A 42425-nucleotide genomic window follows, 5' to 3' on the forward strand; every position below is an offset into this window, starting at 1 on the left:
GACTGGTACATGGAGGGCAAGATCCAGATCGATGCGATGATCACCCACACCATGCCGCTCGACGACATCAACAAGGGTTTCGACCTGATGCACAAGGGCGAGAGCATTCGCGGCGTCGTGGTCTATTGATGACCACACCCGCCTATAGCATCGACGTGCGGAGATTGGACGCCTTCTCCGCCGTCGAGCTCTACGCCCTGCTGAAGCTGCGGGTCGACGTCTTCGTGGTCGAGCAGGCTTGCGCCTATCCGGAACTCGACGGCAAGGACGGCGAGGCGCTGCACCTGCGCCTGCTGATCGACGGCGAGGCCGCAGCCTATGCGCGGCTGTGGCGACCGGCGGGCAAGCCGCCGCGCATCGGCCGGGTGCTGGTGTCGCCCGGCCACCGCGGAAAACGCCTCGGCGATGCGCTGATGCGCGAGGCAATCCAGACCTGTGAGACGCATTTTCCCGGCGAGCCGATCGCGCTTTCGGCGCAAAGCCATCTGGAGCGTTTCTATGCCTCCCTCGGCTTCGAGCCGACCTCACCGGAGTATGTCGAGGACGGCATTCCGCATATTGACATGCAGCGTCCTGTCGTGAGCGAAACGGAACGATGATCTACGTCGACGCGGATGCCTGCCCGGTCAAGCCGGAGATCCTGAAAGTCGCCGAGCGGCACACCATCGAGGTGACCTTCGTCGCCAATTCGGGCCTTCGCCCCTCGCGCGACCCGATGGTGCGCAACGTCATCGTTCCCGGCTCCTTCGATGCCGCCGATGACTGGATCGCCGAGCGCGCCGGCGAAGGCGACATCGTAATCACCGCCGACGTGCCGCTGGCCGGGCGTTGCGTCGCGCGCGGCGCGCTGGTCACCGGCCCTTCCGGCCGCGTCTTCGACCCGGGCAATATCGGCATGGCCACCGCGATGCGCGATCTCGGCGCGCATTTGCGGGAGACCGGCGAAAGCAAGGGCTACAATCCTTCCTTTTCCGCCCGCGACCGCTCGAATTTTCTCGAAACGCTCGAACGGCTCTGCCGCCGGGCAAAGACCATACCCAGGAACACCGGAGAGTGATCCCATGAAAATCCTGTCGCAAAACGCCGCTTTCGGCGGCATGCAGGGCGTCTATGCCCATGATTCCGAAGCCTGCCAGTGCGAGATGACCTTCGCCGTCTTCGTGCCGCCGCAGGCAATCGAAAAGCCCTGCCCTGTCCTGTGGTATCTGTCAGGCCTGACCTGCACCCACGCGAACGTCATGGAAAAAGGCGAATATCGCCGCCTCGCCGCCGAGCTCGGCCTGATCATCGTCTGCCCCGACACCAGCCCGCGCGGCAACGACGTGCCGGACGAACTGACCAACTGGCAGATGGGCAAGGGCGCCGGCTTCTATCTCGACGCCACGCAAATGCCCTGGGCGACGAATTTCCGCATGTATACCTACATCACCGAGGAACTGCCGAAGCTGGTCGCCGAGCATTTCCGCGTCGACATGGACCGGCAGGGCATTTTCGGCCATTCCATGGGCGGTCACGGCGCCATGACCATCGCGCTGAAGCACCCGGAACGTTTCCGCAGCTGCTCCGCCTTCGCCCCCATCGTCGAGCCTTCCACCGCCCATTGGTCGGTCGATGCCTTCGAAAAATACCTCGGTGCCGACAAGGCCGCCTGGCGCCCCTACGACGCCTGCGCGCTGGTCGCCGACGGTGCCCGCTTCCCGGAATTCCTGATCGACCAGGGCAAGGCCGACAGCTTCCTCGAAAACGGCCTGCGCCCCTGGCTGTTCGAAGAGGCGATCAAGGGCACCGGTATCGGCCTGACGCTGCGCATGCACGAGCGCTATGACCACTCCTACTACTTCATCTCCACCTTCATGGACGATCACTTGCGCTGGCATGCGCAACGGCTCGCCTGAAGGCAACACCCATATAAACTTGGCCCAAATCCCCCTTGCCCGGTCTGCGAATGCCGGGCATAAGGACACCAACGCAGACGACTGCGCTGTCCGCCCGACCTTCGGCGGACAACCACGTCGCGGGGACGGCCTCGCTCACTTCTCCGCCATGCTTAAAGCATGGCGGCCGAGCATGGAGAGAGATATGGCTTGGTTCCTGCTTTTGATCGCCGGACTGCTCGAAGTCGGTTGGTCGGTCGGCCTGAAATTCACCGATGGCTTCAGCCGTCCCATCCCCACCGCATTGACCGTGATCAGCATGGTCGCCAGCGTCGTCCTGCTGGGGCTTGCAGTAAAGACCCTGCCGCTCGGCACGGCCTATGCGATCTGGACCGGCATCGGCACGTTGGGCGCGGTGACGCTCGGGATTTTCCTGTTCGGCGAGCCGGCAACGGCCGCGCGCCTTGCCTGCATCGGCCTGATCATCGCCGGCATTGCCGGGCTGAAGCTCGCGGCCTGACCGCCCCTACTGCTGTACGCTGGTGGCGGGGCACGCATCGGCCGCGCCCGTGTCGCAGGCCGTCGTTGCCGGTGCATTTCCAGCCGGCGGCTTTATCGAAATGCGCCCCTGCGCGCCGGCCTCGAGATCGGAGCCGGCGGCATGGCTTTCCTTCTTCGATGCGGCGGGTTTCGCCTTGGCGACAGCCGGAGCGGGCGTGGTTACCGGCAGCGTAATTTCCTCCGCCTTCAGCTCGGCCGGCTTAGCCGCCTTGTCCTCGGCATCGAGCGTCGCCTGGACCGAGGGCGCGATGAAATCGTCCTGAACCTGCGGGGCGGCGGAAACGCGCGCAGGCGCCTCGTCCTCAATATCGGGCGCCGGAGCGGCCGGACGCGGCGGGAAGCGTTGCGGGCTCACATAAGCCGTCGGCGGCGTCATCAGCGAGAAGACATATCGGATGCGGGCAGCGATGGTCTCCGCCAGGAATTCCTCGGTGCCGGCCGAAGGCAGGCTGTAATTGATCGCCTTGAAGCCGCCGGTCGCAAACACCGCGCCGCTATCGACCGAGACGACGTCGACAGTGAAATCCGCCTCGTTGCGGTCATGTCCCTCGCCGAGGCCGAGCGCCACGCGATCGATGCGCACGGTCAGAACGACGCGCGGCGCCGGCTCGTAGCGGCGGGTGACGGCGATCGCATCCGAGACGCGCCGATCGACACCGCCGATCACGCTCATGGCGTTGCGGGCGGTGGCGAATACGGTCACGTCCCGCACATCATAGAGCGGCGCCCGCTCCTCCTGCAGGTTGCGCTTCATCGCGGCACAGGATGCGACGACAGCGAGCAGCAGCAGAAAGACCGTGCGAAAGAAGAGACGTGCCATGATGCGAATCCAGCGCAGACGAGATTTTCCCGCAGGATTCGCCTTTATGGTTAAGGAAATAATAAATCGCCGACGATTTTGTTAAAGATGAGGCTCAGGCCCGCATCGCGGCAAAGGCGGATGCGGCGGCGGCGGCTTCCGCGCGGCGCAGCGCCCGGCGCTTTTCCGCTTCCTCGTCGCTGCCCCAATGCTCGATGGTCCAGTCCTCTTCCAGATGCGCCAAGGCCCAGATTTCGTCGAGCGAAAACGCTCCCCGCGCAAAAGCCAGCGCCAGCAGCGCCGAGCCGGTCAGCGTCGTCAGCGTGTGCAGGCAGGCAAGTTCGATCGGCGTGTCATGCGAACGCAGCACGACACCGAGCGCATCGATTGCCGCCTTCGGCTGTTCCTGATGGATGATGCCTTCGATCAGGAAGAAGCGCGCGCCGGCAGTTTGCGCGGCCCAATCCAGCACCGGATCCCACTGTTCGGCCTGGCGCTGCACCAGTTCGCGCGGCTCGCCGGCGCGGTAGAAGAGCATGTCGTTGGACGCGAAACGCAGGATATCCTCGAACACCGCCTGGGGATCGTCGGCGATGCCGTCGATTGCGGTGTTGACGAGGCGCGTCACCGGCATCGTGCCCGGATCGATGTCTTCGCCTTGTGCATCCCATTCGCCCCTGACGATCTCGGCAAGCGCTGCGGTCGGTAGCCGCAGCGGCCGCTTGGCCGGTGTGCGCACGCCGCGGCCATCGAGCAGCACCGCATGTTCGCCATCGATCTCCTCGACGGAAACCGTCTTGTAGAAACGCTTCGGCAGCGGCTTCTGCATCTGGATTTGCGCCCGGCGGGCGGGATCGGGATGGCTCAACCCCTCGGTGAGGTCGTTCAACAAATCACGCATGTCGTCCTGCCTTATCCAATATAGCGCAGCAGCTCCTGCGGATGATCGAGGATCGCATCCGCGCCCGCCGCGCGCAACGCCTCGACCGAGGCATACCCCCAGGACACACCGATGGCGCGGGCTCCGGCGGCCTTCGCCATCTGCATATCGTAAACCGCGTCGCCAATGACAAGGGTGTCCTTCGCATCCATGCCGGTTTCGCGGCAGCATTCGCTCACCATCGCCGGATGCGGCTTGGAGGGGCAATCGTCGGCGGTGCGCGACACGATGAAATGCGGCCGGAAGCCATGCGCATCAAACACCGTATCCAGCCCGCGCCGGGATTTTCCGGTGACGGCGCCAAGCAGCAGCGCATCGCGCTGACAGAGCGTATCGATCAACGGCCGGATGCCGTCGAACAGCAACTCGGTGTGCTGCGCCTCGGCGCGCACCCCGGCGAAGATCGACTTGTAGTGCGCCGCCATGGCGATGGCTTCCTCGTCGACATGCTCACGGGCGAGAACCCGGGCGATCGCCAGATCGAGCGACAAGCCGATGACGCCCTTGGTAACGCCGAGCGCCGGCCGCTCGAAGCCGAATTGCGTCAACGTTCGCGCCATTACCTCATGGATCAGCCCGGCGCTGTCGACCAGCGTGCCGTCGCAGTCGAACAGCACAAGTTGCATCAATCGTCCTCGCCCACGCGGTCGGTGTCGAAGCCGAGCAGGTTCCAGCTCTGCACCATATGCGGCGGCAGCGGAGCGGTGACACGCAGGCGCCCGCCATTCGGATGCGGTATGTCGATATGGCGGGCATGCAGATGCAACCGCTTCTGGATGCCGCCCGGGAAATCCCAGTTGGGATCATCGATAAAATATTTGGGATCGCCGATGATCGGATGGCCCATATGCAGCGCATGGACGCGAAGCTGGTGGGTACGGCCGGTATAGGGCTCCATCTCCAGCCAGGCGAGACGTTGCGCCGCCGTTTCCAGCACGCGGTAATAGGAGACGGCGTGATCGGCGCCCTCTTCGCCATGCTTGGCGATGCGCATGCGGTCGCCGTCCGGCGTCTGTTCCTTCACCAGCCAGGTGGAGATGCGGTCCTCATGCTTGCGCGGCACGCCCTTGACCAGCGACCAGTAGGTCTTCTTGGTATCGCGCTCGCGGAAGGCTGCGGTCAGCTTCTGCGCCGCGCCGCGTGTGCGCGCCACGACGAGCACGCCCGAGGTGTCGCGGTCGATGCGATGCACCAGGCGCGGCTTCTCGCCCTTCTGGCTGGTCCAGGCTTCCAGCATTTTATCGATGTGCCGGTTGACGCCGGAACCGCCCTGCACGGCAAGACCGGCCGGTTTGTTGAGCACGATGACCTTGTCGTCCTCATGCAGCAACATGCGCGACAGAAGCTCGGCATCGCCGGAATGTTTCAGCTCGCGCCCGGCGATCGGCCCGCTCTTCGCCGCCTTGAGATCGATGTCGATCGGCGGCACGCGCACCACCTGCCCCGGCTCGACACGCGTATCGGTCTTGACCCGGCCGCCATCGAGACGAACCTGGCCGGAGCGCAGCAGCTTCTGCAATTGCCCGAAGCCGAGGCCGGGATAATGAATCTTGAACCAGCGGTCCAGCCGCATTCCGGCCTCGTCCGCGTCGACGGTGATATGCTCGATGCCAGCCATGCCGACCTTTCCGATTTCTGCGCGTAACCTGCGCTTGTTGCTGCCCCTGTAGAGCATTTTGGCGCAAAGGTGAAATCGGAATCGGAAAATGTTGCTTTAGAGCAGGCTGCGGATCGCAGCCATGCCGGCAAAGGTGGCGGCAAGCGACAGGACGACGCTGGCCAACACATAGACCGCCGCCGTCGTCACCTGCCCGCGCTCATAAAGCGCGATGGTATCCAGCGAGAAGGCCGAGAAGGTGGTGAAGCCGCCGAGGAAACCGGTGACCAGCAGCAGGCGCAGTTCCATCGAGGCGTTGAAGCGCCGGGCGATCAGCTCGGCCAGCAGGCCGATGGCGAAGGAACCGACGAGATTGACGATCAGCGTTCCCCAGGGAAAGGCAAGGCCAAGCACGCGGACAGACCAGACACCGACCAGATAGCGGGCTACCGAACCGACGGCGCCGCCGGCTGCGACAAGTACGACATGCATGCCTTTTCCTCTTTCCGGCTGGTCTCACGCAAGATGGGGCGAATCGCCCAGACCGCATTATCTTAACGGCCAGCAAACCGCAGTTTAAGTAAAGCTTTAGCTTTCCGCTTAAATCAGCGGGAACGCCTGTCTGCTAAGCTTGCGCTTCGATGAGCTGGAATGGATTTCACGCGATGACGCAGGTGGTGACAGTTTCCGCGAATACGGCAGCCTATGCGATGGAGGCCCTGAAGCCGGCGCCGCGCGTGCCGCGCAAGCAGTTTGTTCAGGAAGCCGTCAAGAACTACGAAACCGCCCGCAACGGCGGCGAAGAAGGAGGCACCGATGTCATACGCGCCGCCTCCGCCGAACTGGCGATGATGAATTTCAACGACCATCATCCCCACGCCACCATCCAGGAGGCGCTGGAAGCCTATCGCGACGTATCCGAGGAAGCCGTCCCACCTGACGTTGAGTGAGATCCAGGATTCGAATCGTGAAGTTTATCTTTTAATGCATTGTTATTGAATAGATAAATAGTTCTGCATCCGCTACGTTATCATGCGCGGCGGCTTTTTTCATGCGCATCCGCCAGCGTTACGGAGTTCGCCGGGAGCGACGATTTTTTGCGTCGCAACGACATTTGCCCTTGCCAAGCGGGGGACTTGCTCGATAATCCAGAGACAACATCACCTGTTGGGAGAAGCCGTTTCGATACGGTGCCGAAGGAGCAACCGCCCCGGAAACTCTCAGGCAAAAGGACCAACAGGGCCGACAGGAACTCTGGAGAGAAACCGGCTCGCAAGAGACCGGTGCGCCGAAGGGATAACAATCTCAGGCAAAGGGACAGAGGGGGCTCGATCATCGCGGCCGCATGGCCGCATCGGTAGAGCCCGCGTGACTCGCGCATAACCCTGGAGGCGTTCGTGTGAACGACCATGCCGAACTGAAAACCACCCCTCTCCACGCCCTGCATCTGGAGCTTGGCGCCCGCATGGTGCCCTTCGCGGGCTATGACATGCCGGTGCAATATCCGGCCGGCGTGCTCAAGGAGCATCTGCAGGCCCGCGCCGCCACCGGCCTGTTCGACGTCTCCCATATGGGCCAGGTGATCGTGCGCGCGCGTTCCGGCGACAATGCCGATGCGGCCCGCGCACTGGAAAGCCTGGTGCCGGTCGATGTGCTGGGCCTCGGCGAGGGCCGGCAGCGTTACGCCCTCTTCACGGACGAGAATGGCGGCATACTAGACGACCTGATGATCGCCAATCGCGACGACCATTTCTTCGTGGTCGTCAACGCCGCCTGCAAACAGGCCGATGTCGCCCATATGGTGAAACGGATCGGCGACACCTGCGAAATCACCTTGCTGGACGACCGGGCGCTTCTGGCGCTGCAGGGACCGCGCTCTGTCGACGTGCTGGCCGAATTGTGGGCCGATGTCGCCCATATGCGCTTCATGGACGTCGCGGAATGTCATCTGCACGACCAGCCCTGCATCATTACCCGGTCCGGCTATTCCGGCGAGGATGGTTTCGAAATCTCCCTGCCCGCAATCTATGCCGAGGATGTCGCAAGGCGGCTTCTCGAACATCCAGACGTCCAGCCGGTCGGCCTTGGCGCCCGCGATTCGCTGCGCCTCGAAGCCGGGCTCTGCCTCTATGGCAACGACATCGACCGCACCACATCGCCGGTCGAGGCCGGGCTCGAATGGGCGATCCAGAAGGTACGCCGCAAGGGCGGCGCCCGCGCCGGCGGCTTCCCCGGCGCGGCGCGTATCCTGGACGAGCTGGAGCACGGCGCCGCGCGCCGCCGCGTCGGCCTCAAGCCGGAGGGCAAGGCGCCGGTGCGCGCCCCCGCCGCGCTGTTTGCCGACCCGGAAGGCCGCGAGGAAATCGGCCGCGTCACCTCCGGCGGCTTCGGCCCGAGCGTCGAAGGCCCTGTCGCCATGGGTTACCTGCCCGTCGACAAAGCCGCCCCAGGCACGCTCGTCCATGCCGAGGTGCGCGGCAAATACCTGCCCGTCACCGTCGCCGCATTGCCCTTCATCACTCCCGGCTACAAACGCTGAACGCCTCCAGAGGAAAACACCATGCTGAAATTCACCGTCGAACACGAATGGCTGCAGCTTGAAGGCGACGTCGCCACCGTCGGCATCACCCGCCATGCCGCAGAACAGCTCGGCGATCTCGTCTTCGTGGAACTGCCGGATGTCGGCGCGACCTTCTCCAAGGGAGACGATGCCGCCACAGTCGAATCCGTCAAGGCCGCCTCGGAAGTCTATTGTCCGCTCGATGGCGAAATCGTCGAAGTCAACCCCGCCATCACCGCCGATCCGTCGCTGGTCAATTCCGATCCGCAGGGCGCCGGCTGGTTCTTCAAGCTGAAGCTCGCCAATCGCGCCGACGCCGATACGCTTCTCGACGAAGCGGCCTATCTGGAGCAGATCGCCTGATGTCCTCCCCCAAGGAATTTTCCTTCACCGATTACCAGCCCTACGATTTCGCCAATCGCCGCCATATCGGCCCGTCGCCGGCGGAAATGGCCGATATGCTGAAGGTGCTGGGCTATGACAGCCTCGATGCCCTGATCGACGACACCGTGCCTGGCGGTATCCGCCAGCAGGCGCCGCTCGTCTGGGGCGCGGCCATGACCGAGCGCGAGGCGCTCGACCGCCTGCGCGAGATCGCCGGTCGCAACAAGCATCTGGTCTCGCTGATCGGCCAGGGCTATTATGGCACGATCACGCCGCCGGTCATCCAGCGCAACATCCTGGAAAACCCCGCCTGGTACACGGCCTATACGCCCTACCAGCCGGAAATCAGCCAGGGCCGCCTCGAAGCGCTGCTCAACTATCAGACCCTCGTCACCGATCTCACCGGCCTCGACGTCGCCAATGCCTCGCTGCTCGACGAGGCGACCGCCGCCGCCGAAGCCATGGCCATGGCCGAACGCGTTGCCAAGTCGAAGGCCAAAACTTTCTTCGTCGACGAGAATTGCCACCCGCAGACCATCGCCGTGCTGAAGACCCGCGCCGAGCCGCTCGGCTGGCAGATCGTCCTCGGCGACCCGCAGGCCGCGCTCGATCCGCAGGCCGTATTCGGCGCCATCTTCCAATATCCCGGCACCTATGGCCACCTGCATGATTTCAGCGATATCATCGGCAAGCTGCATGCCGCCGGCGCGATTGCCGTCATGGCCGCCGATCCGCTGGCGCTGGCGCTTTTGAAATCACCCGGCGAAATGGGCGCCGATATCGCCATCGGCTCGATGCAGCGCTTCGGCGTGCCGGTGGGCTATGGCGGGCCGCATGCCGCCTATATGGCGGTGAAGGATGCGCACAAGCGCTCCATGCCCGGTCGTCTCGTCGGCGTGTCCGTCGATAGCCGCGGCAACCGCGCCTATCGCCTGTCGCTGCAAACCCGCGAGCAGCATATCCGCCGCGAAAAGGCGACGTCGAACATCTGCACCGCCCAGGTTCTGCTGGCAGTCATGGCCTCGATGTATGCTGTCTTCCACGGCCCCGAAGGCATCAAGGCCATCGCCCAGAGCGTCCACAAGAAGGCGGTGATGATGGCCGAGGGGCTAGAGCGCCTCGGCTACAAGGTCTCGCCTAGCGCCTTCTTCGACACGATCACCGTCGAGGTCGGCCATCTTCAGGGTCTGATCCTGCGCGCGGCGGAAGCGGAAGAGGTCAACCTGCGCAAGATCGGTGACGACCGCATCGGCATGAGCCTCGACGAGCGCAGCCGTCCGGCGACGCTGGAGGCCGTCTGGCGCGCCTTCGGCGGCGATTTCAAGATCGCCGATTTCACGCCCGGCTATCGCCTGCCCGAAAACCTGCTGCGCCGCAGCGGCTATCTCGCGCATCCGATCTTCCACATGAACCGCGCCGAAAGCGAGATGACCCGCTACATCCGCCGCCTGTCGGACCGGGATCTCGCGCTCGACCGGGCGATGATCCCGCTCGGCTCCTGCACCATGAAGCTGAATGCGACAGCCGAGATGCTGCCGATCACCTGGCCGGAATTTTCCGAAATCCATCCCTTCGTGCCGCAGCATCAGGCGCTCGGCTACAAGGAGATGCTGGACGATCTGGCGAAAAAGCTCTGCGCCGTCACCGGCTACGATGCCTTCTCCATGCAGCCGAATTCCGGCGCGCAAGGCGAATATGCGGGCCTGCTGACGATCCGCAACTATCACATCGCCAATGGCGACACCCATCGCGACGTCTGCCTGATCCCGACCTCGGCGCACGGCACCAATCCGGCCTCGGCGCAGATGGCCGGCATGAAGGTCGTCGTCGTCAAATCGACCGACAACGGCGATGTCGATATGGAAGATTTCCGTGCAAAAGCAGAACAATACGCGCAAAACCTCTCCTGCTGCATGATCACCTATCCCTCGACGCACGGCGTGTTCGAGGAAACGGTGCGGGATATCTGCGACATCGTCCATGCCCATGGCGGCCAGGTCTATCTCGACGGCGCCAACATGAACGCCATGGTCGGGCTTTCCCGCCCCGGCGATATCGGCTCGGACGTCAGCCACCTCAACCTGCACAAGACCTTCTGCATTCCCCATGGCGGCGGCGGGCCGGGTATGGGCCCGATCGGCGTCAAGGCGCACCTGGCGCCGTACCTGCCGGGCCACCCGGAAACGGACGGTCGTGATGGCGCGGTTTCGGCCGCCCCCTTCGGCTCGGCCTCGATCCTGCCGATCTCCTGGAGCTACTGCCTGATGATGGGCGGCGAAGGGCTGACGCAGGCGACCAAGGTGGCGATCCTCAACGCCAACTACATCGCCGCCCGGCTGAAGGGCGCCTATGATGTGCTCTATACGGCGAAGAACGGGCGCGTCGCCCATGAGTGCATCGTCGATACCCGCCCGCTGGTCGCCAGCAGCGGCGTCACCGTCGACGACGTCGCCAAGCGGCTGATCGATTGCGGCTTCCACGCCCCGACCATGAGTTGGCCAGTCGCCGGCACGCTGATGATCGAGCCGACCGAGTCGGAGACCAAGGCCGAGATCGACCGCTTCTGCGACGCCATGCTGGCGATCCGCGAGGAAGCCCGCGCAATCGAGGACGGCCGCATGGACCGGGAGAACAACCCGCTCAAGAACGCCCCGCATACGGTGGAAGATCTGGTCGGCGAATGGAATCGCCCCTATTCGCGCGAGCAGGCCTGCTATCCGCCGGGCGCGTTCCGAGTCGACAAATACTGGTCGCCGGTCAACCGCGTCGACAATGTCTATGGCGACCGCAACCTCGTCTGCACCTGCCCCCCGGTCGAGGATTACCAGCAGGCGGCGGAATAAGCTTCCGCCATTGCGAAAGAAGAAGGCCGCCGGAGCAATCCGGCGGCCTTCTTCGTTCGATCGGCAAAGCGGCCCGCCGGGCGGGCCGCCGCGAAAGCGATCAACGCTTGGAAATCGGCTGATAATCGCGCTTCGGCGCGCCGGTATAGAGCTGGCGCGGACGGCCAATGCGCTGCTGCGGATCCTCGATCATTTCGTTCCACTGTGCGATCCAGCCGACGGTGCGGGCGAGCGCGAACAGAACGGTGAACATGGTCGTGGGGAAGCCCAGCGCCTTCAGCGTGATGCCGGAATAGAAGTCGATGTTCGGATACAGCTTCTTCTCGATGAAGTAGCTGTCCGTCAGCGCGATCTTTTCCAGTTCCATCGCGACTTCAAGCAGCGGGTCGTCCTTGATGCCGAGCTCCGTCAGCACTTCATGGCAGGTCTTCTGCATGATTTTCGCGCGCGGATCATAATTCTTGTAGACGCGGTGGCCAAAGCCCATCAGGCGGAACGGATCGTTCTTGTCCTTGGCGCGGGCCACATATTCCGGGATATGATCGACGCTGCCGATTTCGGCGAGCATGTTGAGCGCCGCTTCGTTGGCGCCGCCATGCGCCGGGCCCCAGAGGCAGGCGATGCCGGCCGCAATGCAGGCGAAGGGGTTGGCGCCCGACGAGCCGGCGAGGCGGACGGTCGAAGTCGATGCGTTCTGCTCATGGTCGGCGTGCAGGATGAAGATGCGGTCCATGGCGCGCGACAGCACAGGATTGACCACGTAATCCTCACAAGGCACGGCAAAACACATGCGCAGGAAGTTCGAGGCGTAATCCAGATCGTTCTTCGGATATACGAAGGGCTGGCCGATATGGTACTTGAACGCCATGGCGGCGATGGTCGGCATCTTGGCGATCATGCGCAGCGACGCGACCATGCGCTGATGCGGATCGGTGATGTCGGTCGAGTCGTGATAGAAGGCGGAGAGCGCGCCGACCGTGCCGCACATGACGGCCATGGGATGCGCATCGCGGCGGAAGCCGGTGAAGAAGCGGCTCATCTGCTCATGCACCATGGTGTGGTGCGTGACGCGGTAATCGAAATCCTTCTTCTGGGCGGCGGTCGGCAGTTCACCGTAAAGCAATAGGTAGCAGACTTCCAGGAAATCGCCATGTTCGGCAAGCTGCTCGATGGGATAACCACGATGGAGAAGAACACCTTCGTCGCCGTCGATATAGGTGATTTTCGACTCGCAGGCGGCCGTGGAGGTGAACCCCGGATCGTAGGTAAACGCGCCCGTGTTCTTGTAGAGCGACCCGATGTCGATGACGCTTGGGCCGATCGTTCCGTCCCTGACGGGGAGTTCTACGGATTTCGTTCCAAGTGTCAGTGCAGCGTCTTTATCCGTCATGCTGGTCCTCCGAACTGGCGGGATGGCGCCCCGAAAGCGCCACAGATTTTAACGTGGATGTAGCTATATGATAGAGAGGTTAATGCCAAGCTATACCCTCTTCCGTATTGTGCAATGCATAATTTTGCGGCAGCGCACTTAATCCGCGGCCTCTTCTTTCGCCACCCGGCCAAGGCCTGACGAACCGGCAAATCGGAGCGCGTAGCGGTTGCAAAATACGAGCAACCACTTCAAACTCCGCGCGAACAAGCCAGTGATTATCCGGCTATGGCTATAGAGACTGATTATAAGTCTGACTTAGAGACGGCGAGAGGCCTTTCCGCCAGCTTTTCGTCGCCCGCCAGACGCCAGTCCAACCTGCCGGAATCGCTTTCGCCATCGGCGACGCGACTCGCGATCCTTGTCTCATCCTGCGACAAAATGCTGCAAGAGGAAGGCGATCACGGTCGAATCTTTCTGTTCGTTCCTGTGCTCCTGGGAATCGGAGCCGCCTGCTGGTTCGCCGTCGGCGTCGAGCCGCCGCTCTGGGTGCTGCTCGCCGGACTTCTCGCCTGCGCCTTGCTGGCGACGAAACTGCGCCATGCCGCCGGCATAAACCGCCGCATGGCTTGGGCGGCCGCCCTGATCCTCGGCGGCGGAGTTCTGGCGGCGGCCGAAAGCTGGCGCCTGCAGACCGTTATTCTCGATTCTCCTGTTACAGCGACCGTGACCGCCCGCATCGACCGACGGGAGGCTGCGGGCGCAGGCCGCTGGCGCTATCTCGTCCACATCCTCGACACTGAAAAACCCCGCTTGAAACGGCCACCCGAGCAGGTATCGCTGCTGATGCGCGGCCAGCCGGCGCCATTCGAAACCGGAACCGTGGTCAAGGGCCGGGCGCGGCTGTCGCCACCCTCCGGTCCAGCCCTGCCTGGCCTCAATGATTTCGCTTTCTCCGCCTATTTCGACGGCATCGGCGCCTATGGCTTCTGGCTCGGCAAACCGGAGGTCGCCGAACCGTCTGGCGCCGCCCGCCGCCCCGGCTTCATTCAATCCATCACCCTGTTCTTCTTCGACCTGCGCAGCGGCATCGGCGACCGCATTCGCGCAATCGTGCCCGGCGATGCCGGTGCCTTTGCAGCCGCCATCGTCACCGACGAAAGGCGGGCGATGTCGGAGGGAACGACCGAAGCGCTGCGCCTCTCCGGGCTTGCCCACATCATCGCCATTTCCGGGCTGAACATGGCGCTTGCCGCCGGCATCTTCTTCGTTGGTGTCCGCTCGATCTTCTCCCTGTTCCCCGGCTTCAGCCAGCGCTATCCAATAAAGAAATTCGCCGCCGCCGGCGCGCTCATCATGGTCTGCGCCTATTACCTCGTCTCGGGTTTTGCGGTCTCCGCCGAGCGCGCCTTCCTGATGATGGCCATCCTGCTGATCGCCGTCCTGGTAGACCGCCCGTCGATCAGCCTGCGTAATGTCGCGCTTTCGGCCATCGTCATCATGGCCATGGCGCCCTCGGAAATCATGGGGCCCAGTTTCCAGATGTCCTTTGCCGCAACCCTGGCGCTGGTCTCCGGCTACAATCTCTGGAGCGGCCACTCCGCCGGTCGCGAGCCTGCGAGACTCCCCGTGTCCGGCATCGCCACGGAAACTTGGAATTTCGTCGCCAGTGTCTTCCTCACCTCGCTGATCGGCAGTCTCTCGACATCGGTTTTCTCCATCGAACACTTTCACAAGCTGGCCACCTACGGACTTGCCGCCAATCTCGCCGCCATGCCGGTCATCTCATTCGTCGTCATGCCGGCTGGCTTGATCGGCATGTTGCTGATGCCCTTCGGTCTCGACGAATGGCCGATCGCTGTCATGGGCTGGGGTCTCGGCATCGTCATCACCATCGCCAAGACGGTGGCAAGCTGGGGCGGAGAACTGATCATCGGCCGCCAGCCGCCGCTGTTCCTGCCGCTCGCCGTCGCTGGGATGGTGCTGTTCCTACTGCTGCGTACACGGCTGCGCCACATCGGCACCGCCCTCTTCCTGCTGGCGCTGGCCACCAGCCTGCTGGCAACCCCGCAAAAGCCCGATCTCCTTATTTCAGAGGATGGCAGGCTGGTCGCGTTGCTGGACGGCGACACTCTGAACAGCAACCGCCGCAAGCCCAGCGCTTTCATCTTCGACCAATGGCGCCGCGCTCTCACCATCCATACCCATGGTCCTCCGGAGCAACTCGACAGCGCCTTCCCGGCCAAAGGACCTTGGTCGGAGCGACGCAAGCAGCCACTGGATGAAGACGAATTGGTCGATGCCGACATGCTGCGCCAGCAAATCATGGAAACGAGCGCGGATCGTCGTTTCGCCTGTGTCCGCCAGAAATGGTGCCTGGCGAAAACGGCCATCGGCCCGGTCATGGTGCTGGAAGACGGTCGCTACATTGGTTTTGCCTGCGACAATGCCCGCCTGATTGTCACACCGACCCGCGCCAAATTCGCCCGCTGCCGCTCCGGCGCAACCGTCCTGGACAGCGAAACCCTGCGACAGACCGGCGCGGTGGAAATCACCTTCGCCGTCGATGCCCGCCAGGCTTTACGCATCCGCCCCGCTTTCGATCCCGAAAACCGGCGGGCCTGGACGCAGCACCGCGCCTATTCCTGGCGCGATGATGATTATACGCACCGTCTGCCGGCGGAGATTCGCTCGTTGCTCAGTGATAGCGGCGGATGAGGCCGACCAGCTTGCCCTGCACCTTGACGCGGTCGGAGGAGAAAATCCGGGTCTCGTAAGACGGGTTTGCCGCTTCCAGCGCGATAGAGGCGCCCTTGCGGCGGAAACGTTTCAGCGTCGCTTCTTCGTCGTCCACCAGCGCCACGACGATATCGCCAGGGGTTGCACTGTTGGTGTTGCGAATGATGACCGTATCGCCGTCGAGAATACCGGCCTCGATCATCGAGTCGCCCTTGACCTCCAGAGCGTAATGCTCGCCCTGCCCGACCATCTGCATCGGCACGACGATCTCATGGGTGTTGTTCTGGATTGCCGAAATCGGCACGCCGGCAGCGATACGACCCATGACCGGCACGGAGACGGAATTGGCCGCCTCAGGCAGGGCCGGCGTCGCCGGCTTCGCGACCGCAGGTGCGGAAGACGCCGGCTTGCCAAGGCTGCCCTCGATGACGCTCGGCGAAAAACCGCGCCGTGGCTGGGCGGCCGTCGCCGAATAGGCCTCCGGCAACTTGATGACCTCCAGCGCCCGCGCCCGGTTCGGCAGTCGGCGGATGAAACCGCGCTCCTCCAGCGCTGTGATCAAGCGATGGATGCCCGACTTGGAGGCCAGTTCCAGGGCGTCCTTCATCTCGTCGAAAGACGGCGGCACGCCGGATTCCTTCATCCGCTCATGGATGAAGAGCAGAAGTTCCTGTTGCTTGCGCGTCAGCATAGCACCCACCAGATTCGTGAAACAAATACAGAACGAACACTATCTGTTCCCACTGTGTTCCGCAAGGGCCGCAGGCACAATCCAGTGTTGAATATGGCAGGGAAATGACGGGTACGCCCTGAAAGGCGACCTCAAATGCAAAGCGCCGGCAATCTTTCGGTGCCGGCGCGGAGAATGCGGTTGCGGACGACTCAGCCGACGAAAGCGCGCTCGATGACGAATTCACCGGGCTTGTTGTTGGCGCCCTCGACGAGACCTGCCTTTTCGAGCAGTTCCTTGGTGTCCTTCAGCATCGCGGCCGAGCCGCAGATCATGCCGCGATCGACCGCAGGGTCGAAGGCCGGGACGCCGAGATCGGCAAACAGCTTGCCGTTGGCAATCAGGTCGGTGATGCGGCCCTGGAAGGGATAGTCGTCGCGCGTTACCGTCGAATAAAGACGCAGCTTGTCACCGACGATTTCGCCAAGCATCTCGTCGTTTCGGATTTCCTCGACGAGGTCGAGGCCGTATTTCAACTCGGCGACTTCCCGGCAGGTATGGGTGAGGATGACCTCTTCGAACTTCTCATAGGTCTCCGGGTCGCGGATCAGGCTGGCGAAAGGCGCGATGCCTGTGCCGGTCGAGAACATGTACAGGCGCTTACCAGGCGTCAGCGCGTCGAGCACCAGCGTTCCCGTCGGCTTCTTGCGCATCAGCACGATGTCGCCCGGCTGGATTTTTTGCAGATGCGAGGTCAGCGGACCGTCCGGCACCTTGATCGAGAAGAATTCCAGTTCCTCATCCCAAGACGGGCTGGCAATGGAATAGGCGCGATAAATCGGCTTGCCTTCGACCATCAGGCCGATCATGGCGAACTCACCCGAACGAAACCGGAAGCCCGCCGGACGCGTCATGCGGAATCGGAACAGACGATCGGTGTAATGCTGAACGCTCAGAACCGTCTCAGCATAAACGCCGGCGGGGATCGATTCAGCGAATTCCTCATTGCGTGCGGGAGCGTTCATCCTGTCTTCCTGCTTCTCGTCTTCTGCTTCTCAAAAAACCACTGTGCCGATAATACAAGATCCGGCACAAGAGAAGGAATGCATTTTCGTGAATGCTGACTGGTGGGAAATACCTATCTCACCCGTTAAGGTTTTACCATGCGGCATCACGCCGCCGGCGATGGCTTGCGCCGCCAGCTATAGGTCTCGCCGGCTTCTGCCGCCTGCGCGGTCGGCTGATAGTAGTGCGGTATACCTGGCAGACGCCTCTCTTCCAAACGCTTCAGCGCGGTCGGATTGCTAACCGCGAAGCTGTCGATGCCGACGCGCAGCATCAGTGGAATCTGGTCGATCAATATGTCGCCGACGGCACGCAGCTCGTTGGTGTAGCCGAGACGGGCGCGCAGCAGCGAGGCCTGGCTGAAAGCCCTGCCGTCGTTGAAAGCCGGGAAGGAGACGGCAACGATCTCCAGCCGAGAAAGATAAGGCTCCAGCCGGGCGACATCGTCAAACGGCGTGATGACGACGCCGAGGCCGACATCATTGCTTTCGTTCGCGCGGGCGACCAGCCCATCCAGCGACAGCAGCGGCCGCTGCTCGCCAGCAGCCTTCACCTCGTCGGTCTCGATCACCCAGGGATCGTTGGCGATAAAGCCGGTTTCTCTCCAGATCTTGATCATGGTCGCCTCCTCAAGCCGCTTCGGCGGCATTGCCGCCATAGAGCGCATCCTTGAACGGCTGCGGGCCGACACGGCGATAGGCCGTCAGGAAGGTTTCCTGCGGATCGAGGCGCAGGCCAAGATAGGTATCGACGATCTTCTCGATCGCATCCGTCACCTTATCCGGCTCGAAGCCGCGGCCGATGATTTCGCCGATGGAGGTCTGCTCGTCGCCCGAGCCGCCGAGCGTGATCTGGTACAGTTCCGCCCCCTTCTTCTCGACGCCCAGCAGGCCGATATGGCCGACATGGTGATGGCCGCAGGCATTGATGCAGCCGGAGATTTTGATCTTCAGCTCGCCGATTTCCGCTTGCCGCTCTGGTGCGCCGAAGCGGGCGGAAATTTCCTGCGCCACGGGGATCGAGCGCGCATTGGCAAGCGCGCAGTAATCCAGCCCGGGACAGGCGATGATATCGGTGATCAGGCCGGCATTGGCGGTTGCAAGCCCGGCGACGACCAGCGCCCGGTAGACCGGCTCCAGATCGGCCAGCGCCACATGCGGCAGAATCAGGTTCTGCTCGTGGCTGACACGGATTTCGTCGAAAGCATATTCCTCGGCGATTTCGGCGACGGCGTCCATCTGTGCATCGGTCGCGTCACCGGGAATGCCGCCGATCGGCTTCAGCGAAATGGTCACCATGCCGTAATCCGGGTTCTTGTGCGGCTGGACGTTCTGCTTCACCCAGCGGGCGAAATCCTCGTCCGCCTTCTTCCAGCGCGCCAGGTTTTCCCAGCCTTCCGGCCGTTCGCCCAAAGCCGGCGGCGCGAAATAGGCGGCGATCGCCTGCACGTCCTTTTCCGGCAGCCTCAGCTCGGTATCTCTGAGCTTGGCGAATTCCACCTCGACCTGGCGCGTCAGTTCCTCCACGCCCGTTTCATGCACGAGGATCTTGATGCGCGCCTTGTACTTGTTGTCGCGGCGACCGTGGAGATTGTACACGCGCATGATCGCGGTGGTGTAGGACAGAAGATCCTCTTCCGGCAGAAACTCCCGGATCAGCTTGGCGATCATCGGCGTGCGCCCCTGCCCGCCGCCGACATAGACGGCAAAGCCCAGCTCACCCTTGTCGTTCTTCTTCAGGTGCAGACCGATGTCATGCACCTGGATGGCGGCGCGGTCGCGCTCGGCGCCGGTGACGGCGATCTTGAACTTGCGCGGCAGGAAGGAGAATTCGGGGTGCACGGACGACCATTGCCGCAGGATTTCCGCATAGGGGCGCGGATCGGCGACCTCGTCGGCAGCAGCACCGGCGAAGTGATCCGCGGTGACGTTGCGGATACAGTTGCCCGAGGTCTGGATGGCATGCATCTCGACGGTCGCGAGTTCCGCCAGCACGTCGGGCATGTCGGAAAGCTTCGGCCAGTTGAACTGCAGGTTCTGGCGGGTGGTGAAATGACCGTAGCCGCGGTCATAGGTGCGGGCGACATGCGCCAGCATCCGCATCTGCTTCGAATTCAGCGTGCCATAGGGAATGGCGATGCGCAGCATATAGGCATGCAATTGCAGATAGACGCCGTTCATCAGGCGAAGCGGCTTGAAGGCATCCTCGGAGAGCTCGCCGGCGAGACGTCGCTCCACCTGGTCCCGAAACTGCGCGACACGCTCGGAAACGAAAGCGTGGTCAAATTCGTCGTAACGATACATGATTTCCTCAGACGGCGATGAATTCCGGATCGGCCGGCGCGTAGCCGGGTGCATAGGCCATGGTCGGCCCCTGGGCGCGAATGCGCTCGCGCAGACGCAGCGGCCAGAGAATGCCATCGGTTTCCTGAACCTCGATCAGGTTCACGTCAACCACCTTGTTGTCGGCATAGGCCTTTCTGCCGATCTCCTCGAGCGCGGCGAAGGCTTCCGCATGGCGCGCCACCAGCGCATCCTGCAGCGACGTCACCCATTCACCCGCGGCATTCAGCCAGACGGAGACGCCGTCCGTCAACCGGTTTGCGGTCAGAACCTTGTCCACCATCGTTTAAGCTCCTTGCATGTCCTGTTGCCGAACCCGGCCGCGCGATAGCGGTTCGGCCAGAGGTTTGGAATGTTCGATATTGGCGCCGGCTACCGCCTCGCCGATGATGACCATCACAGGCCCGGTCAGTTCGTCGCGATGTTCCAGGTCGGGCAACTCCCGCAGAATGCCGTGCAGCAGCCGACGATCGGCGCGGCTGGCATTCTCGATCACCGCGACAGTGGTTTCCGGCGCAAGTCCTGCCTGGATCAGGCGCGTCGCTACCGATGCGGCGACCGTCCGTCCCATATACACCGCAATCGTCGCGCCGGATACCGCAAGGCTTGCCCAATCCGGCAGCACGTCGCCGGTAAGGTCATGGCCGGTGGTGAAGACCAGCGACGAGGCGACGCCGCGCAGCGTCAGCGGCAGCTCGAAATCGGCCGCAGCCGCAAAGGCAGAGGTGATGCCCGGTACGATCTCGTAGCCGATACCGGCCTGCCGAAGTGCGGCAATTTCCTCGCCGGCTCGACCGTAGACCAGTGGATCGCCGGATTTCAGGCGCACCACGCGCTTGCCCTCGCGCCCAAGACGCACCAGCAGCGCATTGATTTCGTCCTGCGATTTCGTATGGCAGCCCTTGCGCTTGCCGACCGACAGGCGCTCGGCATCGCGACGTCCCATGTCGACGATCGCCTGCGGCACCAGCGCGTCATAGACGATGACGTCGGCCTCCATCATCACCCGTTGCGCCCGCAGCGTCAGCAGATCTTCCGCGCCCGGGCCGGCGCCGACCAGCCAGATACGTCCCTCGGCTTCGCCGGGATTGCTCAGCAGCTTTGCCGCCTCGCGCCGCGCAGCGAAGGAATCACCGTTCGACACGGCATTGGCGACGGCACCGGAAAAAAATTGTCGCCAGAAGATGCGACGCGTCAGCCCGCGCGGCAGCAGCCGCTCTGCGGCTTCGCGATATTCGACCGCCAGCCGCGCCAGCTTGCCGAGCGACGGCGACAGCAGCTGATCGACCTGCGCGCGGATCATCTGCGCCAGCACCGGGCCCGCGCCTTCCGTGCCGATGGCGACGACGACGGGCGCGCGATTGACCAGCGCCGGCGTGTAGAAATCGCATTCCGCAGGCTGGTCGACGGCATTGGCCGGAATACGGGCCGCGCGCGCCGCAGCGGCAATGCGTGCGTCCAGTGCCTTGTCGCCGGTCGCGGCGAAGACCAGCGTCGCGCCGTTCAGCAGCTCGGGCGAAAAAGCAGACGCGACATGTTCTATGTCGTGGGCGGAAAGATAGGCGCCGAAGTCAGCCTCCGGCTGGTCCGCATAGGCGACGATGCGCGCCGACGTATTGCCGAGCAGGCGCACCTTGGCAAAGGCTTCATCGCCATTGCCGAACACCGCCGCAACCTTACCCGCAATGCGGAAAAAGGCCGGAAAAGCGGAGAGCTTGTCGCAGCTTTCAGTCATTCTATCCTTCCATCCAGGTTGCGCAGACTATCATGGATGCGGGCAAAATATTGAAGAAACAGAAATTCTTTGGGCATGCGCTGCGAGACTTGTTTTTCTCGCGTTGCGGCGAATTTGAGCAAATCTCCGCGATGCCAGGCGAAATGCCCATGCGCCGCCGATGGCGTTGACATGCCCCCGGATTTCCGTTTCTGCTGGCCGAAGCCGTTTTGCCCGTAGTTCTTCAGGGAGCCCCGCCCTTGCCCCAGCCCATCCCCGCCTCCCGTCTGCTCGATGTCATCGAGCAGGATATCCTGCCGTTGACCGAAAAGGGCGTCGCTACCGGAAACAAGGTGTTCGGCGCCGCCATCCTGCGCAAATCCGACCTGTCGCTGGTGCTGGCCGAGACCAATAACGAGCTGGAAAATCCGCTCTGGCATGGCGAGGTCCACACGCTGAAACGTTTCTACGAACTGGGCGAACGGCCGGATACGCGCGACTTGGTCTTCCTCTCCACCCATGAGCCCTGCCCGATGTGCATGGCGGCGATCACCTGGGCCGGCTTCGACAATTTTTATTATTTTTTCAGCTATGAGGATTCGCGCGACAGCTTTGCCATCCCCCATGACCTGAAGATTCTCAAGGAAGTTTTTGGTCTGGAGCCCGGCGGCTACCGCAAGAACAATGCTTTCTGGAACAGTTTTTCGATCCGCGACCTCGTCGTCGCCGATCCACGCCGCGCCGAACTGGAAGCTCAAAGCGACCGCATTCGCGGCGAATACGACCGCCTCTCAGCCATCTACCAGGCCTCCAAGGCCGATAACGCCATTCCGCTGAACTGACCGGAGCAACCATGCGACCTTCCAAAGACATCAGCCGGCTGATCGAGATCATGGCGGCGCTGCGCGATCCCGAGACCGGCTGCCCCTGGGATATCGTTCAGACCTTCGAGACGATCAAACCCTATACGATCGAGGAAGCCTATGAGGTCGGCGACGCCATCGAGCGTCACGACATGGACGATCTCTGCGACGAACTCGGCGACCTCCTGCTCCAGGTCGTCTTCCATGCCCGCATGGCCGAGGAAGCCGGCGCCTTTTCCTTCGGCGACGTCGTCGAGGCGGTGACGCGAAAAATGATCCGCCGCCATCCGCATGTCTTCGCCCGCTCGGATGCCGATACGCCCGATGCCGTCAAGCAGCAATGGGATGCGATCAAATCGGAGGAAAAGGCCGAACGCGCCGCACGCCGCGCCAGACACGGCCTGGATACGGCCGAAAAGAACGGCCACCTCGACACCGTCCAGCGCAGCTTCCCGGCCCTCACCGAAGCCCTGAAAATCCAGGAACGCGCCGCCAAGGTCGGCTTCGACTGGTCCGAGCCGGAACCGATTCTCGACAAGATCGAGGAGGAAGTCGCCGAACTGCGCGAAGCGCTGCAGGAAGGCCGACAGGACAAGGTATCCGACGAGCTCGGCGACCTGATCTTCGCCCTCGTCAATATCGGCCGTCACGTCAACGCCGACCCGGAACAGGCGCTGCGCGGCACCAACACGAAATTCCGCCGCCGCTTCCGCCATATCGAGACATCACTCGCAGCCAACGGCGAAGACCTTGCCTCCGCCAGCCTCGACCGCATGGAAGACCTCTGGCAGGACGCGAAGAAGAGCGAGCGGCCATAGGTCCTCGCCCTTGCAAAAACCGGGCAACAAAAAACCCGGCCGGACCGTCAGGCCCGACCGGGTTTGAAAGCATTGCTCAATTAAGGCGTTCCTGACGGAACGTCTTAGGGATCAAGCGGCTTCGGCAGCTTCTGCTTCAGCGGCAACGCGAGCCTTGTCGGCTGCGCCCTTGGCATCGACGTCGCGCTCGACGAATTCGATGACGGCGAGCGGCGCGTTGTCGCCCTGGCGGAAGCCGGCCTTCATGATACGCAGATAGCCGCCGTTGCGGTTGGCGTAGCGAGTCGCGATCGCATCGAACAGCTTCGAAACGACGGCGACGTCACGAATCTGCGAGATCGCCTGACGACGTGCGTGCAGGTCGCCGCGCTTGCCGAGGGTGACGAGCTTCTCGACGATCGGACGGATTTCCTTCGCCTTCGGCAGGGTGGTGACGATCTGCTCATGGGTGATGAGCGACGCAGCCATGTTGGCGAACATCGCCTTGCGGTGGCTGGCAGTACGGTTGAGTTTGCGACCGGCGTTCTGGTGGCGCATCTCTGGTCTCCTTTACTTGCAGGCAGGGCCCGCAGTCTAATGGTTTAATACTGGTCTTCGTAGCGCTTGGCGAGGTCTTCAATGTTCTCGGGCGGCCATGCCGGCACTTCCATGCCGAGGTGCAGGCCCATGGAAGCGAGAACTTCCTTGATCTCGTTAAGCGACTTGCGGCCGAAATTCGGAGTGCGAAGCATTTCGGCTTCGGTCTTCTGAATGAGGTCGCCGATATAGACGATGTTGTCGTTCTTCAGGCAGTTGGCCGAACGGACCGAAAGCTCCAGCTCGTCGACCTTCTTGAGCAGCGCCGGGTTGAACGCCAGCTCGGTGACGGCTTCTTCCTCGGCTTCCTTCTGCGGCTCGTCGAAGTTGACGAAAACGCCAAGCTGATCCTGGAGAATGCGGGCCGCGAAGGCGATCGCATCTTCACCGGTGATCGAGCCGTTGGTTTCGATCGTCATCGTCAGCTTGTCGTAGTCGAGAACCTGGCCTTCGCGGGTGTTTTCAACCTTGTACGAGACCTTCTTCACCGGCGAATACAGGCTGTCGACCGGGATGAGGCCGATCGGCGCATCTTCGGAACGGTTGCGTTCCGCCGGAACGTAACCCTTGCCGTTGTTGACGGTGAATTCCATGCGGATCTCCGCGCCCTCGTCGAGCGTGCAGATCACATGGTTCGGGTTCAGGATTTCGATGTCGCCAACCGTCTGGATATCACCAGCCGTGACGACGCCCGGGCCCTGCTTGCGAACGACCATGCGCTTGGCATCGTCGCCATCCATCTTGATGGCGATTTCCTTGATGTTGAGGACGATGTCCGTCACATCTTCGCGCACGCCCGGAATGGACGAGAATTCATGCAGCACGCCGTCGATCTGGACGGCGGTGACGGCACCGCCGCGCAGCGACGACAGCAGAACGCGACGCAGCGCGTTGCCGAGCGTCAGGCCGAAGCCCCGCTCCAGCGGCTCGGCGACGAGCGTCGCCTTCGTCCGGCCGGAAGAGGTGAACTCGACCTTGTTCGGCTTGATCAATTCTTGCCAGTTCTTCTGAATCATGTGTTTTCCTTCCGATCGCTGCCACCATCCAATCGTGGCAACCGAGCATGAAAAGCAACGATGGCCGCCACCGCGACCATCGACCATCGAGAACTGATCAGACGCGGCGCTTCTTGCGCGGACGGCAACCGTTATGCGGAATCGGGGTGACGTCGCGGATGGACGTGATCATGAAACCGGCGGCCTGCAGGGCGCGCAGAGCCGATTCGCGACCGGAACCCGGACCGCAAACTTCGACTTCGAGCGACTTCATGCCGTGTTCCTGGGCCTTCTTGGCGCAGTCTTCGGCAGCGATCTGGGCTGCGAACGGCGTGGACTTGCGCGAGCCCTTGAAGCCCTTGGCGCCAGCCGACGACCAGGCAATCGCATTGCCCTGCGCGTCGGTGATCGTGATCATCGTGTTGTTGAACGTCGAGTTGACGTGTGCGACGCCCGACGTGATGTTTTTACGTTCGCGACGACGAACGCGTGCGGCTTCTTTTGCCATTGTGATACCTTTCTGGATCTCTTCACCGCCGTAGTACCAGCGGCTACACCGGTGAAAGGCGAAACGCTCTTCACCAATTCAAAAAGGAGGCCAGCGAAAATCGCCAGCCTCCCGCATCCGGTTTCGACGCCGGAATTACTTCTTCTTGCCAGCAATCGCCTTGGCCGGACCCTTGCGGGTGCGGGCGTTGGTGTGCGTGCGCTGACCGCGAACCGGCAGGCCGCGGCGATGGCGCAGACCGCGGTAGCAGCCGAGGTCCATCAGGCGCTTGATGTTCATCGAGGTTTCGCGACGCAGATCGCCCTCGACCTGATAGTCGCGGTCGATGGTTTCGCGGATCGCGAGGATCTCGGCGTCGGTGAGCTGATGAACGCGCTTGTCGAGGGGAAGACCAGTCTTCACCATGATTTCCTGCGCGAATTTCGGGCCGATCCCGTGAATGTAGGTCAGCGCGATGACTACGCGCTTTGCCGTCGGGATGTTGACGCCAGCGATACGTGCCACGTCTGTTCTCCTTGCGTGCCTGTTGTCATCCGACAAGAGGGATTTTGTTACGCAGCGACCGGTGGGTCGCCAGTTCTTATCTTCGGGTTCACAACAAGAAACGATCGAACCCGGATTTCCTGACCGGGCATCCCGGAGAATTGCCCTTCGAAATCCGCGCCGACCGCATCTATTGTCGCGAGTTGGCGCGGTGTTTAGCGGAATCGCCTCGAAAAAGCAACCGCCTCGCCCAAGTTTCTTGGCCCGCCTCAGGCGGATTCAAGAATCTTTTCAATATCTGACGTCACCCGATCGATATCGGCCATGCCGTCGACCGAGGCAAGCTTGCCCTTGGCATGATAATAGCCGATCAGCGGCGACGTTTCCTTGTAGTAAGCCTGCAGGCGAGTCACGACCGTTTCGCGATTATCGTCCGGCCTGCGCTTGAAGTGAGTCGAGCCGCAACGGTCGCACACGCCTTCCTGCCTGGGCCTCAGATTCGTATCGTGATAACCCGCCCCACAGTTGGCGCAGGTGTAGCGACCCGAGACGCGATCAGCCAGGACCTCATCGTTGACCTTGATTTCCAGAACCTTGGAAAGATCGAGCCCCTTGGCCTTCAACATCGCGTCCGTGGCGTCCGCCTGAACGAGCGTGCGCGGAAAGCCATCAAGGATGAACCCCTTGGCGCAATCGGGCTGGTCGATACGCTCCGACACAATGGCGATGACGATATCGTCGGATACGAGCTTGCCCGCATCCATCACCGCCTTGGCGCGCTTGCCGACGTCCGTGCCCGCCGAAACGGCCGCGCGCAGCATGTCACCGGTGGAGAGCTGCGGAATACCGAACTTCTCCACGATGCGCTGGGCCTGGGTCCCCTTACCCGCACCCGGCGGCCCCAACAGAATCAGTCTCATCGTCCCCTCTTCCCTCCACGCAGCTTGGATTTCTTGATCAGTCCTTCGTATTGCTGGGCAATAAGATGACCCTGTATCTGTGCTACAGTATCAAGCGTCACGCTGACAACAATCAAAAGCGACGTACCACCAAGGGATAATGGCACCCCGGTCTGCGAGACCAGGATTTCCGGAAGAATGCAGACGAAGACGAGATAGATCGCACCGACAACGGTGATTCGCGTCAGGACGTAATCGATATATTCGGCGGTGCGTTCGCCCGGACGAATACCGGGAATGAAGCCGCCATGCTTCTTGAGATTGTCGGCCGTCTCCTTCGGATTGAAGACGATCGCTGTATAAAAGAAGGCGAAGAAGGCGATCAGGGCGCCGTAAAGCACCATGTAGAGCGGCTGGCCATGGCCGAGCGCCGCAACGATGGCGGTCGCCCAGGAAGGCAGCGCCGTCGAATTGGTGAAACCCGCGGCGGTCGCCGGCAGCAGCAGCAGAGACGAGGCGAAGATTGCCGGAATGACGCCGGAGGTGTTGAGCTTCAGCGGCAGATGCGAGGTATCGCCCTGGAACATGCGGTTGCCGACCTGGCGCTTCGGATACTGAATCAGCAGGCGGCGCTGGGCGCGCTCGACGAAGACGATCAGCGCGATCACGAAGACGGCGACGACGATGACGGTCAGGATGAGACCGGTCGACAGCGCGCCGGTGCGGCCGAGTTCCAAAGTGCCGGCGAGTGCGTTCGGAAGTCCCGCGGCGATGCCGGAGAAGATGATCAGCGAAATGCCGTTGCCGATACCGCGCGACGTGATCTGCTCACCAAGCCACATCAGGAACATGGTGCCGCCAAGCAGCGTCACGACGGTGGAGATGCGGAAGAACCAGCCCGGATCGTTGACGATGCCCTGCCCGCTCTCCAGACCGACGGAAATACCGTAAGCCTGCAACAGACCGAGAATCACCGTCCCGTAGCGGGTATACTGATTGATGATCTTGCGGCCCTGCTCACCTTCCTTCTTCAGATTCTCCAGCGCCGGCACGACCGAGGTCATGAGCTGCACGATGATCGAAGCGGAAATATAGGGCATGATGCCGAGCGCGAAGATCGCCATGCGCTCGACGGCGCCACCCGAGAACATGTTGAAAAGGCCGAAAATACCGCCGGCCTGGCCACGGAAGGCGTGGGCATAGGCCTCGGGATTGAGACCCGGAAGCGGAATATGCGTGCCCAGGCGATAAACCAGAAGCGCAGCCAGCGTGAACCACAGGCGCTTCTTCAGATCTTCAGCCTTGGCGAAAGTCGAAAAGTTCAGATTTGATGCTAATTGTTCCGCTGCAGACGCCATGCAATTCTCCGCCTAGCCAATCCGGGCTCGCGCGCTTGCGTCAGCAACCCGGAAGCAGTCTTTCAACCGTGTACAGAAAACCGGGTTTACAGCAGATTGCAATGCAACCTTATGCCTCACCGTGGTTTTCCTATGATCCTGGCGGACGCGGTCGCGATCCGCCTGAAGGACGTGAGGCTCATATAAGAGCTAAACCGCCCGGCGTGTAGCACGCCGGGCGGTTTAAAGTCCAATGAATTACTCGGCGGAAGCGGCGAGCAGCTTGATGGAACCGCCGGCCTTTTCGATCTTCTCGACGGCGGCCTTGGAGGCGCCGGCGACTTCGATCGAGACCTTTGCGGTCAACTCGCCGTCAGCGAGGACGCGAACGCCGTCCTTGGCGCGGCGGATGACGCCGGCAGCCTTGAGCGATTCGGCGGTGATGGCCTGCGAAGCGTCGAGCTTCTTGGCATCGATCGCGGTCTGGATGCGACCCAGCGAAACAACAACGAATTCGCTTGCGAAGATGTTGTTGAAGCCACGCTTCGGCAGGCGGCGGTAGATGGGCATCTGGCCGCCTTCGAAGCCGTTGATGGCGACGCCGGAACGGGCCTTCTGACCCTTTACGCCGCGACCACCGGTCTTGCCCTTGCCGGAGCCGATACCACGACCGAGACGCTTGCGGCTCGGGCTGGAACCTTCGTTGTCCTTGATTTCATTCAGTTTCATGATTTTCTACTCCGGCTCACTTCTCGTCGACGACGCGGACGAGATGCTGGACAGAGCGAATCATGCCACGAACGGCAGGCGTGTCTTCCAGCGTGCGACGCTTGTGCATCTTGTTCAGGCCGAGGCCGATCAGCGTCTGGCGCTGAACGCTCGGACGGCGGATCGGGCTGCCGATCTGCTCGACGGTAACGGTCTTGTTCGTCATCTTGGGCGCTCCTTATTCTTCGGCAGAGTTGCCCGAAGCGGCACGACGAGCCTGGAGCGTGGCGTACTTCAAGCCGCGCTGAGCTGCGATGTCCTTCGGATGAACCTGGTGCTTCAGAGCGTCGAAGGTTGCGCGAACCATGTTGTAGGGGTTCGACGAACCGGTCGACTTGGCAACGACGTCATGAACGCCGAGGGTTTCGAAAACGGCGCGCATCGGGCCGCCTGCGATGATACCCGTACCGGCCTTGGCCGAGCGCAGCAGAACCTTGCCGGCGCCGTGGCGGCCGTTGACGTCGTGATGCAGCGTGCGGCCGTCGCGCAGCGGAACGAAGATCAGTTCGCGCTTGGCGGCTTCAGTGGCCTTGCGGATCGCTTCCGGCACTTCACGGGCCTTGCCGTGGCCGAAACCGACGCGACCCTTCTGGTCGCCGACGACGACGAGAGCGGCGAAACCGAAGCGACGGCCACCCTTGACGACCTTCGCGACGCGATTGATCGCGACCAGCTTGTCGACGAACTCGCTGTCGCGTTCTTCACGGCTCTGGCGATCGTCGCGAGAGCCTCTCTTTTCCTGTGCCATTGTCCTTGTCCTTTTTCTTTTGCGGGTGCAAGTGGCAAATCACAACAAAAACCGCATGAGACGAGACGAATCCCATCCGTACGGTTGGCGATGCATATACCTGCGCCCGCCCGGAATGGAAAGCCATACCGGGCGGGAATTTCTTAGAAGTTCAGGCCACCTTCACGGGCTGCATCGGCGAGAGCCTTGATGCGGCCGTGATAGATGAACGCGCCGCGGTCGAACACGACGTCCTTGACACCAGCCTTGACGGCACGCTCGGCGACGAGCTTGCCAACCGCAGAAGCGGCGGCCGTGTCAGCGCCCGTCTTCAGAGACGGACGCAGATCCTTGTCGAGAGTCGAGGCGGACGCGAGCGTCCGGCCGGCGACATCATCGATGACCTGTACGTAGATGTTCTTCGACGAGCGATGAACCGACAGGCGCGGGCGGCCATTGGCCACCGCCTTGAGTTGACGACGCACGCGGTTGGCGCGACGTGCAAGTGTTTCTTTCCTGCTAGCCATTTCGCGTGATCCTTACTTCTTCTTGCCTTCCTTGCGGACGATACGCTCTTCAGCGTATTTGACGCCCTTGCCCTTGTAGGGCTCAGGACCGCGATATTCGCGGATTTCGGCCGCAACCTGGCCGACCTGCTGCTTGTTGATGCCGGAAACGATGATTTCCGTCGGCTTCGGAACCGCGATCGTGATGCCGACCGGCGGCTCGTAAACCACGTCGTGGCTGAAACCGAGCGCCAGTTGCAGGTTCTTGCCCTGCAGGGAGGCACGGTAACCGACGCCGTTGATCTCGAGCTTGCGCTCGAAACCGTCCTTGACGCCCTTGAAGATGTTCTCGATCATCGTGCGGGACATGCCCCACTTCGAGCGAGCTTCCTTGGAGTCGTTGGCAGGCTGTACGACAACGGCGTTGTCTTCCAGAGCCAGCTTGATATCGTCATTCGCGACGAAGAACAGTTCGCCTTTCGGGCCCTTCGCAGTCACTTTCTGGCCGTCGATGGCGGCCGTGATCCCTGCAGGAACCGGAACGGGCTTTTTACCGATACGAGACATTTTTCAATCCTGTCTGTTCGTCATGGAGATCACTGCGCCGTATTAGAATACGGAGCAGAGAACCTCACCGCCAACGTTCTGCTCGCGAGCCTGGTGATCGGCCATCACGCCCTTCGGAGTCGAAAGGATGGTGATGCCGAGGCCGTTCGCGACCTGCGGAATGGACTTAACCGAGACATAGACCCGGCGGCCCGGCTTCGACACGCGGCCGATCTCACGGATCACCGACGCGCCTTCGTAATACTTCAGTTCGATCTGAAGTTCGGTCTTGCCGTTTTCCGACACTTCGGAATAACCGCGGATGTAGCCTTCAGCCTGAAGGACATCGAGAACGCGGGCGCGCAGCCTGGACGCCGGGGTATTTACCGACGACTTGCGACGCGAAACGCCGTTGCGGATACGGGTGAGCATATCGCCCAAAGGATCAGTCATTGTCATTTCCCGTCTCCTTACCAGCTCGACTTGACAATGCCCGGCACCTTGCCGGTGTTACCCAGCTCGCGCAGGGCAATACGCGACATCTTCAGCTTGCGATAAAACGCACGCGGACGGCCAGTCACTTCGCAACGGTTGCGGATGCGGGTCTTGGAACCGTCGCGCGGAAGTTCCGCCAGTTTCAAGGACGCCTTGAAGCGATCCTCGATCGGGAGCGACTGGTTCATGATGATCGCCTTCAGCGCGGCCCGCTTGGTGGCCTGGCTGGCGACGGTCTTGCGGCGGCGCTTGTTCTTTTCAACTGCGCTTGTCTTCGCCATATTGAGTTCCTCTTCTACGCTCGTCGTTACGGTTACTGACGGAACGGGAAGTTGAACTCTTTCAGAAGAGCTCGTGCTTCGTCGTCCGTTTTAGCCGTCGTGCAAACGATGATGTCCATGCCCCACATCTGATCAACCTTGTCGTAGTTGATCTCCGGGAACACGATGTGCTCCTTGATGCCCATGGCGAAATTGCCGCGGCCATCAAAGGACTTCGGATTCAGGCCGCGGAAGTCGCGAACGCGCGGCAGCGCGATGTTGATCAGGCGGTCCAGGAATTCATACATGCGGGCGCCGCGCAGCGTAACCTTTGCGCCGATCGGCATGTTCTCGCGAACCTTGAAGCCGGCGATCGAGTTGCGTGCGCGGGTGATGACCGGCTTCTGGCCGGCAATCGCTGCGAGGTCGGCGGCAGCAACCGTCGGCTTCTTGGAATCAGCCGTGGCTTCGCCAACGCCCATGTTGATGACGATCTTTTCGATCTTCGGAATCTGCATCTCGTTGGCGTAGGAGAACTGTTCCCGAATCGCCGCGCGAATGCGCGATACATATTCCGTCTTGAGCCGCGGCTCGTACTTTGCCTCAGCCATCGATCACATCTCCCGAACGCTTGGCCACACGGACCTTCTTGCCATCAACCACCTTGAAACCGACGCGGGTCGGCTTGCCGTCCTTGTCCGCAACAGCAATGTTGGACAGATGGATCGACGCTTCCTTGGCGATGATGCCAGCTTCCTGGGTCTGCGTCTGGCGCTGGTGGCGCTTCACGACGTTGATACCGCTGACAAATGCGCGGTCTTCCTTCGGAAGGACGCGAACCACTTCACCGGTACGACCCTTGTCCTTACCGGCCAATACGACGACCTTGTCGCCTTTACGAATCTTCTGCATCGCTTCACGCCCCTCTTACAGAACTTCCGGAGCCAGCGAGATGATCTTCATGTGGTTCTTCGCACGAAGCTCGCGCGGAACCGGCCCGAAGATACGAGTGCCGATCGGCTCTTTCTTGTTGTCGATAAGGACGGCTGCGTTGTTGTCGAAACGAATCACGCTGCCATCCGGACGACGGATATCCTTGGCGGTGCGAACGACGACCGCCTTCATAACGTCGCCCTTCTTGACGCGGCCGCGCGGGATCGCTTCCTTGATCGATACGACGATGATATCGCCGACCGAAGCGTACTTGCGCTTGGAGCCGCCCAGCACCTTGATGCACATGACACGACGTGCGCCGGAATTATCCGCCACGTCGAGGTTTGTTTGCATCTGAATCATGTCAGGTCGCCTTCTTGTTGTTACCAGACCGGTTGGGCTAGCCCGACGAGCAGCCCCCTGTTCCAGCTTATGAAATCTCGCAGTGTGCGCGGGTGGGTCGTGCCAGGGTGGTTTCCTCTTTGGACCTACCGTGCGCAATAAAGCAAAAGAACGCCCGTCGCCGAGCGTCCTTGCGGTGCTTCATACAGATTTTCGCGGGATAAGCAAGGCCCGGCCTGCGAAACTGTTAAACTAAAGCGGGATGGCGTCGCTTCCGCTCGGCCACCCCGCTCCAAACGTCTTGTCTCGATACATCCTGCGCCGCCGGGCAATCGAGCCGGGCGGCGAAAGCTGCATCAGGCGTGGGCGGCGACCACCGTCCAGCGCTTGTCTTTCGAGATCGGTGCACATTCCTCAATGGAAACGATATCACCGACCTTGTACTGGTTGTTTTCGTCGTGCGCCTTGTACTTCTTCGAACGACGGACAGTCTTCTGGAGCAGCGGGTGAGCGAATCGACGCTCGACGCGGACTACTACCGTCTTTTCGTTCTTGTCGCTGACGACGACGCCCTGCAGAATGCGTTTCGGCATATTATTCTTCCCTAATTAGGCCTTAGCTTCCGCCGCCTTCTGGCGGGCGATGGTCTTGATCCGTGCGATGTCCTTGCGGACTTCGTTGATGCGAGAGGACTTCTCGAGTTGGCCGGTCGCCTGCTGGAAGCGCAGGTTGAACTGCTCTTTCTTCAGCTTGCCAAGCTCGTCCTTGAGCTGGTCTGCGCTCATCGCGCGAACGTCTGCTGCTTTCATCGTCTCAATCCTCACTCTGCGATGCGCTGTACAAAGCGCGTCTTAACCGAGAGCTTGGCAGAACCGAGGCGCAGAGCCTCACGAGCGATTTCTTCGCTGACGCCATCGATCTCAAACATCATACGACCAGGCTTGACCTTGCAAGCCCAGTATTCGACGGAACCCTTACCCTTACCCATACGAACTTCGGTAGGCTTGGCGGTCACCGGGACATCCGGGAACACCCGGATCCACACGCGGCCCGCACGCTTCATGTAGCGTGTGATCGCGCGGCGGGCCGCTTCGATCTCGCGTGCGTTGACGCGGTTCGGTTCCTGAGACTTCAGGCCGAATTCGCCGAATGCAAGCTCAGAACCGCCCTTGGCGACGCCCTTGATGCGGCCCTTGAACTGCTTGCGGTACTTGGTGCGCTTTGGCTGCAACATTTTCTTGTTTCTCCGAACTTATCTTTCGCCAACGTCGATCAAGCGTTTTCGCGGCGACGGTCGCCACGGTCACGGTCACGGCCGCTCGGACCCTGCGCGTCGCCTTCCAGCGAACGGCGCTCGGATGCCATCGGGTCGTGCTCAAGGATTTCGCCCTTGAAAATCCAGACCTTGATGCCGCAGATGCCGAACGCTGTTTCGGCTTCAGCCGTACCGTAGTCGATGTCGGCACGCAGCGTATGAAGCGGAACGCGACCTTCGCGGTACCATTCCGTACGGGCGATTTCGGCGCCGCCGAGACGGCCGGCGCAGGTGATCTTGATGCCTTCGGCGCCAAGACGCATGGCCGACTGAACAGCGCGCTTCATCGCACGGCGGAAAGCCACGCGACGCTCGAGCTGCTGGGCGATCGACTGGGCGACCAGCGTCGCGTCGATTTCCGGCTTGCGCACTTCAACGATGTTGAGGTGCGTTTCCGAGTTCGTCATTTCGGAAAGCTTCTTGCGAAGCTTCTCGATGTCGGCGCCCTTCTTGCCGATGATCAGGCCCGGGCGAGCCGAGTGGATCGTGACGCGGCACTTCTTGTGCGGACGCTCAATGACCACCTTGGCGATGCCGGCCTGCTTCAGCTCTTCCATCAGGTAAGCGCGGATCTTCAGGTCTTCATGCAGCAGTTGGCCGTATTCGGCGTTGTCGGCGAACCAACGGCTGTCCCAGGTACGGTTGATGCCGAGGCGAAAACCGATCGGATTGATTTTCTGACCCATTATGCGGCCTCCCCTTTGGCTTCGACTTCACGAACGATGATCGTGAGGTGAGCGAACGGCTTTTCGACACGCGAAGCGCGACCGCGACCACGGGCGTGGAAGCGCTTCATCACGATCGACTTGCCGACAAAAGCTTCGGCAACAACCAGCGAGTCGACGTCGAGATCGTGGTTGTTCTCGGCGTTTGCGATTGCGGACTCGAGGGTCTTCTTGACGGTTTCGGCGATGCGCTTGCGCGAGAATTCGAGTTCTGCGAGCGCACGGTCGACCTTCTTGCCGCGAATCATCGCGGCAAGAAGGTTGAGCTTCTGGGGGCTGACGCGGATCGTGCGCGCAACTGCTTGCGCCTCGTTGTCCTTCAGCCGGCGTTCGGCTTTAGCCTTGCCCATAATTACTTCCTCTTTGCCTTCTTGTCCGCACCGTGACCGTAATAGGTACGGGTCGGAGAGAATTCACCGAACTTGTGACCGACCATGTCTTCGTTGACGCTGACCGGGACATGCTTGCTGCCGTTGTAGACGCCGAACGTCAGGCCGACGAACTGGGGCAGGATCGTGGAGCGACGGCTCCAGATCTTGATAACTTCGCTGCGACCGCCTTCACGAACCTTCTCAGCCTTCTTGAGAAGATAGCCGTCAACAAACGGGCCTTTCCATACTGAACGAGCCATTCCTGACTACCTCTCTTACTTCTTGCGCTGATGGCGCGAACGCATGATGAACTTGTCGGTCGACTTGTTCGAACGCGTGCGCTTGCCCTTGGTCGGCTTGCCCCACGGGGTAACCGGGTGACGGCCGCCCGAGGTGCGGCCTTCACCACCGCCGTGCGGGTGGTCGACCGGGTTCATGACGACGCCGCGAACATGCGGACGCTTGCCGCGCCAAACCGAACGACCGGCCTTGCCGTCGTTGATATTGGCGTGATCCGGGTTGGAAACGGCGCCGATCGAGGCAAGGCAAGAGCCATGCACGAGGCGCTGTTCGCCAGAGTTCAGACGAAGGATCGCCATGCCCTGGTCGCGACCGACGAGCTGTGCGTAAGCACCGGCCGAACGGGCGATCTGGCCGCCCTTGCCCGGCTTCATCTCGACGTTGTGGATGATCGAGCCGACCGGGATATACTGAAGCGGCATGGTGTTGCCGGGCTTCACGTCGATCGCCTTCTCGGAAGCAATGACCTTGTCGCCGGCAGCGAGGCGCTGCGGAGCGATGATGTAGGCCTGCTCGCCATCGGCATAGTTGATCAGCGCGATGAAGGCGGTGCGGTTGGGGTCGTATTCCAGACGCTCGACCGTGCCTTCGATGTCGAACTTGCGACGCTTGAAGTCAACGAGACGATAGGTCCGCTTGTGACCGCCACCCTGATAGCGGGCGGTGATGCGACCGAGGTTGTTACGGCCGCCCTTCTTCGACAGGCCTTCCGTCAGCGCCTTGACCGGCTTGCCCTTGTGGAGGCCCGAACGGTCGACGATGACCAGCTGGCGCTGGCTCGGAGTCGTCGGATTAAAAGTTTTCAATGCCATGTTCTTAATCCTCAGAGGCCGGTGGAGACGTCGATCGTCTGACCCTCGGCCAGCGTGACGATCGCCTTCTTGACGTCCTGGGTCCGGCCGGCAATGCCGCGGAAGCGACGGGTCTTGCCCTTGCGCAGCAGCGTGTTGACAGCCTTGACCTTGACGCCGAAGAGCGCTTCGACAGCAGCCTTGATTTCCGGCTTGGTCGCGGTCTTCGCAACGTTGAAAACAACCTGGTTATATTCAGAAACCAGGGTGGACTTTTCGGTGATCGCCGGCGTGACGATCACATCGTAATGGCGAAGATCCGTCATTTGAACCGCTCCTCCAGAGCTTCAACTGCAGCCTTGGACAGGACGAGCTTGCCGCAACGCAGAATGTCGTAAACATTGATGCCCTGGATCGGCAGAACGTCCATGTTCGGAATGTTCTGGGCTGCGCGTGCGAAGTTGGCGTCCAACTCTGCGCCGCCGATGAAGAGGGCGTTGGTGAGACCCAGCGTCTGGAACGTACCGACCAGAGCCTTGGTCTTTGCTTCGGAAGCGACCAGCTCGTCGATGATGATCAGTCCTTCGGACTTCAGCTTGGCCGACAGGGCGTGACGCAGGGCCAGAGCGCGAACCTTCTTGGGAAGATCATGCTCGTGGTTACGAACGACCGGGCCGTGTGCACGACCGCCGCCGCGGAACTGCGGAGCGCGAGCCGAATGGTGACGTGCGCGACCGGTGCCCTTCTGCTTGTACATCTTGGCGCCGGTGCGGGAAACCTCACCGCGGGTCTTGGTCTTGTGGGTGCCCTGCTGCTTGCGAGCGAGCTGCCAGCGAACCATGCGTGCGAGGATGTCTTCGCGCGGATCCAGACCGAAGATCGTGTCGGACAGGGAGACCGTGCCGGCGTCCTTGCCTTCGAGTGTTTTGACGTTCAATTCCATCGGTATGGCTCCTTACTTCGCAGCCTTGACAGCATCGCGAACGACGATCCACGAGCCCTTGGAGCCCGGGACTGCGCCCTTGACGAGGATCAGACCGCGATCGTCATCGGTGGAGACGACTTCGAGGTTCTGGGTGGTGACGCGCGTCTGGCCCATGTGGCCGGCCATGCGCTTGCCCTTCCAGACCTTGCCCGGATCCTGGTTGTTACCAGTCGAACCATGCGAACGGTGCGAAACGGAGACGCCGTGCGTTGCACGAAGACCGCCGAAGTTATGGCGCTTCATAGCGCCGGCGAAACCCTTACCGATCGTGGTGCCGGTGCAGTCGACCAGCTGGCCGGCGGCGAAATGGCCTGCCTTGATCTCGGTGCCGACCTCGATGAGGTTGTCTTCGGAAACGCGAAACTCGACGAGCTTCGCCTTCGGCTCGACGCTTGCAGCGGCGAACTGGCCGCGCAGCGCCTTGGTCGTGTTCTTGACCTTGGCTTGGCCGGCGCCGAGCTGCACGGCGACGTAGCCGTTCTTCTCGGTCGTGCGGTGGGAAACGACCTGGCAGTTTTCCATCCGCAATACTGTTACGGGAACATGTTCGCCGGCGTCGTTATAGACGCGGGTCATGCCCACTTTCTGTGCAATCACACCTGAACGCATGGTTCAATCCTCTTGCGAGTCCCGTCGGGGCAAACCCCTACAGCCTCTTTTGTTGGAGGAGTTCCCTAAGAGGTCTCACGACCCTTCAGGTCTCCCGGTTTGGAAGACGTTGGATTTCTCCACGTACCTTCCTTGTTGTTACGGCTTTCGCCGGACCTTAGAGCTTGATTTCGACGTCGACGCCAGCAGCCAGGTCGAGCTTCATCAGAGCATCGACGGTCTGCGGGGTGGGATCGACAATATCAAGGAGACGCTTGTGCGTGCGCATTTCGAACTGTTCACGGCTCTTCTTGTCAACGTGGGGAGAACGGTTGACGGTGAACTTTTCGATACGCGTGGGCAGCGGAACCGGGCCGCGAACGCTGGCGCCGGTGCGCTTGGCGGTCGACACGATTTCACGCGTGGAGGCATCGAGGATCCGGTGATCAAACGCCTTGAGGCGGATACGGATATTCTGGCCGTTCATTCACTTTATCCTTGTCTTTTTCAGTTCACGCGCCCGGAAAAAGGCACGCGGTGACTTCTAGTTAATCGTGGCGCCGCAAATTTTCAAAGATCAGGGGAAACCACCCGAAGATGACCCCGCCTATACACGCCTTGCCGCGGCATATCAACTGATTCTTTTCGTTCAAATGACAATGCCGTGGTTACCCACGGCATTGTCCTATTCGCAAGATCAAAGCGTCGCCAGAGGCGTGCGCCTATCGATTACTCGATGATCGAGGCGACGATGCCGGCGCCGCCTGCAAATCGCGCTTGCGCGTCATTTGCAGGTCTTCACTTGCCGTCGGCAAGCTTACGGCATCGTCATCATCGATTACTCGATGATCGAGGCGACGATGCCGGCGCCGACGGTGCGGCCGCCTTCGCGGATCGCGAAGCGCAGCTTTTCTTCCATCGCGATCGGAACGATCAGCTCGACGTCAACGGTCACGTTGTCGCCCGGCATCACCATTTCCGTGCCTTCCGGCAGCGTCACGATGCCCGTCACGTCCGTCGTGCGGAAGTAGAACTGCGGACGGTAGTTGGTGAAGAACGGCGTATGACGGCCGCCTTCTTCCTTCGTCAGGATGTAGGCTTCGGCCTTGAACTTCTTGTGCGGCTTGACCGAACCCGGCTTGCACAGGATCTGGCCACGCTCGACGCCGTCACGGTTCACACCGCGAACCAGCGCGCCGATGTTGTCGCCGGCCTGGCCCTGGTCGAGCAGCTTGCGGAACATTTCAACGCCGGTCACCGTCGTCTTCGAGGTCGGGCGGATGCCGACGATCTCGACTTCTTCACCGACCTTGACGATGCCGCGCTCGACGCGACCGGTCACGACCGTACCGCGGCCCGAGATCGAGAACACGTCTTCGATCGGCATCAGGAACGGCTGGTCGATCGGACGTTCCGGCGTCGGAATGTAGGCGTCGACTTCTTCCATCAGCTTGCGGACAGCGTTCTCGCCGATTTCCTTGTTGGAATCTTCGAGAGCGGCCAGCGCCGAGCCCTTGACGATCGGAATGTCGTCGCCGGGGAAGTCGTAGGACGACAGCAGTTCGCGCACTTCCAGCTCGACGAGCTCGAGCAGCTCGGCGTCGTCGACCTGGTCGACCTTGTTGAGGAACACGACGATCGCCGGAACGCCGACCTGGCGGGCAAGCAGGATGTGTTCGCGCGTCTGCGGCATCGGGCCGTCAGCAGCCGAGCACACCAGGATCGCACCGTCCATCTGGGCAGCGCCGGTGATCATGTTCTTGACGTAGTCGGCGTGGCCGGGGCAGTCGACGTGGGCGTAGTGGCGGTTGGCGGTCTCGTACTCGACATGCGCCGTCGAGATCGTGATGCCGCGGGCCTTCTCTTCCGGTGCTGCGTCGATCTGGTCGTAAGCCTTGAATTCACCGAAGAACTTGGTGATCGCAGCCGTCAGAGACGTCTTGCCGTGGTCGACGTGGCCGATCGTGCCAATGTTCACGTGCGGCTTGTTGCGCTCAAACTTACTCTTTGCCATTTTCGGCTCTCCGTTTTCTTGATTCCCCCCTCTATCGGGGGGATGTTCCTGTTTCTTTCAGAAGCCCGAAGGCCGATTACTTCTGGCCGGAATACTTGGCCTGGATTTCCGTGGCAACGTTCGACGGGACCGGTGCGTAATGATCGAAGGTCATCGAGTACTGTGCGCGGCCTTGGCTCATGGAGCGCAGGTTATCCACGTACTTGAACATGTTGGCGAGCGGAACGTGCGCGCTGATGACGATCGTGATGCCACGCGATTCCTGACCCTGGATCTGACCGCGACGCGAATTCAGATCGCCGATCACGTCGCCGACGTAATCTTCCGGCGTCACGACTTCGACCTTCATCATCGGTTCCAGCAGCTGTGCGCCGGCCTTTTTGGCGGCTTCACGGAAGCAGGCACGCGATGCGATTTCGAAGGCGAGAACCGAGGAGTCCACGTCATGGAAGGCGCCGTCGATGAGGGTCGCCTTGACGCCCAGCATCGGGAAGCCGGCCAGCGGACCGGAAGACAGAACGCTTTCGATACCCTTCTGGACGCCCGGGATGTATTCCTTCGGAACGGCACCGCCGACGATCTTGGATTCGAAGACGAAATCTTCGCCATCGGGGTTCGGTTCGAAGACGAGCTTGACGCGCGCGAACTGGCCGGTACCACCGGTCTGCTTCTTGTGCGTATAGTCTTCTTCGCAGAGCTTGGTGATCGTTTCGCGGTAGGCAACCTGCGGGGCGCCGACGTTGGCTTCGACCTTGAACTCACGACGCATGCGGTCGACGATGATGTCGAGATGCAGCTCGCCCATGCCGGCGATGATCGTCTGGCCGGATTCCTGGTCGGTCTTGACGCGGAAGGACGGGTCTTCGGCCGCCAGGCGGTTGAGCGCGAGGCCCATCTTTTCCTGGTCGCCCTTGGACTTCGGCTCGATCGCGATCTGGATGACCGGCTCGGGGAATTCCATGCGCTCGAGGATAACCGGCTTCAGGGGATCGCAGAGCGTGTCGCCCGTGGTGGTTTCCTTGAGTCCGGCGAGAGCAACGATGTCGCCTGCGAAGGCTTCTTCGATGTCTTCACGCGAATTCGAGTGCATCTGCAGCATGCGGCCGACGCGCTCGCGCTTGTCCTTGACCGTGTTCATGACCGACGAGCCCTTTTCGAGCTTGCCGGAATAGATGCGGGCGAAGGTCAGCGAACCGACGAAGGGGTCGTTCATGATCTTGAACGCGAGCATGGACAGCGGTTCGCTGTCGTCGGCGTGACGCTCGATCTCGGCGTCCGTCTTGGCATCGATGCCCTTGATCGCCGGAATGTCGAGCGGCGAAGGCAGGTAGTCGACGACGGCGTCGAGCAGCGGCTGAACGCCCTTGTTCTTGAATGCGGTCCCGCAGAACATCGGGTGGAACTTCACGTCGATGGTGCCGCGGCGAACGAGTTCGCGAATCTTGTCGTTGTCCGGGTAGTTGCCTTCAAGATAGGCTTCCATCGCGGCTTCGTCGATCTCGACAACCGTCTCGATCAGCTTTTCGCGATATTCTTCAGCCTTGGCCTTCAGGTCTTCCGGGATTTCGGCGACGTCCCAGGCTGCACCCAACGATTCGTCGCGCCAGACGAGCGCATTCATCTCGACCAGGTCGACGACGCCCTTGAAGTCGCTTTCAGCGCCGATCGGCAGCTGCATGACGACGGCGGTGGCGCCGAGACGGGTCTTGATCATCTCGACCGAGCGATAGAAATCTGCGCCGGTCTTGTCCATCTTGTTGCAGAAGATCATCCGCGGGACGTTGTACTTTTCAGCCTGACGCCAGACGGTTTCGGTCTGCGGCTCGACGCCGGCATTGGCGTCGAGGAGTGCGATGGCACCGTCGAGAACGCGAAGCGAACGCTCGACTTCGATGGTGAAGTCGACGTGGCCGGGCGTGTCGATGATGTTGAAGCGGCGCATCTTGCCGTCACGGCCCTTCCAGAAGGTCGTGGTGGCAGCGGAGGTGATGGTGATACCACGCTCCTGCTCCTGCTCCATCCAGTCCATCGTGGCTGCGCCGTCATGAACTTCGCCGATCTTGTGCGACTTGCCGGTGTAGTAAAGGATACGCTCGGTGGTCGTGGTCTTGCCGGCGTCGATATGCGCCATGATACCGAAATTGCGGTAGTCTTCGATTTTGTATTCGCGAGCCATTGTGGACTGCCTTTCAAAAATTGCCGTCGATTACCAGCGATAATGCGAGAAGGCGCGGTTCGCGTCGGCCATCTTGTGCGTGTCTTCGCGCTTCTTGACGGCGCTGCCACGGTTGTTGGCGGCATCCATGAGTTCGCCGGAGAGGCGATCGACCATGGTGGTCTCGTTGCGCTTGCGGGCGGCGGCGATCAGCCAGCGGATGGCCAGCGCCTGACGGCGCTCCGGACGGACGTCGACCGGAACCTGGTAGGTCGCACCACCGACGCGGCGCGAACGCACTTCCACATGCGGCGCAACGTTATCGAGCGCGCTATGGAAAATGCCGAGAGGCTCCTGCTTCGCCTTTGCCTGAACGGCGTCGAACGCGCCGTAGACGATGCTTTCCGCAACGGACTTCTTGCCATGAAGCATGATGGCATTCATGAACTTGGTGACGACGAGATCGCCGAACTTCGGATCGGGATTGATCTCGCGCTTTTCTGCACTATGACGACGGGACATTTACTTGTCTCTCAAACTGGAAAGCGCCTTAACACGCGGAGTACCTCGCGCGGCGCTGGAAAAAACTGAAAAGTCCGAATTACTTCGGACGCTTCGCACCGTACTTCGAACGACGCTGCTTGCGGTTCTTCACGCCCTGCGTATCG

At 61.6% G+C, this 42425-nt stretch carries 54 protein-coding genes, 2 pseudogenes and 1 riboswitch; of the genes and pseudogenes, 12 read left to right on the forward strand and 44 right to left on the reverse strand.

Annotation, left to right across the window (positions count from 1 at the left end):
* The 5 genes and pseudogenes from P7F60_RS04460 to sugE form a co-directional block, all read left to right on the forward strand.
* Positions 1-129: pseudogene (locus P7F60_RS04460) on the forward strand (S-(hydroxymethyl)glutathione dehydrogenase); the annotation flags it as partial.
* Complete coding sequence (locus P7F60_RS04465) at positions 129-599, forward strand: GNAT family N-acetyltransferase (RefSeq protein WP_277916521.1); 471 nt, start codon at positions 129-131, stop codon at positions 597-599. The pseudogene P7F60_RS04460 and the gene P7F60_RS04465, both read left to right, overlap by 1 nt.
* Entirely contained in the window at positions 596-1057 is a 462-nt protein-coding gene (locus P7F60_RS04470) for a YaiI/YqxD family protein (protein ID WP_277916522.1), read from the forward strand. The genes P7F60_RS04465 and P7F60_RS04470 overlap by 4 nt, the downstream gene beginning before the upstream one ends.
* A gap of 4 nt (positions 1058-1061) precedes the next feature.
* Entirely contained in the window at positions 1062-1895 is an 834-nt protein-coding gene (gene fghA, locus P7F60_RS04475; RefSeq protein WP_277916523.1) for an S-formylglutathione hydrolase, read from the forward strand.
* Between the two features lie 184 nt (positions 1896-2079).
* The gene (gene sugE / locus P7F60_RS04480; protein WP_277916524.1) at positions 2080-2394 is read left to right on the forward strand and encodes a quaternary ammonium compound efflux SMR transporter SugE; all 315 of its coding nucleotides are present in this window, start codon (positions 2080-2082) and stop codon (positions 2392-2394) included.
* A 6-nt stretch (positions 2395-2400) separates the two neighbouring features.
* Here the strand turns inward: sugE and P7F60_RS04485 are convergent, their stop codons facing one another.
* From P7F60_RS04485 to crcB, 5 genes are all read right to left on the reverse strand, one after another.
* The gene (locus P7F60_RS04485) at positions 2401-3255 is read right to left on the reverse strand and encodes a hypothetical protein (protein WP_277916525.1); all 855 of its coding nucleotides are present in this window, start codon (positions 3253-3255) and stop codon (positions 2401-2403) included.
* A 94-nt stretch (positions 3256-3349) separates the two neighbouring features.
* Positions 3350-4135 carry an ATP12 family chaperone protein gene (locus P7F60_RS04490; RefSeq protein WP_277916526.1) on the reverse strand — a complete coding sequence of 262 codons (786 nt, stop codon included), beginning with the start codon at positions 4133-4135 and terminating at the stop codon, positions 3350-3352.
* Between the two features lie 11 nt (positions 4136-4146).
* Entirely contained in the window at positions 4147-4800 is a 654-nt protein-coding gene (locus P7F60_RS04495) for an HAD-IA family hydrolase (protein WP_277916527.1), read from the reverse strand.
* Positions 4800-5792, reverse strand: coding sequence for an RluA family pseudouridine synthase (locus P7F60_RS04500; protein ID WP_277916528.1), 993 nt, complete (start codon positions 5790-5792; stop codon positions 4800-4802). Before P7F60_RS04500 ends, P7F60_RS04495 begins: the two co-directional genes overlap by 1 nt.
* A gap of 96 nt (positions 5793-5888) precedes the next feature.
* Positions 5889-6263: a fluoride efflux transporter CrcB gene (gene crcB, locus P7F60_RS04505; protein ID WP_277916529.1), complete on the reverse strand. Its 375-nt coding sequence runs from the start codon at positions 6261-6263 to the stop codon at positions 5889-5891.
* Positions 6264-6436: 173 nt separating this feature from the next.
* On the opposite strand from crcB, the gene P7F60_RS04510 reads away from it, so the two are divergent.
* The 4 genes from P7F60_RS04510 (at position 6437) to gcvP (ending at position 11558) form a co-directional block, all read left to right on the forward strand.
* Positions 6437-6721 carry a hypothetical protein gene (locus P7F60_RS04510; protein ID WP_277916530.1) on the forward strand — a complete coding sequence of 95 codons (285 nt, stop codon included), beginning with the start codon at positions 6437-6439 and terminating at the stop codon, positions 6719-6721.
* 208 nt (positions 6722-6929) lie between these two features.
* Positions 6930-7017, forward strand: a riboswitch (glycine riboswitch).
* Between the two features lie 153 nt (positions 7018-7170).
* Positions 7171-8310 carry a glycine cleavage system aminomethyltransferase GcvT gene (gene gcvT, locus P7F60_RS04515; protein ID WP_277916531.1) on the forward strand — a complete coding sequence of 380 codons (1140 nt, stop codon included), beginning with the start codon at positions 7171-7173 and terminating at the stop codon, positions 8308-8310.
* Positions 8311-8331: 21 nt separating this feature from the next.
* Entirely contained in the window at positions 8332-8694 is a 363-nt protein-coding gene (gcvH, locus tag P7F60_RS04520) for a glycine cleavage system protein GcvH (protein WP_277916532.1), read from the forward strand.
* On the forward strand, positions 8694-11558 hold the full coding sequence (gcvP, locus tag P7F60_RS04525) for an aminomethyl-transferring glycine dehydrogenase (RefSeq protein ID WP_277916533.1): 2865 nt from the start codon (positions 8694-8696) through the stop codon (positions 11556-11558). The genes gcvH and gcvP overlap by 1 nt, the downstream gene beginning before the upstream one ends.
* Before the next feature lie 100 nt (positions 11559-11658).
* On the opposite strand, the gene gltA is transcribed toward gcvP, so the two are convergent.
* Positions 11659-12948 (reverse strand): citrate synthase, encoded by a 1290-nt coding sequence (gltA, locus tag P7F60_RS04530; RefSeq protein ID WP_277916534.1) that lies wholly within the window; start codon positions 12946-12948, stop codon positions 11659-11661.
* 420 nt (positions 12949-13368) lie between these two features.
* Between gltA and P7F60_RS04535 the strand changes: the two genes are divergently transcribed.
* Positions 13369-15645 (forward strand): ComEC/Rec2 family competence protein, encoded by a 2277-nt coding sequence (locus P7F60_RS04535; RefSeq protein WP_277916535.1) that lies wholly within the window; start codon positions 13369-13371, stop codon positions 15643-15645.
* Here the strand turns inward: P7F60_RS04535 and lexA are convergent.
* From lexA to P7F60_RS04570, 7 genes are all read right to left on the reverse strand, one after another.
* On the reverse strand, positions 15626-16357 hold the full coding sequence (gene lexA / locus P7F60_RS04540; RefSeq protein WP_277916536.1) for a transcriptional repressor LexA: 732 nt from the start codon (positions 16355-16357) through the stop codon (positions 15626-15628). The genes P7F60_RS04535 and lexA overlap by 20 nt on opposite strands.
* 191 nt (positions 16358-16548) lie before the next feature.
* Positions 16549-17361: a ferredoxin--NADP reductase gene (locus tag P7F60_RS04545; RefSeq protein WP_277916537.1), complete on the reverse strand. Its 813-nt coding sequence runs from the start codon at positions 17359-17361 to the stop codon at positions 16549-16551.
* Between the two features lie 146 nt (positions 17362-17507).
* Entirely contained in the window at positions 17508-18020 is a 513-nt protein-coding gene (locus tag P7F60_RS04550; protein WP_277916538.1) for a DUF934 domain-containing protein, read from the reverse strand.
* Positions 18021-18030: 10 nt separating this feature from the next.
* The gene (locus P7F60_RS04555; RefSeq protein WP_277916539.1) at positions 18031-19704 is read right to left on the reverse strand and encodes a nitrite/sulfite reductase; all 1674 of its coding nucleotides are present in this window, start codon (positions 19702-19704) and stop codon (positions 18031-18033) included.
* Between the two features lie 7 nt (positions 19705-19711).
* A complete protein-coding gene (locus tag P7F60_RS04560) occupies positions 19712-20026 on the reverse strand; it encodes a DUF2849 domain-containing protein (RefSeq protein WP_277916540.1) in 315 nt (104 codons plus the stop codon).
* Positions 20027-20029: 3 nt separating this feature from the next.
* Positions 20030-21478 carry a siroheme synthase CysG gene (cysG, locus tag P7F60_RS04565; RefSeq protein WP_277916541.1) on the reverse strand — a complete coding sequence of 483 codons (1449 nt, stop codon included), beginning with the start codon at positions 21476-21478 and terminating at the stop codon, positions 20030-20032.
* A complete protein-coding gene (locus P7F60_RS04570) occupies positions 21475-21651 on the reverse strand; it encodes a hypothetical protein (RefSeq protein WP_277916542.1) in 177 nt (58 codons plus the stop codon). Before P7F60_RS04570 ends, cysG begins: the two co-directional genes overlap by 4 nt.
* 66 nt (positions 21652-21717) lie before the next feature.
* Here P7F60_RS04570 and P7F60_RS04575 point away from each other — a divergent pair, with 66 nt between their 5' ends.
* Both P7F60_RS04575 and mazG read left to right on the forward strand, forming a co-directional pair.
* Positions 21718-22299: a nucleoside deaminase gene (locus P7F60_RS04575; RefSeq protein WP_277916543.1), complete on the forward strand. Its 582-nt coding sequence runs from the start codon at positions 21718-21720 to the stop codon at positions 22297-22299.
* Between the two features lie 11 nt (positions 22300-22310).
* The gene (gene mazG, locus P7F60_RS04580) at positions 22311-23138 is read left to right on the forward strand and encodes a nucleoside triphosphate pyrophosphohydrolase (RefSeq protein WP_277916544.1); all 828 of its coding nucleotides are present in this window, start codon (positions 22311-22313) and stop codon (positions 23136-23138) included.
* Between the two features lie 111 nt (positions 23139-23249).
* Here mazG and rplQ read toward each other — a convergent pair whose 3' ends face one another.
* From rplQ to rpsL, 31 genes and pseudogenes are all read right to left on the reverse strand, one after another.
* Entirely contained in the window at positions 23250-23675 is a 426-nt protein-coding gene (gene rplQ / locus P7F60_RS04585) for a 50S ribosomal protein L17 (RefSeq protein ID WP_277916545.1), read from the reverse strand.
* 44 nt (positions 23676-23719) lie between these two features.
* A complete protein-coding gene (locus P7F60_RS04590) occupies positions 23720-24730 on the reverse strand; it encodes a DNA-directed RNA polymerase subunit alpha (protein ID WP_277916546.1) in 1011 nt (336 codons plus the stop codon).
* A gap of 97 nt (positions 24731-24827) precedes the next feature.
* Positions 24828-25217: a 30S ribosomal protein S11 gene (rpsK, locus tag P7F60_RS04595; RefSeq protein WP_003495225.1), complete on the reverse strand. Its 390-nt coding sequence runs from the start codon at positions 25215-25217 to the stop codon at positions 24828-24830.
* A gap of 135 nt (positions 25218-25352) precedes the next feature.
* Complete coding sequence (gene rpsM, locus P7F60_RS04600; protein WP_277916547.1) at positions 25353-25721, reverse strand: 30S ribosomal protein S13; 369 nt, start codon at positions 25719-25721, stop codon at positions 25353-25355.
* A 248-nt stretch (positions 25722-25969) separates the two neighbouring features.
* On the reverse strand, positions 25970-26620 hold the full coding sequence (locus tag P7F60_RS04605; RefSeq protein WP_277916548.1) for an adenylate kinase: 651 nt from the start codon (positions 26618-26620) through the stop codon (positions 25970-25972).
* Positions 26617-27957: a preprotein translocase subunit SecY gene (gene secY / locus P7F60_RS04610; protein ID WP_277916549.1), complete on the reverse strand. Its 1341-nt coding sequence runs from the start codon at positions 27955-27957 to the stop codon at positions 26617-26619. The genes P7F60_RS04605 and secY overlap by 4 nt, the downstream gene beginning before the upstream one ends.
* A 237-nt stretch (positions 27958-28194) precedes the next feature.
* Entirely contained in the window at positions 28195-28665 is a 471-nt protein-coding gene (gene rplO / locus P7F60_RS04615) for a 50S ribosomal protein L15 (protein ID WP_277916550.1), read from the reverse strand.
* A gap of 16 nt (positions 28666-28681) precedes the next feature.
* Entirely contained in the window at positions 28682-28870 is a 189-nt protein-coding gene (gene rpmD, locus P7F60_RS04620) for a 50S ribosomal protein L30 (RefSeq protein ID WP_277916551.1), read from the reverse strand.
* 12 nt (positions 28871-28882) lie between these two features.
* Positions 28883-29452: a 30S ribosomal protein S5 gene (gene rpsE / locus P7F60_RS04625; protein WP_277916552.1), complete on the reverse strand. Its 570-nt coding sequence runs from the start codon at positions 29450-29452 to the stop codon at positions 28883-28885.
* 143 nt (positions 29453-29595) lie between these two features.
* Complete coding sequence (gene rplR, locus P7F60_RS04630) at positions 29596-29958, reverse strand: 50S ribosomal protein L18 (protein WP_277916553.1); 363 nt, start codon at positions 29956-29958, stop codon at positions 29596-29598.
* 12 nt (positions 29959-29970) lie between these two features.
* The gene (gene rplF, locus P7F60_RS04635) at positions 29971-30504 is read right to left on the reverse strand and encodes a 50S ribosomal protein L6 (protein WP_277916554.1); all 534 of its coding nucleotides are present in this window, start codon (positions 30502-30504) and stop codon (positions 29971-29973) included.
* Between the two features lie 42 nt (positions 30505-30546).
* Positions 30547-30942, reverse strand: coding sequence for a 30S ribosomal protein S8 (gene rpsH, locus P7F60_RS04640; protein WP_277916555.1), 396 nt, complete (start codon positions 30940-30942; stop codon positions 30547-30549).
* A gap of 11 nt (positions 30943-30953) precedes the next feature.
* Entirely contained in the window at positions 30954-31259 is a 306-nt protein-coding gene (gene rpsN, locus P7F60_RS04645; protein ID WP_277916556.1) for a 30S ribosomal protein S14, read from the reverse strand.
* Between the two features lie 32 nt (positions 31260-31291).
* Positions 31292-31849, reverse strand: a complete 558-nt coding sequence (gene rplE, locus P7F60_RS04650; RefSeq protein ID WP_277916557.1) for a 50S ribosomal protein L5 — start codon at positions 31847-31849, stop codon at positions 31292-31294.
* Entirely contained in the window at positions 31842-32150 is a 309-nt protein-coding gene (gene rplX, locus P7F60_RS04655; RefSeq protein WP_277916558.1) for a 50S ribosomal protein L24, read from the reverse strand. Before rplX ends, rplE begins: the two co-directional genes overlap by 8 nt.
* Before the next feature lie 15 nt (positions 32151-32165).
* Positions 32166-32534, reverse strand: a complete 369-nt coding sequence (gene rplN / locus P7F60_RS04660) for a 50S ribosomal protein L14 (protein WP_018328276.1) — start codon at positions 32532-32534, stop codon at positions 32166-32168.
* A gap of 335 nt (positions 32535-32869) precedes the next feature.
* Positions 32870-33106 carry a 30S ribosomal protein S17 gene (gene rpsQ / locus P7F60_RS04665; protein ID WP_277916559.1) on the reverse strand — a complete coding sequence of 79 codons (237 nt, stop codon included), beginning with the start codon at positions 33104-33106 and terminating at the stop codon, positions 32870-32872.
* 15 nt (positions 33107-33121) lie between these two features.
* The gene (gene rpmC, locus P7F60_RS04670; RefSeq protein WP_277916560.1) at positions 33122-33322 is read right to left on the reverse strand and encodes a 50S ribosomal protein L29; all 201 of its coding nucleotides are present in this window, start codon (positions 33320-33322) and stop codon (positions 33122-33124) included.
* 11 nt (positions 33323-33333) lie between these two features.
* The gene (gene rplP, locus P7F60_RS04675) at positions 33334-33747 is read right to left on the reverse strand and encodes a 50S ribosomal protein L16 (protein WP_277916561.1); all 414 of its coding nucleotides are present in this window, start codon (positions 33745-33747) and stop codon (positions 33334-33336) included.
* Positions 33748-33785: 38 nt separating this feature from the next.
* A complete protein-coding gene (gene rpsC, locus P7F60_RS04680) occupies positions 33786-34514 on the reverse strand; it encodes a 30S ribosomal protein S3 (RefSeq protein ID WP_277916562.1) in 729 nt (242 codons plus the stop codon).
* Positions 34514-34903, reverse strand: a complete 390-nt coding sequence (rplV, locus tag P7F60_RS04685; protein ID WP_277916563.1) for a 50S ribosomal protein L22 — start codon at positions 34901-34903, stop codon at positions 34514-34516. The genes rpsC and rplV overlap by 1 nt, the downstream gene beginning before the upstream one ends.
* A 2-nt stretch (positions 34904-34905) precedes the next feature.
* Positions 34906-35184 carry a 30S ribosomal protein S19 gene (gene rpsS / locus P7F60_RS04690; protein WP_028735901.1) on the reverse strand — a complete coding sequence of 93 codons (279 nt, stop codon included), beginning with the start codon at positions 35182-35184 and terminating at the stop codon, positions 34906-34908.
* Positions 35185-35199: 15 nt separating this feature from the next.
* A complete protein-coding gene (gene rplB, locus P7F60_RS04695) occupies positions 35200-36036 on the reverse strand; it encodes a 50S ribosomal protein L2 (protein WP_277916564.1) in 837 nt (278 codons plus the stop codon).
* An 11-nt stretch (positions 36037-36047) separates the two neighbouring features.
* Entirely contained in the window at positions 36048-36341 is a 294-nt protein-coding gene (locus P7F60_RS04700) for a 50S ribosomal protein L23 (protein ID WP_277916565.1), read from the reverse strand.
* Positions 36338-36958, reverse strand: a complete 621-nt coding sequence (gene rplD / locus P7F60_RS04705; RefSeq protein WP_277916566.1) for a 50S ribosomal protein L4 — start codon at positions 36956-36958, stop codon at positions 36338-36340. Before rplD ends, P7F60_RS04700 begins: the two co-directional genes overlap by 4 nt.
* A 12-nt stretch (positions 36959-36970) precedes the next feature.
* Positions 36971-37609, reverse strand: coding sequence for a 50S ribosomal protein L3 (rplC, locus tag P7F60_RS04710; RefSeq protein WP_277916567.1), 639 nt, complete (start codon positions 37607-37609; stop codon positions 36971-36973).
* 157 nt (positions 37610-37766) lie between these two features.
* A complete protein-coding gene (rpsJ, locus tag P7F60_RS04715; protein ID WP_003507767.1) occupies positions 37767-38075 on the reverse strand; it encodes a 30S ribosomal protein S10 in 309 nt (102 codons plus the stop codon).
* Between the two features lie 351 nt (positions 38076-38426).
* Positions 38427-39602: an elongation factor Tu gene (tuf, locus tag P7F60_RS04720; RefSeq protein ID WP_277916568.1), complete on the reverse strand. Its 1176-nt coding sequence runs from the start codon at positions 39600-39602 to the stop codon at positions 38427-38429.
* A gap of 76 nt (positions 39603-39678) precedes the next feature.
* Entirely contained in the window at positions 39679-41778 is a 2100-nt protein-coding gene (gene fusA / locus P7F60_RS04725) for an elongation factor G (protein WP_277916569.1), read from the reverse strand.
* A gap of 30 nt (positions 41779-41808) precedes the next feature.
* Positions 41809-42279 (reverse strand): 30S ribosomal protein S7, encoded by a 471-nt coding sequence (rpsG, locus tag P7F60_RS04730; RefSeq protein ID WP_277916570.1) that lies wholly within the window; start codon positions 42277-42279, stop codon positions 41809-41811.
* A gap of 79 nt (positions 42280-42358) precedes the next feature.
* Positions 42359-42425: pseudogene (gene rpsL, locus P7F60_RS04735) on the reverse strand (30S ribosomal protein S12); the annotation flags it as partial.

It is taken from the genome of Rhizobium sp. YJ-22 (assembly GCF_029601685.1).
Lineage (GTDB): Bacteria > Pseudomonadota > Alphaproteobacteria > Rhizobiales > Rhizobiaceae > Metarhizobium.

What these genes read in the sequence shown, in the direction of transcription:
- P7F60_RS04465 (WP_277916521.1), top strand. Translation starts at nt 129, where the DNA reads ATGACCACACCCGCCTATAGCATCGACGTGCGGAGATTGGACGCCTTC.
- P7F60_RS04470 (WP_277916522.1), top strand. Translation starts at nt 596, where the DNA reads ATGATCTACGTCGACGCGGATGCCTGCCCGGTCAAGCCGGAGATCCTG.
- fghA (WP_277916523.1), top strand. Translation starts at nt 1,062, where the DNA reads ATGAAAATCCTGTCGCAAAACGCCGCTTTCGGCGGCATGCAGGGCGTC.
- sugE (WP_277916524.1), top strand. Translation starts at nt 2,080, where the DNA reads ATGGCTTGGTTCCTGCTTTTGATCGCCGGACTGCTCGAAGTCGGTTGG.
- P7F60_RS04485 (WP_277916525.1), bottom strand. Translation starts at nt 3,255, where the DNA reads ATGGCACGTCTCTTCTTTCGCACGGTCTTTCTGCTGCTGCTCGCTGTC.
- P7F60_RS04490 (WP_277916526.1), bottom strand. Translation starts at nt 4,135, where the DNA reads ATGCGTGATTTGTTGAACGACCTCACCGAGGGGTTGAGCCATCCCGAT.
- P7F60_RS04495 (WP_277916527.1), bottom strand. Translation starts at nt 4,800, where the DNA reads ATGCAACTTGTGCTGTTCGACTGCGACGGCACGCTGGTCGACAGCGCC.
- P7F60_RS04500 (WP_277916528.1), bottom strand. Translation starts at nt 5,792, where the DNA reads ATGGCTGGCATCGAGCATATCACCGTCGACGCGGACGAGGCCGGAATG.
- crcB (WP_277916529.1), bottom strand. Translation starts at nt 6,263, where the DNA reads ATGCATGTCGTACTTGTCGCAGCCGGCGGCGCCGTCGGTTCGGTAGCC.
- P7F60_RS04510 (WP_277916530.1), top strand. Translation starts at nt 6,437, where the DNA reads ATGACGCAGGTGGTGACAGTTTCCGCGAATACGGCAGCCTATGCGATG.
- gcvH (WP_277916532.1), top strand. Translation starts at nt 8,332, where the DNA reads ATGCTGAAATTCACCGTCGAACACGAATGGCTGCAGCTTGAAGGCGAC.
- gcvP (WP_277916533.1), top strand. Translation starts at nt 8,694, where the DNA reads ATGTCCTCCCCCAAGGAATTTTCCTTCACCGATTACCAGCCCTACGAT.
- gltA (WP_277916534.1), bottom strand. Translation starts at nt 12,948, where the DNA reads ATGACGGATAAAGACGCTGCACTGACACTTGGAACGAAATCCGTAGAA.
- P7F60_RS04535 (WP_277916535.1), top strand. Translation starts at nt 13,369, where the DNA reads ATGCTGCAAGAGGAAGGCGATCACGGTCGAATCTTTCTGTTCGTTCCT.
- lexA (WP_277916536.1), bottom strand. Translation starts at nt 16,357, where the DNA reads ATGCTGACGCGCAAGCAACAGGAACTTCTGCTCTTCATCCATGAGCGG.
- P7F60_RS04545 (WP_277916537.1), bottom strand. Translation starts at nt 17,361, where the DNA reads ATGAACGCTCCCGCACGCAATGAGGAATTCGCTGAATCGATCCCCGCC.
- P7F60_RS04550 (WP_277916538.1), bottom strand. Translation starts at nt 18,020, where the DNA reads ATGATCAAGATCTGGAGAGAAACCGGCTTTATCGCCAACGATCCCTGG.
- P7F60_RS04555 (WP_277916539.1), bottom strand. Translation starts at nt 19,704, where the DNA reads ATGTATCGTTACGACGAATTTGACCACGCTTTCGTTTCCGAGCGTGTC.
- P7F60_RS04560 (WP_277916540.1), bottom strand. Translation starts at nt 20,026, where the DNA reads ATGGTGGACAAGGTTCTGACCGCAAACCGGTTGACGGACGGCGTCTCC.
- cysG (WP_277916541.1), bottom strand. Translation starts at nt 21,478, where the DNA reads ATGACTGAAAGCTGCGACAAGCTCTCCGCTTTTCCGGCCTTTTTCCGC.
- P7F60_RS04570 (WP_277916542.1), bottom strand. Translation starts at nt 21,651, where the DNA reads ATGTCAACGCCATCGGCGGCGCATGGGCATTTCGCCTGGCATCGCGGA.
- mazG (WP_277916544.1), top strand. Translation starts at nt 22,311, where the DNA reads ATGCGACCTTCCAAAGACATCAGCCGGCTGATCGAGATCATGGCGGCG.
- rplQ (WP_277916545.1), bottom strand. Translation starts at nt 23,675, where the DNA reads ATGCGCCACCAGAACGCCGGTCGCAAACTCAACCGTACTGCCAGCCAC.
- P7F60_RS04590 (WP_277916546.1), bottom strand. Translation starts at nt 24,730, where the DNA reads ATGATTCAGAAGAACTGGCAAGAATTGATCAAGCCGAACAAGGTCGAG.
- rpsK (WP_003495225.1), bottom strand. Translation starts at nt 25,217, where the DNA reads ATGGCAAAAGAAGCCGCACGCGTTCGTCGTCGCGAACGTAAAAACATC.
- P7F60_RS04605 (WP_277916548.1), bottom strand. Translation starts at nt 26,620, where the DNA reads ATGAGACTGATTCTGTTGGGGCCGCCGGGTGCGGGTAAGGGGACCCAG.
- secY (WP_277916549.1), bottom strand. Translation starts at nt 27,957, where the DNA reads ATGGCGTCTGCAGCGGAACAATTAGCATCAAATCTGAACTTTTCGACT.
- rplO (WP_277916550.1), bottom strand. Translation starts at nt 28,665, where the DNA reads ATGAAACTGAATGAAATCAAGGACAACGAAGGTTCCAGCCCGAGCCGC.
- rpmD (WP_277916551.1), bottom strand. Translation starts at nt 28,870, where the DNA reads ATGACGAACAAGACCGTTACCGTCGAGCAGATCGGCAGCCCGATCCGC.
- rpsE (WP_277916552.1), bottom strand. Translation starts at nt 29,452, where the DNA reads ATGGCACAGGAAAAGAGAGGCTCTCGCGACGATCGCCAGAGCCGTGAA.
- rplR (WP_277916553.1), bottom strand. Translation starts at nt 29,958, where the DNA reads ATGGCTAGCAGGAAAGAAACACTTGCACGTCGCGCCAACCGCGTGCGT.
- rplF (WP_277916554.1), bottom strand. Translation starts at nt 30,504, where the DNA reads ATGTCTCGTATCGGTAAAAAGCCCGTTCCGGTTCCTGCAGGGATCACG.
- rpsH (WP_277916555.1), bottom strand. Translation starts at nt 30,942, where the DNA reads ATGACAATGACTGATCCTTTGGGCGATATGCTCACCCGTATCCGCAAC.
- rpsN (WP_277916556.1), bottom strand. Translation starts at nt 31,259, where the DNA reads ATGGCGAAGACAAGCGCAGTTGAAAAGAACAAGCGCCGCCGCAAGACC.
- rplE (WP_277916557.1), bottom strand. Translation starts at nt 31,849, where the DNA reads ATGGCTGAGGCAAAGTACGAGCCGCGGCTCAAGACGGAATATGTATCG.
- rplX (WP_277916558.1), bottom strand. Translation starts at nt 32,150, where the DNA reads ATGCAGAAGATTCGTAAAGGCGACAAGGTCGTCGTATTGGCCGGTAAG.
- rplN (WP_018328276.1), bottom strand. Translation starts at nt 32,534, where the DNA reads ATGATTCAGATGCAAACAAACCTCGACGTGGCGGATAATTCCGGCGCA.
- rpsQ (WP_277916559.1), bottom strand. Translation starts at nt 33,106, where the DNA reads ATGCCGAAACGCATTCTGCAGGGCGTCGTCGTCAGCGACAAGAACGAA.
- rpmC (WP_277916560.1), bottom strand. Translation starts at nt 33,322, where the DNA reads ATGAAAGCAGCAGACGTTCGCGCGATGAGCGCAGACCAGCTCAAGGAC.
- rplP (WP_277916561.1), bottom strand. Translation starts at nt 33,747, where the DNA reads ATGTTGCAGCCAAAGCGCACCAAGTACCGCAAGCAGTTCAAGGGCCGC.
- rpsC (WP_277916562.1), bottom strand. Translation starts at nt 34,514, where the DNA reads ATGGGTCAGAAAATCAATCCGATCGGTTTTCGCCTCGGCATCAACCGT.
- rplV (WP_277916563.1), bottom strand. Translation starts at nt 34,903, where the DNA reads ATGGGCAAGGCTAAAGCCGAACGCCGGCTGAAGGACAACGAGGCGCAA.
- rpsS (WP_028735901.1), bottom strand. Translation starts at nt 35,184, where the DNA reads ATGGCTCGTTCAGTATGGAAAGGCCCGTTTGTTGACGGCTATCTTCTC.
- rplB (WP_277916564.1), bottom strand. Translation starts at nt 36,036, where the DNA reads ATGGCATTGAAAACTTTTAATCCGACGACTCCGAGCCAGCGCCAGCTG.
- P7F60_RS04700 (WP_277916565.1), bottom strand. Translation starts at nt 36,341, where the DNA reads ATGACGGATCTTCGCCATTACGATGTGATCGTCACGCCGGCGATCACC.
- rplD (WP_277916566.1), bottom strand. Translation starts at nt 36,958, where the DNA reads ATGGAATTGAACGTCAAAACACTCGAAGGCAAGGACGCCGGCACGGTC.
- rplC (WP_277916567.1), bottom strand. Translation starts at nt 37,609, where the DNA reads ATGCGTTCAGGTGTGATTGCACAGAAAGTGGGCATGACCCGCGTCTAT.
- rpsJ (WP_003507767.1), bottom strand. Translation starts at nt 38,075, where the DNA reads ATGAACGGCCAGAATATCCGTATCCGCCTCAAGGCGTTTGATCACCGG.
- tuf (WP_277916568.1), bottom strand. Translation starts at nt 39,602, where the DNA reads ATGGCAAAGAGTAAGTTTGAGCGCAACAAGCCGCACGTGAACATTGGC.
- fusA (WP_277916569.1), bottom strand. Translation starts at nt 41,778, where the DNA reads ATGGCTCGCGAATACAAAATCGAAGACTACCGCAATTTCGGTATCATG.
- rpsG (WP_277916570.1), bottom strand. Translation starts at nt 42,279, where the DNA reads ATGTCCCGTCGTCATAGTGCAGAAAAGCGCGAGATCAATCCCGATCCG.